This is a genomic window from Peribacillus sp. SRI_006 (genome assembly GCF_057586375.1).
The window spans coordinates 1-56,698 of sequence record NZ_JBYCZT010000018.1 but is presented as its reverse complement, the minus strand read 5'-3'; the positions used below and the strand labels follow the sequence as shown (position 1 = coordinate 56,698).

Annotated in this window: 56 protein-coding genes, 15 tRNA genes, 1 pseudogene and 1 riboswitch (1 of these 73 cut by a window edge); of the genes and pseudogenes, 16 read left to right on the top strand and 56 right to left on the bottom strand. The window is 40.5% G+C overall.

Annotated features, from left to right (window positions below; all coding sequences use genetic code 11):
- The 5 genes from iolC to AC2YHV_RS23135 all read right to left on the bottom strand — a co-directional run.
- Positions 1–524, bottom strand: partial view of a 5-dehydro-2-deoxygluconokinase gene (gene iolC, locus AC2YHV_RS23155; protein WP_063577286.1) — the 5' portion only. Its footprint begins 454 nt before the window's first position; only the first 524 of its 978 coding nucleotides appear in the window; its start codon is at positions 522–524; its stop codon lies off the left edge, out of view.
- Between the two features lie 22 nt (positions 525–546).
- Complete coding sequence (iolB, locus tag AC2YHV_RS23150; protein ID WP_063577287.1) at positions 547–1,362, bottom strand: 5-deoxy-glucuronate isomerase; 816 nt, start codon at positions 1,360–1,362, stop codon at positions 547–549.
- Positions 1,363–1,435: 73 nt separating this feature from the next.
- Positions 1,436–2,905, bottom strand: a complete 1,470-nt coding sequence (locus tag AC2YHV_RS23145; protein WP_063577288.1) for a CoA-acylating methylmalonate-semialdehyde dehydrogenase — start codon at positions 2,903–2,905, stop codon at positions 1,436–1,438.
- Positions 2,906–3,767: 862 nt separating this feature from the next.
- Positions 3,768–4,088, bottom strand: coding sequence for an antibiotic biosynthesis monooxygenase family protein (locus AC2YHV_RS23140; RefSeq protein WP_053533860.1), 321 nt, complete (start codon positions 4,086–4,088; stop codon positions 3,768–3,770).
- Positions 4,089–4,684: 596 nt separating this feature from the next.
- Complete coding sequence (locus AC2YHV_RS23135) at positions 4,685–4,864, bottom strand: IDEAL domain-containing protein (RefSeq protein WP_034315231.1); 180 nt, start codon at positions 4,862–4,864, stop codon at positions 4,685–4,687.
- Positions 4,865–5,331: 467 nt separating this feature from the next.
- Between AC2YHV_RS23135 and AC2YHV_RS23130 the strand changes: the two genes are divergently transcribed.
- Complete coding sequence (locus AC2YHV_RS23130; RefSeq protein WP_487374257.1) at positions 5,332–6,630, top strand: MFS transporter; 1,299 nt, start codon at positions 5,332–5,334, stop codon at positions 6,628–6,630.
- A 90-nt stretch (positions 6,631–6,720) separates the two neighbouring features.
- Here AC2YHV_RS23130 and AC2YHV_RS23125 read toward each other — a convergent pair whose 3' ends face one another.
- On the bottom strand, positions 6,721–7,416 hold the full coding sequence (locus tag AC2YHV_RS23125; RefSeq protein WP_098864948.1) for a YjjG family noncanonical pyrimidine nucleotidase: 696 nt from the start codon (positions 7,414–7,416) through the stop codon (positions 6,721–6,723).
- Between the two features lie 188 nt (positions 7,417–7,604).
- Between AC2YHV_RS23125 and AC2YHV_RS23120 the strand changes: the two genes are divergently transcribed.
- Positions 7,605–7,940: an AAA-type ATPase lid domain-containing protein gene (locus AC2YHV_RS23120; RefSeq protein ID WP_487374282.1), complete on the top strand. Its 336-nt coding sequence runs from the start codon at positions 7,605–7,607 to the stop codon at positions 7,938–7,940.
- Between the two features lie 234 nt (positions 7,941–8,174).
- Here AC2YHV_RS23120 and AC2YHV_RS23115 read toward each other — a convergent pair whose 3' ends face one another.
- The 9 genes from AC2YHV_RS23115 to AC2YHV_RS23075 all read right to left on the bottom strand — a co-directional run bounded on the left by AC2YHV_RS23115 (position 8,175) and on the right by AC2YHV_RS23075 (position 16,543).
- Complete coding sequence (locus AC2YHV_RS23115) at positions 8,175–8,897, bottom strand: anti-sigma factor domain-containing protein (RefSeq protein WP_487374256.1); 723 nt, start codon at positions 8,895–8,897, stop codon at positions 8,175–8,177.
- Positions 8,898–9,452 (bottom strand): RNA polymerase sigma factor, encoded by a 555-nt coding sequence (locus AC2YHV_RS23110; RefSeq protein ID WP_487374255.1) that lies wholly within the window; start codon positions 9,450–9,452, stop codon positions 8,898–8,900.
- Between the two features lie 78 nt (positions 9,453–9,530).
- Positions 9,531–10,001 (bottom strand): COG4315 family predicted lipoprotein, encoded by a 471-nt coding sequence (locus tag AC2YHV_RS23105; RefSeq protein ID WP_403187095.1) that lies wholly within the window; start codon positions 9,999–10,001, stop codon positions 9,531–9,533.
- Between the two features lie 22 nt (positions 10,002–10,023).
- Positions 10,024–10,797: an extracellular solute-binding protein gene (locus tag AC2YHV_RS23100; RefSeq protein WP_487374254.1), complete on the bottom strand. Its 774-nt coding sequence runs from the start codon at positions 10,795–10,797 to the stop codon at positions 10,024–10,026.
- Between the two features lie 390 nt (positions 10,798–11,187).
- The gene (locus AC2YHV_RS23095; protein ID WP_413010523.1) at positions 11,188–12,294 is read right to left on the bottom strand and encodes a GerAB/ArcD/ProY family transporter; all 1,107 of its coding nucleotides are present in this window, start codon (positions 12,292–12,294) and stop codon (positions 11,188–11,190) included.
- A 100-nt stretch (positions 12,295–12,394) separates the two neighbouring features.
- Positions 12,395–13,504, bottom strand: a complete 1,110-nt coding sequence (locus tag AC2YHV_RS23090) for a GerAB/ArcD/ProY family transporter (RefSeq protein ID WP_487374253.1) — start codon at positions 13,502–13,504, stop codon at positions 12,395–12,397.
- Between the two features lie 56 nt (positions 13,505–13,560).
- On the bottom strand, positions 13,561–13,782 hold the full coding sequence (locus tag AC2YHV_RS23085; RefSeq protein ID WP_057275568.1) for a hypothetical protein: 222 nt from the start codon (positions 13,780–13,782) through the stop codon (positions 13,561–13,563).
- A complete protein-coding gene (locus tag AC2YHV_RS23080; protein ID WP_487374252.1) occupies positions 13,779–15,023 on the bottom strand; it encodes a Ger(x)C family spore germination protein in 1,245 nt (414 codons plus the stop codon). Before AC2YHV_RS23080 ends, AC2YHV_RS23085 begins: the two co-directional genes overlap by 4 nt.
- On the bottom strand, positions 15,020–16,543 hold the full coding sequence (locus AC2YHV_RS23075) for a spore germination protein (protein WP_487374281.1): 1,524 nt from the start codon (positions 16,541–16,543) through the stop codon (positions 15,020–15,022). The genes AC2YHV_RS23080 and AC2YHV_RS23075 overlap by 4 nt, the downstream gene beginning before the upstream one ends.
- 423 nt (positions 16,544–16,966) lie before the next feature.
- Between AC2YHV_RS23075 and AC2YHV_RS23070 the strand changes: the two genes are divergently transcribed.
- The gene (locus tag AC2YHV_RS23070; RefSeq protein WP_487374251.1) at positions 16,967–19,033 is read left to right on the top strand and encodes a Na+/H+ antiporter; all 2,067 of its coding nucleotides are present in this window, start codon (positions 16,967–16,969) and stop codon (positions 19,031–19,033) included.
- 286 nt (positions 19,034–19,319) lie between these two features.
- Here AC2YHV_RS23070 and AC2YHV_RS23065 read toward each other — a convergent pair whose 3' ends face one another.
- The 5 genes from AC2YHV_RS23065 to AC2YHV_RS23045 all read right to left on the bottom strand — a co-directional run bounded on the left by AC2YHV_RS23065 (position 19,320) and on the right by AC2YHV_RS23045 (position 24,139).
- Positions 19,320–19,550 (bottom strand): hypothetical protein, encoded by a 231-nt coding sequence (locus AC2YHV_RS23065; protein ID WP_487374250.1) that lies wholly within the window; start codon positions 19,548–19,550, stop codon positions 19,320–19,322.
- Between the two features lie 433 nt (positions 19,551–19,983).
- The gene (locus tag AC2YHV_RS23060; RefSeq protein ID WP_377330781.1) at positions 19,984–20,469 is read right to left on the bottom strand and encodes a PaaI family thioesterase; all 486 of its coding nucleotides are present in this window, start codon (positions 20,467–20,469) and stop codon (positions 19,984–19,986) included.
- A 313-nt stretch (positions 20,470–20,782) separates the two neighbouring features.
- A complete protein-coding gene (locus tag AC2YHV_RS23055; protein WP_487374249.1) occupies positions 20,783–22,573 on the bottom strand; it encodes a glycosyltransferase family protein in 1,791 nt (596 codons plus the stop codon).
- Between the two features lie 37 nt (positions 22,574–22,610).
- Complete coding sequence (locus AC2YHV_RS23050; RefSeq protein WP_134402175.1) at positions 22,611–22,934, bottom strand: hypothetical protein; 324 nt, start codon at positions 22,932–22,934, stop codon at positions 22,611–22,613.
- 20 nt (positions 22,935–22,954) lie between these two features.
- Complete coding sequence (locus AC2YHV_RS23045; RefSeq protein WP_487374248.1) at positions 22,955–24,139, bottom strand: glycosyltransferase family 4 protein; 1,185 nt, start codon at positions 24,137–24,139, stop codon at positions 22,955–22,957.
- A gap of 660 nt (positions 24,140–24,799) precedes the next feature.
- On the opposite strand from AC2YHV_RS23045, the gene AC2YHV_RS23040 reads away from it, so the two are divergent.
- Positions 24,800–25,636, top strand: a complete 837-nt coding sequence (locus tag AC2YHV_RS23040) for an RMD1 family protein (protein ID WP_487374247.1) — start codon at positions 24,800–24,802, stop codon at positions 25,634–25,636.
- A 166-nt stretch (positions 25,637–25,802) separates the two neighbouring features.
- Here AC2YHV_RS23040 and AC2YHV_RS23035 read toward each other — a convergent pair whose 3' ends face one another.
- The 6 genes from AC2YHV_RS23035 to AC2YHV_RS23010 form a co-directional block, all read right to left on the bottom strand.
- Positions 25,803–26,285 (bottom strand): GNAT family N-acetyltransferase, encoded by a 483-nt coding sequence (locus AC2YHV_RS23035; RefSeq protein WP_487374246.1) that lies wholly within the window; start codon positions 26,283–26,285, stop codon positions 25,803–25,805.
- Between the two features lie 705 nt (positions 26,286–26,990).
- Positions 26,991–27,560 (bottom strand): YdhK family protein, encoded by a 570-nt coding sequence (locus AC2YHV_RS23030; RefSeq protein ID WP_487374245.1) that lies wholly within the window; start codon positions 27,558–27,560, stop codon positions 26,991–26,993.
- A gap of 259 nt (positions 27,561–27,819) precedes the next feature.
- Positions 27,820–28,443 carry a hypothetical protein gene (locus AC2YHV_RS23025; RefSeq protein ID WP_400450818.1) on the bottom strand — a complete coding sequence of 208 codons (624 nt, stop codon included), beginning with the start codon at positions 28,441–28,443 and terminating at the stop codon, positions 27,820–27,822.
- Between the two features lie 326 nt (positions 28,444–28,769).
- Entirely contained in the window at positions 28,770–29,537 is a 768-nt protein-coding gene (locus tag AC2YHV_RS23020; RefSeq protein WP_187050480.1) for an arylamine N-acetyltransferase family protein, read from the bottom strand.
- A gap of 199 nt (positions 29,538–29,736) precedes the next feature.
- Entirely contained in the window at positions 29,737–30,717 is a 981-nt protein-coding gene (locus AC2YHV_RS23015) for an NAD(P)H-quinone oxidoreductase (protein WP_487374244.1), read from the bottom strand.
- A gap of 181 nt (positions 30,718–30,898) precedes the next feature.
- Positions 30,899–31,744 (bottom strand): manganese catalase, encoded by an 846-nt coding sequence (locus AC2YHV_RS23010; protein WP_487374243.1) that lies wholly within the window; start codon positions 31,742–31,744, stop codon positions 30,899–30,901.
- Between the two features lie 265 nt (positions 31,745–32,009).
- Here AC2YHV_RS23010 and AC2YHV_RS23005 point away from each other — a divergent pair, with 265 nt between their 5' ends.
- From AC2YHV_RS23005 to AC2YHV_RS22995, 3 genes are all read left to right on the top strand, one after another.
- Positions 32,010–32,528, top strand: coding sequence for a DUF2243 domain-containing protein (locus AC2YHV_RS23005; RefSeq protein ID WP_057275556.1), 519 nt, complete (start codon positions 32,010–32,012; stop codon positions 32,526–32,528).
- Positions 32,518–33,300, top strand: coding sequence for a cytochrome c oxidase assembly protein (locus tag AC2YHV_RS23000; protein ID WP_487374242.1), 783 nt, complete (start codon positions 32,518–32,520; stop codon positions 33,298–33,300). Before AC2YHV_RS23005 ends, AC2YHV_RS23000 begins: the two co-directional genes overlap by 11 nt.
- 110 nt (positions 33,301–33,410) lie before the next feature.
- Positions 33,411–33,776, top strand: a complete 366-nt coding sequence (locus AC2YHV_RS22995) for a carboxymuconolactone decarboxylase family protein (protein WP_098864922.1) — start codon at positions 33,411–33,413, stop codon at positions 33,774–33,776.
- 57 nt (positions 33,777–33,833) lie between these two features.
- Here AC2YHV_RS22995 and AC2YHV_RS22990 read toward each other — a convergent pair whose 3' ends face one another.
- A complete protein-coding gene (locus AC2YHV_RS22990; RefSeq protein WP_063577311.1) occupies positions 33,834–34,466 on the bottom strand; it encodes a spore coat protein in 633 nt (210 codons plus the stop codon).
- A gap of 420 nt (positions 34,467–34,886) precedes the next feature.
- On the opposite strand from AC2YHV_RS22990, the gene AC2YHV_RS22985 reads away from it, so the two are divergent.
- Complete coding sequence (locus AC2YHV_RS22985) at positions 34,887–35,396, top strand: DUF3231 family protein (RefSeq protein ID WP_487374241.1); 510 nt, start codon at positions 34,887–34,889, stop codon at positions 35,394–35,396.
- Positions 35,397–35,483: 87 nt separating this feature from the next.
- Here the strand turns inward: AC2YHV_RS22985 and AC2YHV_RS22980 are convergent, their stop codons facing one another.
- From AC2YHV_RS22980 to AC2YHV_RS22950, 7 genes are all read right to left on the bottom strand, one after another.
- A complete protein-coding gene (locus AC2YHV_RS22980) occupies positions 35,484–35,654 on the bottom strand; it encodes a hypothetical protein (protein ID WP_153246124.1) in 171 nt (56 codons plus the stop codon).
- Between the two features lie 22 nt (positions 35,655–35,676).
- Positions 35,677–37,458 (bottom strand): phosphomethylpyrimidine synthase ThiC, encoded by a 1,782-nt coding sequence (gene thiC, locus AC2YHV_RS22975; protein WP_048684249.1) that lies wholly within the window; start codon positions 37,456–37,458, stop codon positions 35,677–35,679.
- A gap of 135 nt (positions 37,459–37,593) precedes the next feature.
- Positions 37,594–37,708, bottom strand: a riboswitch (TPP riboswitch).
- Between the two features lie 116 nt (positions 37,709–37,824).
- The gene (locus tag AC2YHV_RS22970; RefSeq protein WP_098864921.1) at positions 37,825–38,613 is read right to left on the bottom strand and encodes an HAD family hydrolase; all 789 of its coding nucleotides are present in this window, start codon (positions 38,611–38,613) and stop codon (positions 37,825–37,827) included.
- Positions 38,614–38,764: 151 nt separating this feature from the next.
- The gene (locus AC2YHV_RS22965; RefSeq protein ID WP_268564924.1) at positions 38,765–39,310 is read right to left on the bottom strand and encodes a histidine phosphatase family protein; all 546 of its coding nucleotides are present in this window, start codon (positions 39,308–39,310) and stop codon (positions 38,765–38,767) included.
- 243 nt (positions 39,311–39,553) lie between these two features.
- Complete coding sequence (locus AC2YHV_RS22960) at positions 39,554–40,006, bottom strand: hypothetical protein (protein ID WP_487374240.1); 453 nt, start codon at positions 40,004–40,006, stop codon at positions 39,554–39,556.
- 324 nt (positions 40,007–40,330) lie between these two features.
- Entirely contained in the window at positions 40,331–41,470 is a 1,140-nt protein-coding gene (locus AC2YHV_RS22955) for a zinc-dependent alcohol dehydrogenase (protein ID WP_427603517.1), read from the bottom strand.
- A gap of 160 nt (positions 41,471–41,630) precedes the next feature.
- Complete coding sequence (locus tag AC2YHV_RS22950; protein ID WP_487374239.1) at positions 41,631–42,560, bottom strand: glycerophosphodiester phosphodiesterase; 930 nt, start codon at positions 42,558–42,560, stop codon at positions 41,631–41,633.
- 615 nt (positions 42,561–43,175) lie between these two features.
- Here AC2YHV_RS22950 and AC2YHV_RS22945 point away from each other — a divergent pair.
- Positions 43,176–44,345 carry a sensor histidine kinase gene (locus AC2YHV_RS22945; RefSeq protein ID WP_176548602.1) on the top strand — a complete coding sequence of 390 codons (1,170 nt, stop codon included), beginning with the start codon at positions 43,176–43,178 and terminating at the stop codon, positions 44,343–44,345.
- 61 nt (positions 44,346–44,406) lie between these two features.
- Here the strand turns inward: AC2YHV_RS22945 and AC2YHV_RS22940 are convergent, their stop codons facing one another.
- Together AC2YHV_RS22940 and AC2YHV_RS22935 are read right to left on the bottom strand one after the other, a co-directional pair.
- Positions 44,407–45,240, bottom strand: a complete 834-nt coding sequence (locus AC2YHV_RS22940) for an ABC transporter permease (protein ID WP_487374238.1) — start codon at positions 45,238–45,240, stop codon at positions 44,407–44,409.
- A gap of 22 nt (positions 45,241–45,262) precedes the next feature.
- Entirely contained in the window at positions 45,263–46,030 is a 768-nt protein-coding gene (locus AC2YHV_RS22935) for an ABC transporter ATP-binding protein (RefSeq protein WP_063577319.1), read from the bottom strand.
- Positions 46,031–46,411: 381 nt separating this feature from the next.
- On the opposite strand from AC2YHV_RS22935, the gene AC2YHV_RS22930 reads away from it, so the two are divergent.
- Positions 46,412–47,401 (top strand): ABC transporter substrate-binding protein, encoded by a 990-nt coding sequence (locus tag AC2YHV_RS22930; protein WP_487374237.1) that lies wholly within the window; start codon positions 46,412–46,414, stop codon positions 47,399–47,401.
- A gap of 29 nt (positions 47,402–47,430) precedes the next feature.
- Positions 47,431–48,324, top strand: coding sequence for a TauD/TfdA dioxygenase family protein (locus AC2YHV_RS22925; RefSeq protein WP_098186834.1), 894 nt, complete (start codon positions 47,431–47,433; stop codon positions 48,322–48,324).
- Between the two features lie 151 nt (positions 48,325–48,475).
- Here AC2YHV_RS22925 and AC2YHV_RS22920 read toward each other — a convergent pair whose 3' ends face one another.
- The gene (locus AC2YHV_RS22920; RefSeq protein ID WP_487374236.1) at positions 48,476–49,063 is read right to left on the bottom strand and encodes a DUF6241 domain-containing protein; all 588 of its coding nucleotides are present in this window, start codon (positions 49,061–49,063) and stop codon (positions 48,476–48,478) included.
- 136 nt (positions 49,064–49,199) lie between these two features.
- On the opposite strand from AC2YHV_RS22920, the pseudogene AC2YHV_RS22915 reads away from it, so the two are divergent.
- Positions 49,200–49,319, top strand: a pseudogene (locus tag AC2YHV_RS22915) (alpha/beta hydrolase); the annotation flags it as partial.
- Between the two features lie 124 nt (positions 49,320–49,443).
- On the opposite strand, the gene clpP reads toward AC2YHV_RS22915, so the two are convergent.
- From clpP to AC2YHV_RS22900, 3 genes are all read right to left on the bottom strand, one after another.
- Positions 49,444–50,028, bottom strand: coding sequence for an ATP-dependent Clp endopeptidase proteolytic subunit ClpP (gene clpP / locus AC2YHV_RS22910; RefSeq protein ID WP_034305312.1), 585 nt, complete (start codon positions 50,026–50,028; stop codon positions 49,444–49,446).
- Positions 50,029–50,058: 30 nt separating this feature from the next.
- The gene (locus AC2YHV_RS22905) at positions 50,059–50,766 is read right to left on the bottom strand and encodes a sigma factor (protein ID WP_487374235.1); all 708 of its coding nucleotides are present in this window, start codon (positions 50,764–50,766) and stop codon (positions 50,059–50,061) included.
- A gap of 348 nt (positions 50,767–51,114) precedes the next feature.
- Positions 51,115–51,441: a hypothetical protein gene (locus AC2YHV_RS22900; protein ID WP_268564916.1), complete on the bottom strand. Its 327-nt coding sequence runs from the start codon at positions 51,439–51,441 to the stop codon at positions 51,115–51,117.
- A gap of 358 nt (positions 51,442–51,799) precedes the next feature.
- On the opposite strand from AC2YHV_RS22900, the gene AC2YHV_RS22895 reads away from it, so the two are divergent.
- Positions 51,800–52,321 (top strand): tyrosine-type recombinase/integrase, encoded by a 522-nt coding sequence (locus tag AC2YHV_RS22895; RefSeq protein WP_487374280.1) that lies wholly within the window; start codon positions 51,800–51,802, stop codon positions 52,319–52,321.
- Complete coding sequence (locus AC2YHV_RS22890; protein ID WP_098864911.1) at positions 52,308–52,502, top strand: hypothetical protein; 195 nt, start codon at positions 52,308–52,310, stop codon at positions 52,500–52,502. Before AC2YHV_RS22895 ends, AC2YHV_RS22890 begins: the two co-directional genes overlap by 14 nt.
- A gap of 126 nt (positions 52,503–52,628) precedes the next feature.
- Here AC2YHV_RS22890 and glsA read toward each other — a convergent pair whose 3' ends face one another.
- On the bottom strand, positions 52,629–53,570 hold the full coding sequence (glsA, locus tag AC2YHV_RS22885; protein WP_487374279.1) for a glutaminase A: 942 nt from the start codon (positions 53,568–53,570) through the stop codon (positions 52,629–52,631).
- Between the two features lie 476 nt (positions 53,571–54,046).
- Here glsA and AC2YHV_RS22880 point away from each other — a divergent pair, with 476 nt between their 5' ends.
- Together AC2YHV_RS22880 and AC2YHV_RS22875 are read left to right on the top strand one after the other, a co-directional pair.
- Entirely contained in the window at positions 54,047–54,253 is a 207-nt protein-coding gene (locus tag AC2YHV_RS22880; protein ID WP_098186839.1) for a hypothetical protein, read from the top strand.
- A 412-nt stretch (positions 54,254–54,665) separates the two neighbouring features.
- Positions 54,666–54,956, top strand: coding sequence for a hypothetical protein (locus tag AC2YHV_RS22875; protein ID WP_034305321.1), 291 nt, complete (start codon positions 54,666–54,668; stop codon positions 54,954–54,956).
- Between the two features lie 322 nt (positions 54,957–55,278).
- On the opposite strand, the gene AC2YHV_RS22870 is transcribed toward AC2YHV_RS22875, so the two are convergent.
- The 15 genes from AC2YHV_RS22870 to AC2YHV_RS22800 form a co-directional block, all read right to left on the bottom strand.
- Positions 55,279–55,359: transfer RNA gene (locus AC2YHV_RS22870), tRNA-Leu, on the bottom strand.
- Positions 55,360–55,367: 8 nt separating this feature from the next.
- A tRNA-Cys gene (locus tag AC2YHV_RS22865) sits at positions 55,368–55,441 on the bottom strand.
- Positions 55,442–55,450: 9 nt separating this feature from the next.
- Positions 55,451–55,525: transfer RNA gene (locus AC2YHV_RS22860), tRNA-Gly, on the bottom strand.
- Positions 55,526–55,528: 3 nt separating this feature from the next.
- Positions 55,529–55,603, bottom strand: a tRNA-Gln gene (locus AC2YHV_RS22855).
- 35 nt (positions 55,604–55,638) lie between these two features.
- Positions 55,639–55,714: transfer RNA gene (locus AC2YHV_RS22850), tRNA-His, on the bottom strand.
- 17 nt (positions 55,715–55,731) lie between these two features.
- Positions 55,732–55,805: transfer RNA gene (locus AC2YHV_RS22845), tRNA-Trp, on the bottom strand.
- A 9-nt stretch (positions 55,806–55,814) separates the two neighbouring features.
- Positions 55,815–55,898: transfer RNA gene (locus tag AC2YHV_RS22840), tRNA-Tyr, on the bottom strand.
- 16 nt (positions 55,899–55,914) lie between these two features.
- A tRNA-Thr gene (locus AC2YHV_RS22835) sits at positions 55,915–55,990 on the bottom strand.
- A gap of 7 nt (positions 55,991–55,997) precedes the next feature.
- Positions 55,998–56,073 (bottom strand) — tRNA-Phe (locus AC2YHV_RS22830).
- 12 nt (positions 56,074–56,085) lie between these two features.
- A tRNA-Asp gene (locus AC2YHV_RS22825) sits at positions 56,086–56,161 on the bottom strand.
- A gap of 5 nt (positions 56,162–56,166) precedes the next feature.
- Positions 56,167–56,240: transfer RNA gene (locus tag AC2YHV_RS22820), tRNA-Met, on the bottom strand.
- A gap of 102 nt (positions 56,241–56,342) precedes the next feature.
- Positions 56,343–56,418 (bottom strand) — tRNA-Val (locus AC2YHV_RS22815).
- Positions 56,419–56,433: 15 nt separating this feature from the next.
- Positions 56,434–56,508: transfer RNA gene (locus AC2YHV_RS22810), tRNA-Glu, on the bottom strand.
- A 9-nt stretch (positions 56,509–56,517) separates the two neighbouring features.
- Positions 56,518–56,609 (bottom strand) — tRNA-Ser (locus AC2YHV_RS22805).
- 5 nt (positions 56,610–56,614) lie between these two features.
- Positions 56,615–56,689 (bottom strand) — tRNA-Asn (locus AC2YHV_RS22800).
- Positions 56,690–56,698 lie beyond the last annotated feature (9 nt).

Genomic DNA, 56,698 nt, shown 5'->3' with positions numbered 1-56,698 from the left:
AATTCAAATATGACTTTTACATCATTTCTTTTCGCAAGGCTGACTGCTTTTAAAACCGCCTCACGTGATGGACTTTTTGCTAAAGCCGTTCCTGAAACCAATAGAATCTTTGATTTTTTGATATATTCTTCATGCACTTCCGAAGGTGCTAAATGAAGGTCGGCTACATCATCCCGATACATCAGGATACTGCATTCTTCAGGACTTTTAATTTCCGTGAAGGCCAGTCCCGTTTTATGCCCTTCTTGATCGATTACCATATTCGATGTATCAACACCTGCCCCACGCATATAACTCTCGATGAAACGGCCGTGCTGATCATCCGCAAGCTTACCGATGAATCCGACTTTCAAGCCTAATTTTGCACTTCCGATGGCAACATTGGCAGGTGAACCGCCCACGTATTTTGTGAATGTCATGGTCTCTTCCATCGGACGGTTATATTCATTGGCATTCAAGTCGATGCAGGCACGGCCAATGGCAATCAAGTCAAATTCCTTATCGATATTAAATGTATAGTTCATCCGGTTAACAGCTCCTTTTCCTTTAACGATTCAGGATCCACTCGTGATCGGGATCATTGAAAAATTTCCATGTCCTTGTCGGACCGGCCATAACATTCAAATAATAGGATTCATAACCGTCAGGTACGCCTACCGGATGATAACCGGCCGGTACAAGTACGACATCGCCGTTTTCAACCGACATGGTCTCATCAATCGAACGGTCATCTGTATATACTCGCTGAAAAACGAATCCTTGAGGCGGGTTCATTTCATGATAATAGGACTCTTCCAATAACGACTCATTTGGTAAGTTATCCTGATCATGTTTATGCGGAGGATAGCTCGACCAGTTTCCGCTTTCTGTATATACTTCAACCACCAGAAGGCTATTCGCATACGGAGCTGAATCCGGTAATATATTATGCACCATCCGCTTATTGCTCAAAATGCCCCTATGTTCCACGTCAACATCCCCCGCTTTAATCCATTTAGTCGGAAGTTGCTTATCAGAAGGCGAATAACACAGCGCCACTCTGGCCTTGGTTATCGCTTCCAATTTGAAGCCTCTATCATTTGACACGTAAATGCTATCAGTCGGCACTTTATCAAATACACTATCGCGTGTGCCTAAATCATGGTATACATTTTCGCCAACAGCCACATTGATTTTTCCCGTAAGAGCGACAATGCAGCATTCCGTTTTATTCAACAATTCCGTATACTCAGCACAAGGAGCCAACTCCACTATTTTGAATTCAACAAATTCTAAAGGAGAATTTCCTTTCGTTACTGCTTGAACGACTGTAACACCTTCAGCGACCTCTTTTTTTACCGGTTTTTGAAGCAGTTTACTCATATGTACCTCCTTAGTTTTCAAAAAATCCGGCCCGTATCCAAACGGGCCATCTTGCAAGGCTTTTTCGTTTCACTTATTTCACGTAGCGTGCAGTCACCATTTTTTTACGTGTATAGAACTCCACACCGTCGGTTCCATTTGCATGAAGATCACCATAGAATGAATCTTTATATCCAGAGAATGGGAAGAATGCCATCGGTGCAGGAACACCCACGTTAATGCCCAACATCCCGGCATGTATCGTTTCACGGAATTGGCGTACATCAGCAGCACTGTCCGTATAAAGGCAAGCCCCGTTAGCCAGTGCTGAAGCATTGGCTATCTCAACGGCTTCCGTTAAATCTTTGGCACGGACAACGGAGAGCACTGGTGCAAAAATTTCATCTTGCCAGATTTTCATTTCCTGTGTCACATGATCAAAAATCGTAGCCCCTAGGTAATATCCATTACCGCTTGCTGCCTCATCTTTACGGCCATCGCGTACTAGGGTCGCGCCCTGAGCTATACCTGATTCGATGTAATCAATAGTCTTCTTCTTAGCTCCTTCCCGGATCACAGGTCCTAGAAAAACGCCGTCATCCAGACCATTCCCGATCGTAATGGCATCAGCTGCCTGTTTCAATTTTTCAACTAACTCGTCCGCTATACTTTCTTCTACGACAACAACCGCAGCGGCCATGCAACGCTCACCGGCCGACCCAAAAGCCGCACTTGTTATTTCCTTGGCCGTCATATCAAGATTGGCATCTTTCAAGACAATCGAGTGATTCTTCGCTCCCGCAAGAGCTTGGACGCGCTTCAAGTTAGCCGTGCCTGTTTTATACACATATTCTGCCACTGGCTGTGAACCGACAAAGGAGATAGCTTTCACATCTTCATGCTCCAGAAGACCATTAACCACGTCATGTGCTCCATTAACGATGTTCAGTACTCCTTTAGGAAGACCTGCTTCCTCAAACAGTTCCACAATGCGTGCTGCAAGCAATGGTGTACGTTCAGATGGCTTTAACACAAATGTATTGCCACATGCGATTGCAAGCGGGAACATCCAGCAAGGAACCATCATTGGAAAGTTAAATGGGGTGATGCCGCCGATTACACCGATTGGGTAACGGTACATACCCGATTCAATGTTTGTCGCGATATCCGGAAGCTGCTTGCCCATCATCAGCGTAGGTGCCCCCGCCGCAAACTCGACACACTCGATGCCCCGCTGTACTTCACCCATCGATTCCGATAGGCTTTTACCATTTTCGATAGTGACCAGCTTAGCAAGTTCTTCCCAATTTTCCACAAGGAGCTGTTGATATTTGAACAATATTCGAGCCCGTTTCGGGACAGCGACCTGCGACCACTTTTTAAAAGCCTCATCCGCCACTTCAACCGCACGATTCACATCTTCCCTAGTTGAAAGTGGCACCTCGGCAATTGCCTCACCAGTTGCAGGGTTGAATACAATTTCCGTTTCCTTTGAAGTGGACTCAATCCACTTACCATTTATATAGTTTTTTAATTTTTTCACCTCATGTGTTACTGAAGACATGTTTTTTCCTCCTTAAAATAAAGTATTTTGTTAGATCATCAAGCCAGTATAACCATCGCCGTCAATGAAATCGATTTCATTTGACTATGGAAGAAATCCTTCCATGTTTTTTTAGGATTTATCAATAAATTTTCTAGCTCAATCCTAATATTCAAGAATATATTCTGCGAATGAAATCGATTTCATTTATTATTAGGGTCTACCTTAAGAAAAAGTAAGGACCAAACCACTCCCCCTTAATTTATAGCCTGTACATAACCTTGATTCGGGATGAAATCGATTTCATTTACTTTATAAGGAAATACTACAATGAAAATTTTTCCCTGTAAACACTTTTTTTGTATTTTTTGAAATATTCTCTCTTCTTCATATTTCAAAACATTTATAAATATGGAAATGTGATGAATTATTTAATAAAAAAAACATCTTCAGCGGTTTTAAAAACTGACCAATACTTTATTGATATCGTTAGTGGTATTTTGATATATTAATATTCCTAAACTCAATTGACTTTATCATAGGAATTCCAGCTAACAATAATATCCCTAGTTTTTCATATATGTAAACTTTTCAAACTACCTTCCTGCTCCCCTTTTCTTTACATTTCCATGAATGTCTCCATTTCAATGAAAATAAATGATATTGTACTATATCAACAGACTTAGAATTACATAACCTATCCCGAGATTTCATCAATAAAAAGAGGCACCCATAATGGGAGCCTGAATTTTAGTGAAGGTAAGCTATTATATGTGAACGGTAACCTTTCCGTATCCTTATGCTAACAAGATGTTTGAGAAATGGGATATTCCACCCAGTTACTTATTTGGACGGAATTTAAAACAGGCTAGTTTAAGGTCAGTTATTTCACTGCCTTTTTAATCGCCTTCACTTCATATAATGATCCTTCCGAACTGACGATATATTCAGGCTTTGGTTTCCCTAGGTTTGCTTTATGGCCTGCGATATGGGCTTCACTCTTTTCCCACTGCTTCCAATGCGCCTCGGACTCCCAATTGATCATAATGATGACCTCTTCATCCCCGCGTCGCACTTTTTTCACCATTACACTTAAATCGATGAATCCTTCCTGCTTTTCTATGATCCCTTCCCCGCTGAACCGTTTTACTACTTGTTCTGCATTACCTTCCTTTACCACCATTTTTCTCATCTGAACGAACAATATGAACAACTCCAATCGATATACTTGTATTGAATCATTTTATTCGATAACGATTCTCATTGTCAATTAATGAGACTTTTACTTAAGTGCACTACTTAAGACCCTGATTCCCAAAAACAAAATAAAAAATGGATCAGGAAGTCTTGCATATCTTCCTGATCCATTTTTTATTGTCACTCACCTTTTATCTTTAAGACTTTTGGGAACATAGTCATTCAGTTTGTTAAATAAAGAAGTAATGTAGGAGCTGAGTTCGAATCGATCCTCCTGAACAAATTCAACTAAAGACACTCCATTCTTTTTCATAACTTTTCCCCCTTTAAGTTTTTATCCCGGTGCATGAACTTTTCAGCAACTAATACCTGTGAATCCCGCCATTAGCGCACTTACACTCTTCTCTCCATCGTTTCTTTATTTGATTATACAAGAAAGCGCTTACAATGTAAAATATTATAATTCTATAGATTGCTATTTACTTAGTATGTTCCAGGTAAATGAAGTTTTTTCATCGGCATATTTATGGTTATCAGCTTTGCTGGCTATTCAGTGTACATTCCATATCCTAACTACTTGTCTTGTTCACAGAGAATAAAATTTCAGGAAATGCCCTTCAATATTTCAGTTAAACGTAGGAACTCTTCCTTATCACGATTTCTTAATGAGTCATCGATTTCTTTTTCGATTTGTGCTTTCCGGTAATCACTAAGGGCCTTTTTTAAAACCATTTCAGCCATCTCTTCAGGTTCAAGCGATGTTCCTGGCAATTGCTTCTCCATACGAAACCAACTCCTTAACCTTTTTTCTATTATACTAAATAACTTGGAGATTATTATTATTTATTAAAATCTTATCCTTTCCTCTTTTTCATTTTTCATTTCCTTATCCACATGATTTCCACTTTGCCACTCTTCTATACACAAAATTTCTAAATATTCGGTTTTCTAATCAGTAACATATTTTCTTTTTATCCACTTAGTCATTTTACCCGGGAAGATCGGATCATTTATTTCCATTACTTTAGAATTAATTATATGCCAATACAGGTGAAGGGAGCTAAGTTATTTGCTTCATTTTTTTCAGAAAAGTCAGAAATATATTGACCGGTATGAATAGGCCCTCTAAAATAATCTAAATAATCCAGTTTTTTACTTATATTCATTTACCATCATTTTTGTTCATTTCGGCTTTATTTATCGTTGAAAACAATTTTGATGAAAAACTTTGCATTAAAGGAGCATTTATCATGAAAAAAAGTCGAGTTCTTTTCGCAAGTTTAGCGGGTTCCGTTATTGAGTGGTACGATTTCTATTTATACGGAACAGCAACGGGCCTGGTTTTTACGACGCTATTCTTTCCCAATCATGATCCAGCGATTTCACTTCTTCTCGCCTTTGTCACATTCGGGGCTGGTTATGCAGCCCGTCCAATCGGCAGCATCCTGTTCGGGCATATGGGTGATCGCATCGGACGGAAGGCAGCACTCATGTTCACCCTTATTGGTATGGGAGGGAGTTCAATGCTAATCGGTGTTCTGCCCACTTATGCCCAGGTTGGGTTGGCCGCCCCCGCCATCTTGGTGGTGCTGAGGTTGATTCAAGGAATTTCCTTGGGAGGTGAATGGGGCGGAGCCATCCTATTGGCAACGGAATCTGCTCCTAAAGGTGTTCGTGGGTTATATGGATCCATTCCCCAACTAGGGGTCCCTATCGGCTTGGTTGCCGGCTCGTTCAGCCTAACCCTCATCAGCTCCTTGACAACCGATGCCCAATTTTTATCTTGGGGTTGGCGGATTCCATTCCTTTTAAGCGGTGTACTGATCGGGTTGGCAATTTGGGTAAGGAGTGGCATTGAAGAAACGCCGGAATTTAAAGCGCAGAAAGATAGCGGCGATCTTGCGAAAGTTCCCATTATTGAAACGTTGAAACACGATTGGAGAAGTGTGCTGCAAGTGATCGGACTAAAAATTGGGGACGGCTTCTTCAATGTATTCATCATGTCCTATGTTCTCGTCTTTACTACGCTGTATTTTGGTTATTCCCAAGATTCAGCTCTTACCGGTTTAACGATTGGCTGCGCTACAATGCTGATTACCATTCCTGTCATTGGTTACATTTCAGATTTCATTGATCGAAAAATCATCTATTTTGGGGGCCTGACTCTCCTTTTCGTCTTGGCCATCCCATATTTCACAATGATTGGGCGTGGGGTTGGCTGGTTCTACATGATGCAGGCAGTTGTACTCGGTATCATCTGGGGAGCCATTTTTTCCACACAAGGGACATTATTCTCGGAGCTCTTTCCAGCCAAGGTCCGTTATACTGGATTATCCGTCGGTTATCAGGTCGCGGCAGCCATTGCGGGTTTCGGTCCGCTCATCTGGACCGCCATGGCAGAATCATATGGCCCATCCCCTTTGGTATTTGGCGGATTCATGATGGCAGGTCTCGCGATTTCCCTGGCGCTTTGTATATTATCCCCGCATTTCAGCAGAAAGAAAGAAAAGGATCAAACACTCAAACCACATAAGCTGGATTTGAACTGATTCTAAAATCTCTTGCATGAGTAATAACAGAGGCTGCACGTCTATCACTCGGACAAGCGGCCTCTGTTTTTTTACAATGCAAATACCACCCTATACTTGTTTACTTCCTACAATCTCCAAAAGATCAGTGAGCGTCCTGATTTCATAGGTGGGCTTGATTCCCAGATCATTATCCTTTTGATGGGGATTGTACCAGCATGTATCCATTCCATAATTCAAGCCGCCCTGTATATCTGAAGTCAAGGAGTCACCCACTATCAACGCTTTCGATTTATCTGTGATCTTTAACTTGGAAAATGCATAATCAAAAATCCCTCTATCAGGCTTCTGAAACCCAGCCTCTTGGGAAACTATCAAGGTCTCAAAGGTGTTGCAAAGGGCTGACCCGCCGATCCTTGCTGTCTGCACTGCCGTGAAGCCATTTGTTATAATAGCAAGCCGGCATCCTCCAAGCTTCTCGCAAACCTCTATAGCCCCGGGCAGAAGATGTATTTCCTTTCCCAAATGTCCCAGGTACGCACGGCTGAACGCATCCGCATCCATATCAAGCCCATGCTTCAGGAACAACCGCTTGAACCTTTCCACTCCCAGAATGGTTAAATCTATATGCCCCTGTTCCAAATTCCTCCATAATACCTTACTGATTTCTTGGTAGCATCGCGCATAATCCTCCGCCCCTGTTGGCAAACCGAACTCTAAAAAAGCTTCATGCAGCGCATTCTTTTCCGATATTCCAAAGTCTAGCAAAGTATCATCAACATCAAATAAAATAATTTCGTATTTCATCGCTGCCCCCCATAATCATTTTAGTCCAACTTAACACATTTCCTTTAATTACGTATTAATTATGCAAATTCATGGTAAATACATACTGCAAGCTTGGAAAAATTGCGAGAGCGTAAAGAAGAAATCATTCTCCCCTTACGTACAATTTTTTAAATAAGTTCAATGAAAGGTATCATGAAAATAAAGTCATTTCGGAAGAATGCTTGAACCTATTAATTCATTATTCATGGCCTGGCAATGTACGCCAGCTCGAAAACTTGATTGAACGGTTGGTCTTAATAAGTGACTCCGTTATCCTGATGTCCGACTTGCCTGAAATGATAACCGAGAACGTTGAACAGGTCACACAGATTGATCTCCCCACTTCACTCGATAAAGCACTTGATGAAACGAAACGGATATTGATCAGGAAATCTTACCAAACATATAAATCATCAAGGAAAGTCGAGAAGGACCTCTCTATCAGCCAAACGAAAGCCTCAGCGTTGATCCGGGAGTACTGTGGGGACTTAATGAATAAATAGGTATCATGGAAATGACAATGCTTGTTTAACTTTAAACAAGTCCATTTTCCCCCACCCGACATGCTGGTTATTCGTTGCTAGTGATCATGGTGAATGGTAAACACTTATATTCCAATTCAAATGAGCTCCCATTGTTAATCGCGGCGACTTCTTCTTGTTTAAATTACTTAGCTATTAAATTCAGGTACGAACAGAAAATAAGAGACTTCCCCTTTGCGGGAAAGTCTCTTATTTTTAAGAAGATCCTACTATTTTTTCGCCTCTCGGCTTTGTACTATTTGCATCTGGTTCTTTTGTGATGCCTATTTGATTGAATTTATCATTAATGGACAGTTTGTATGTCAATGATCCTGTGCCGGCTTCATCAGGCTTGAAAGTTCCTGCATTTGTCCGTTTTCCATCTTTCAGTAACCACACCTGATACACCTCGGACTTCTGAAGGCTAGGCAAATTCTGAATCTGAACGATTAACCTTCTTTCTTCACCTTGCTGCAAAATGTATGCAGCACCGTCCGTACTCATATTTACAGCGGTCTTATCAGCAGGCTGCAAAGATAGCGACGTTTTAACCTCCATTGGCAGATTGATAGCTGCAAGTTCTTTTTTCAGTTGAATATTGGAATATAACAGCACAAACGCCAAAACCAGTGCAGCCAGCAAGAGACCTGAAGTGACTGGTGTAAACTGCTTAAAGAAAAAGCTACTCCAATTCTTTTCCCTTCTCACCGGAACTTCATCGTCAGTCTCAAAGACAAAATCCATGACCTCTGATTTCAGGGAAGATGAAGGTTCCATTTCTTCAAAATCCCATTTCAATGAATTCCAGGCTTCTGTCATTTGTTCATACTCCCTAGTGCATTCAGAGCAGTGCATTAAGTGTTCCGTGAATGCCTTTTTTTCTTTTTCTCCCAGTTCACCCGATAAAAATGAAAGCAGGTTAGCGCACTCTGTATTCATTTACAAACCACCTACTTCCAAATGCTTTTTCAACAATTTAAGCGACTGGTGAAGTCTGCTCTTGATGGTACCAACCGGTTCATTTTCAATTTTGGCAATTTCCGTTAACGAGTACCCTTTCCAATACAGTAAATCAATCAGCCTTTTTTGCGGCTTGCTTAACTTATTTTTTGCCTTGGCAATTTCACTGTGCAATAGCCCATTTTCTATATCATTATTAGGATCTTCTACTTCTATTGGATGACTCATGTCCATGTGTTTGTTATTCCGGATATGAACGCTGTCTTTACGGACATAATCCACACACACATTTCGTGTAACGGTCAAAAGCCAGCTGACAAAGTGCCCCTTTTCGGGATTGTAACTGCTTTTTGTGGTCCAGAGCTTTAAAAAGACCAACTGCACAATCTCCTTTGTTTTTTCAGCATTTCCATTTGTGAACTTAAAAATATAACCATAGATTAATTTAATATAGCGGTCATAAAGTTCTTCCAGAGCAGGACGATGCTTTTTCATGACTAATGCCATCAATTCCTTATCAAGTTTTTCTTTCAATCGCACCTGCAACTCCTCACAAGTAAATTTGAAAAAAATGTGTTAACAGGAACGACCATCACTGATCGCCCCTTTTTCTTACTTCGGAAAAATAGTCTTATTATTCACAATATACCAAACATTTTTCACACCTTCACCATTGACATCTCCCGCTGCCTTATCATTCGCAAAATAGTAGAGTGGAAATCCTTTGTACGTCACCTGCTCTTCCCCTGTATCTTCCCTTTGAATGGTTCCAAAGTCATTTTCCTCAAATCCTTTAGGGACAGCAAAATCGCTTTCCATGAACGGCGGCCATTTTTTCAGACAATCACCCATGCAATTGCTTTTTCCTGATTTATCATTCTTGAAATAGTAAAGTGCCATTCCCTTGGAATCAGCCAGGTATTCGCCTAATGGTTCACTTTCCAATAATTTTAGGGTTACCGCTTTTTCATCAGCAGTACCACTAACAGCTTGATCCTTTTCGGGTGAATCCTTCGCTTCATTTCCACATGCCGCCAATACTAAGACCATCATAAAAACTGAAAATACCATCCACTTTTTCATATACTCTCACTCCTCATAAATTTTACTTCCATCCCCATTTTTGAAACACTTGATGAGATTCTTCCGTTTTAAGATAAGCAATGAATTGTTTTGCCTTTTTCTTGTTTCCACTCTTACTTGTTATGCTTACCGGGGTCCCTCTATAGAGCTTGTCTTCCTCAGGGAGTTGAACCAGGTCCGTCACATCCGCCAGACGGTAATGCCAGGATTCATATGTAATCCAGGCGTCCAATTTTGAATTTGCCTTCCATAAATTAATAGCTTCTGCACTGGACTTCACTGAAATGTCAATATTCCTGCTAATTCCAGGAATCAATCCTTTTCTTCCAGCTAAATCTTCCCATAGCCCCAGTTGCCCGGCTCCATTAACATCCACAATCTTTATGCCCTTCTTCGTTAAATCCTCCAATGACTGGATATTCTTTGGGTTTCCTTTTCTAACCAGAATTCCAGCTGACCGTGCGTACAATTCTGTACGGTTTTTTCCAACAAGGACCTCCGGATGATCATGCATGAATTCTGTTAGCATATACTCGGACCCCCCGTAAATGATATCCGCATCCTGTTTGGCTTGATCAATCCATTTTTCTTCGGGTCCCGCTGTTACTTCAACTTTTATCCCCGTTTCTTGGGTGAATCGTTCCGCCACTTCCTTGATAGGCCCAAAAGGTCCTCCTGGTCCATATACTTTTACGACATCGTTGACAGCTTGCCCCCGATTCGAACCCATTTCCGGTGAAAATCCTAACAGTACTAGCATCAATGATATCCACCCGACAAAAATGACCTTTTTCAAGTCTTTCTTCTCTCCCTTCCAAAAAGCCTTTGTACTATAGATAACGGGACAAACTTCCAAACGGTTTGAAAAAAATATTGTTAATTTTTTTAAACTTTTTCAAAGTACATCTGATGATTTCCAGTTTTCAACCCGCAGCAAAAAAACCATTCGGAAACGGAATGGTTGCAGACTGTAGACAAACTCCATAATAATTGAGACTTTCTACATTTTATAAGTTTTTAAATTTGGCCGTTGATTGGAACGTAGGGCCCTCGGCGCCATTGCGTCTGCGGGTTCTCCCATGGAAGCGCTCTTCTAAGCAGGGGTCTCATACCTTTCAATCAACTTTGTTTTAACATTAAGATAGAGCTCCTTTTAAATTAAATATCAAAAAATCGGCAGAAAAGCTTAGCTTGATTTGCTTCCCTTTCTCTGTCTAATTCTTTTACTGATCATAGCAATCACCAACAATAACAGAGGAATAATCGTTTGCATCAAAATTCCATGAAAAGGGAAGGCGACGATATCATATCGACTGACATCCATGGAGCTGGGATACGACCAAAAGCTGAATTCTACAATCAAAATCCCTATCGGCCATACAACAGGACGATAGTCGGAGAGATTCAGCCACTGCGCTGTACCCAAAGCAGCCGCATAATAAAACACGGAAATTTTCACAAACGCTCCTACTATCCATACGGCCATGATGGCGGACTCCAGATGTTCAAAAAAGTCGGCCAAACTGATGTACCGAGATACATTCATCACGGGATAATTCTTTGTTGATGTTGTTGACCCGAGTATAAAAAGAACCATAAGATTCACCACAATTAACGTAATCATCACGGCAAAAACAGACATCATCCCGGATTTCATCCCTTTTTTCATATCGGTTAAAAAAGGGAGGAGAAAAATCATCAGAAAAAACTCGCTGAACCAGCCACCCGGTACAATCGAGCCCTTGATTGGAGGCATAATTCCATTCCCCAATATCGGGAATATATTCTTAAATTCAAGATCTGGGCCCAGGAGGACGATTAAAATTAGGATTGGAAAGATAAAAACGGGAACCAACAATTGGGCAGCTCTCCCCATCACCTCTATCCCTCCGCGTACGATAAAGGCACAAAGGAGTACCATCAACGCCATGATCACGCTAATCGGGGTTTTGACCAGAAAAGAGTCGACAATGAATTCTCCGTAACTTCTTAGGATCTGCCCTGTGATCGGGATATAAAAAAACAAGAATAAAAAACCGAGAATTTTCCCCGGAATCCGACCAATTATCTGTTCACTGAATTGGATAACCGTTTGTTTGGGATAAAGTTTGTGAAGTTTATAAGTGATATACACCGTCGCATACCCGATGAGGGACGCCAAAATGGGGGAAAGCCATAAATCAGTTTTAGCATATTTCGCTGTGATGCTTGGAACACCGAGAACAGCCGTTGCCACAATCGTTGGATACAACATGAATGCCATTTGTAAAGATGAAATTTTTCCTTTCTCCATCATCTTCCTCCCTTCCGTGATAGTATGAAAATTTGAAATCACAAAGCCCACTGATCGTTTTACTTTTTCATAAACTCTTCAATCGGCTTAAAAAAGAGTTTCAATCCATTCGGCTGGTTTCGGTTCCTTTACGATTTCTTTTCCTTACAACAGCAATCAACAACAATAACAGAGGAATAATCGTTTGCATCAACATTCCTTGTAACGGAAAGACGTTGATATCATTACGACTGACATCCACAGAGCTAGGCAGCGACCACAAACTGAATATGACAATCAAAATCCCTATCGGCCATACAACAGGTCGGTAGTCGGAGAGATTCAGCCACTGCGCTGTACCTAAAGCAGATACATAATAAAAAACGGAAATTTTCAAAAACGCCCCTACAATCCATACCGCCATGGCGACGGATTCCACATGTTCAAAAAAGTCGGCAAAACTGATGTATCGAGATGCATTCATCAAGGGGTAAAGCTTTGTGGATGTTGTTGACCCAAGTACAAAAAGAACCGTAAGATTCACCACAATTAACGTCATCATCACGGCAAACACAGTCATCATACCGGACTTCATCCCTTTTTTCATATCTACCAAAAAAGGAAGAAGAAAAATCATCAGGAAAAACTCGCTGAACCAGCCACCCGGTACAATCGAACCCTTGATAGGGGGCATTATACCATCCGCCAATACCGGGAATATATTCTTGAAGTCAAGATCAGGAATCAGTAAAATGATTAAGATAAAGATTGGAAAAATGAAAACAGGTACAAACAATTGGGCAGCCCGCCCCAACACTTCTATCCCCCCTCGTACGATGAACGCACATAGAAGCACCATCGATACCATGATCACACCAATCGGGGTACGTACCAGAAAAGAGCCCACAACAAATTCTGCGTAGCCTCTAACGATTAGCCCCGTGTTCTGGATATAAAAAAACAAGAGTAAAAAACCGAAAATTTTCCCCGGAATCCGACCAATGATCTTTTCAGTGAATTGGATCACCGTTTGTTTTGGATAAAGTTGGTGCAGTTTATAAGCGATATACACCGTCAGATATCCTATGAGCGCAGCAAAAATGGGGGACAGCCATAAATCAGTTTTGGCATATTTGGCTGTGATGCTGGGAACCCCGAGAATAGCCGTTGCCACAATCGCCGGATACAACATGAATGCCATCTGCAGAGATGAAATTTTCCCTTTCTCCATCTGCTTCCTCCTTTCTTAATAGAATGAAATTAATCCCGTAACACCCACTAATAGACTCACTTTTCCATAAACTCTCCAAATGGCCTGAAAAGAGTTTCCACCCATTGAGTTGGCCCTGACATCTGTGGGAGATTGAACATGGATAGAACCAAGCCAGTGAGGAGCAGTGTAAGAAATGCCACTTTATCTTTTTTAGGATTTTGTTTCATTTTCGGCCATTCATACAAAATGATTAAAGCTACGATCACGGTTGTACAAATAAAAGCCCCCCATCTCACTTGTCCTTCACCTCATTTTCAGACAACCCCGCCGGTTTGTTTATATAGCCCTGTCTCCGAATATGGGCCGCAACATCGACTTCCACTTCCATTTCCGCGAATATCTCATCCCAGTGGTTATCTACCTTATTAAACTGTTTAGGATATTTCCGATAGAAATCTTTACCCAATCCTAAAATGTCCGATTTCTTATGCTGAATATGCAGAAAAGCCATCCTAATGCGATTTTCTATATCTGTTTGATATGCTCGTTCTGCTGCTTTTAGAGACTTAGGATTTGAAAGGTTTAAATTCGTTCCATTTTGTATAACAGCCCCATCCGTACTTATTTTCACCAATAATTTCCATTTATCATTGATGATTTGCGGAATGATCTTGACTTTGGCTGACACTGGACTTAAAGATATCTTCCCTTTCACCCCTTTGGGTTGGAAGGTCACGGTGTATGATTCCACTTCATCCCTTAACCACAATAGCCCTCTAGTTTCCTTTTCAGTCATTGTTCCAGTCATTTTATCTTTTTTGAACACGGCTGTCCCGACAATGTAAGGAATTCCCTGTAATTTCGTTTGCCCTTTCCCCGGCGGCAATATTTTAACGATTGGAATTGCGGCCGCCTGAGGCCTACCGGTTAACATTTCATCTAAATCCTGCAGTGTGACCAGCATCCCGATATGTAAATCAGATAGTTCTCTAAGCACTTCCCCTGAATAGTTTTCCAGGGGTGGCAAAGATTCAAGGATAGGCTTTGCATCCCCTTTGCTGACATACACATTTGCTTTCTCTCTTGGCTGAGGATGGCGCAGCAAAAAATCCAGCTGCTCTTGGATTCCTTCCTTCGCTAGCTTTTCACCGAATACAAAAACTTTACAATGTCCCCAAAATACTTTTCGCGGAAGCTTGCTTTGAAGCTTAGACAATGCATCTGAAATATTGGCGCCTTTTTCATTTCTCACCATTGTCGTAACCCCACCTCCCCCTTGACTGCTCCCTCCTTGACCGCCTCCACTGCTTATTGAACTTGGAATAAAGACTTGGACGGATAGTTCGATTTGATTATTACCCTTCTTATCGATGGCGGCTGCTGTGACAATCGCCAAATCAGTGATTTCTATTCGATCCCAACAACCGCTTAGAAAAGGGGTCGTTCCACAAATAACGAGCAAAAGAAGGACGTTTTTCATGAAATGACGCGTCTTTCCTTTCTCCAATATGCTTTTTCGCCTCCAGCCATTATTCACTCCGTTTCACTCCCCCTTTTTGGATTTGGACTCTGTGCCGGGGCTTGACGGTATACATTAGAATCCCCTGTGAGACGCGGGCGTGTATCCATCCTCCACCAAGGAGCTCTCCACAGCACATCTTTCAGCTCTTTACCTTTTAACGGCGCCAGTGGCGCTAAGTATGGAACGCCAAAGGACCGTAAGCTGCATAAGTGAATGACTATGGCGATGATTCCCATCATGATGCCAAGCAGTCCTAAGGTACCGGCAAGCAGCATCATTGGGAAACGCAGCATCCGGAAAGCAATTCCGGCAATATAGCGAGGCATCATAAAAGAAGCGATTCCCGTAATTGCAACCACAATGACCATTGGGGCTGAAACCAATCCCGCTTGTACGGAAGCTTGACCAATAACTAGCGCTCCAACAATGCTGACAGCGGAACCTACCTGCTTCGGCAATCGAACCCCTGCCTCTCTTAGTGCTTCAAACGTAATTTCCATAGCCAATGCCTCTACAATTGCAGGAAAAGGGACCGATTCCCGGGATGCTGCTACGCTTAACAGGAGTGCGGTTGGGACCGCCTCATGATGGAATGTCAAAATAGCAACATAAAGTGATGGAAGCAAAAGGGATAATCCCATAAAAAAATATCGTAACCAACGGATAAAAGTGCCTGCCCAAAAACGTTGAGCATAATCCTCTTGTGATTGAATCAAAGAAAAGAAGGTTATTGGTGCAATTAATGTAAAAGGGGTTCCTTCAACAAGAATGACAGCTCGTCCCTCCAGCAAGCTGGCACAGGCTACATCCGGCCGTTCTGTCGACATGATCTGAGGGAAAGGTGAAAACGGATTGTCCTCGATCATTTCCTCGATGTACTCGCTTTCTAAAATTCCGTCTATTTTAATTCGTTCCAACCGAGTTGTAATCTCTTCAATCAGTGTTTTATCCGCAAGGCCATCAATATAAGCAATTGAAACATTCGTCCTGGTAAGAGTTCCAATCTTCATTGATTGTATTTTAAGGGCAGGACTTTTAATAATACGTCGCAATTGGGACGTATTTACTTCCAGAGATTCAATAAATCCCTCTCGTGACCCCCTAACTCCCCCCTCTGCCACAGGTTCTTCAATCGCCCGCTTTTCCCATTTGGACAATCCTAGAGAAAATCCACCGCTTCCCCCTTCATATAGAAGGATTGGGTTTCCAGAGGAAATCGATTCAATGCAATCCGCCAACATATTCACTTTTACCACTTTAGGAACGGGCATTTTATGTTCAATAAACTCATTTAATGGTTGTGGTTCTTTTGATGACTCCTGCATGAGTGGAGATAGCACATATTGCTCAATCGCCTCGATGTCTGAGAGTCCCGCAATGTAAATGAGCATCGCCCGCGTCTTTCCGAAAAGTAAGAACGAGCGGAACATGACATCCGAGCAATTATCATAAACAGAACGAAGTGTTTCTACATTTTGATTGAAATTCACATCAAGTGAATCTGAAGGCTTTGAATCCAGGTAATCATTTTGCATCAGGGATTTTTTTTCTTTCTTTTTTCTTAACAATTTGCCCACATTACGAATCAAGCTGAATCCCCCCATTTTTTTGCAGGTCGCTCTAACTCCATTTTTCTATGTTTCTTCATTAAGGGTATTTTATACAGAAAATCCTGTTTCCGACATGAACTAATTTTCATGGAAAAGCCATGTCATAAGTTGATTTTGAATAAACCGTAAACTCTTGTGATATCCTGTTTGTAATTAATAACTAAGGGGTATATCAAAAACCGAGGCTATTGTCGAAAATACTGTCTCTGGCGAAGTATTGTTTTTTGAATAAGCTACACAGGACCATAAAGTAGGGGTTACTTTTTTAAAGAAAGGATATTGTTTTAAATACCTTTTTTATATTGCATGGGCAATCAGACTAAAACATTAGAAGATAAGGGAGATTCTATGTCATTCTTAATCACATTGCTCGGATTATTGGTGTCCACAATAATCGCTACAATATTAAATGCTATATGGCCTCGTATCCCACTTCCGATATATCAAATATCCATGGGAGCAGTGTTCTCACTATTACCATTTCAATTATCATTTGATTTTCATTCAGAATTATTTATGATCTGTGTCATTGCTCCGCTGCTTTTTACAGAAGGAAAAAATACGTCTCGTAAAGAAATGCTTGAATTGCGTAAGCCTATTCTGTTATTGGCCTTTGGGTTAGTATTTGTGACGGTTTTTGCAGGAGGCTTTTTCATCCACTGGTTAATACCTGATATGCCGATGGCTGTGGCTTTTGCTTTAGCCGCAACAATTACTCCTACGGATGCGGTAGCGGTACAATCGATTACAAAAGGATTGAAATTGCCTGGAAACATGATGTCCATCCTTGAGGGTGAATCACTTTTCAATGATGCTGCCGGAATCGTCGCTTTTAAAGTTGCCCTGGCAGCTGCCTTAACTGGAGTGTTTTCTATAAAAGATGCATCGCTTAATTTTATATTTGTAGCTTTAGGCGGCATATTTATAGGGATCCTATTGGGCTATTTAATCGTTAAATTACGATTATTTTTACGGGTTCATGGACTTGAAGAAATCCCAATGTCTATTGTCATTGAACTAATTACGCCTTTTGCCATCTATATGGAAGCTGAAGAATTCCATGTTTCCGGAATCTTGGCAGTGGTTGCTGCAGGTGTCATTCATGGCATCGAGCGGGATCGCCTTCAGAGTTCCACGACTAAATTGCAAATTGTATCAACTAATACATGGTCTGTATTAGGTTATGTCTTGAATGGACTTGTATTTGCTTTGTTAGGATTTATGTTGCCGAGTGTTTATCAGGAAATTGAGTCCAACTTAAATAGGGGCATTCTTTTTGGGATAAGTGTCTTGATCGTTCTTTTATTATTGGTGATCCGTTTTATATGGGTATACATCCTGCATGATACTTTTACGAAAAACAGAGTGAATCCATTAGAGCAATTCATTATGTCCAGGGTTCATCCAGAAGATAGCAATGACACCGATGAGGAGAATGTTTCAAGATCCCGATTTGCATTTTTGACATCCGTTTGCGGCATTCATGGAACCATTACATTGGCTACAGCTTTATCCATACCATATTTCATGCGGGATGACACTTTATTCCCGATGCGTAATACAGTCTTGTTTATCGCAGCTTGCGTTATATTGTTAAGCGTCACCTTGGCTACGGTTCTCTTGCCATTACTGGTAAAGACACCGAGTGAATTCAAAGATGAGCGTCTAACCTCTGAGGAGGCTTATAAAATTGTTTTAAATAAAACGATCAATCAACTGAGCAAAGAAGCAACCATCGAGAATCAGAAAGCGGTCCATCAAGTTATGGAAGATTTAAATGAACAACTGATAGATTTGGAACGGGGAATAACGAATCGACCGGATGATCGGACAATACGCGAATTAGTGGAGCTAGGAGCCAATAAGGAATTGGAAATCGTTTCTGGATTAGTCGAAAAAGGGACTATATCTGAAACAGCCTTTGAACTATATAAAGTGTATCTTTCAAGAACCTCGAATTATATGCAAAAATCCTCCATGAAAAGGGCTTGGATCAATTTGCAGGCTATTCTTTTCAAGAAAAAGATCAATGTCAAATGGGATAAGAAATGGGAAGCGAAATTAGAGGACTCCATCGTTAAAAATGCGGACCTGATCAGGGAGTTTCGTAAAGCACAAAAAGAAGCTTCAAAGGAAGCCATTTTATTGATCAAACAACAAACTGCACCTGAAAACCGCCATGAGGTCATGCTTGTCATCCAAAGATATAATCGTTATTTGAATCCGTTCGGAACATTAAGTGAAAAAGAAGCAAAACGCTTTGAAGAGATGGTAAGTCAATTTCAATTGAATGCGATGCAAATCGAACGTGATATCATTGCGCAAATGGTTGAAGATGAGCAAATATCCATACAAACAGCAACTGAGATTAGACAAAACTTAATCTACGATGAAATGATAATGATACAAAATTGATAAAATATTAAGAGACTCCGATGCAACAGGAAGCGGTGTCTCTTTATTTACATTCCAAGGCAAGGATGAATACCTCAGGAAAAATAAAATGAAATAACTGTAGATCGAGCAGGTATAAGGGCTTTCATCGAAGTTCCAGAGGATTCATGGCATCTGTTCCCATTATTCTTTATGGCCCTCACAATGGAGTTAAATCACCGTTTTGCAGCTTTTACAATTGAACCTAAATCAGTTCATAAAAGTATCATGAAGCTGGCAGGTCAATACAACGAACTCTTCTTTGAATTCAAGATGCATCGTAATGACAATGAAAAAAAGCATGTTCGTTTCTGTGTTTCACGAGTATTCGCTCCAAATTCACGAGTAAAAGCATCAAATTCACGAGTAAAAGCATCAAACTCACGAGTATTCGCTCCAAACTCGCCTGTAAAAGCACCAAACTAACGAGTAATTGTCCCAAACTCACCAAAAAAGCACCAGGAAGTTCCCTTTCCAGTTCATATAACCTTTCTTTCATTTCGAAAATCCCTGTTTCGTCCGCACCATTATCGAATCTTGCTCAGTGAACAAACAGATGATTTCTTCTGCCCGGAAAAACATGCTGCATTTCTCCTTTTCTGCCGACAAAATACGGTCTTTTCCTCTCCTTCAAGCGTTCCATCAAGTCCTACACTTCCTCATTCCATTCACGATTGCGGATAAGCACCTCTATCGCCTTGATCTCCTCATCTATCTCTACGTTTATTTTCATCCATGCAACCTCCCTTTGCTTATAATGTAAGTATATTAATATCTTAATATTTGGCTTGTAATTTCCAGCTACATGCCCCTTTATTACGATAACATGCTTGAAATGGATACTCAGATACACTAAATAACCGTCCAAATAATTGGACGGCCCTTTGATAGTACATCTAATTCCGGATTCGATGCGTTTACATTAATAAAGATCACTCTTTGCTTTTAAAAGTACTTGGCATCACCACAGCGATTACCTCTCCACGGGCGCAAAGTTTATCGAGTGCAAATACCTCTGTTTCGATTCTCCATTTCTTAGGGTGAATTTCATGAATCGTCCCAACGGCCATTAATGGCACATCATTTGGGGTTGGCTTTACGAACTCCACATTCAGTGACGCAGTCACGAACCTGGGTGGTTCCACTCCATCTCCAACTTCATGACCGTTTTTACGGTGTAAAGCCAATGCAGCGGAACCTGTTCCGTGACAATCAATTAAAGAGGCAATCAAGCCGCCATAAACAAATCCTGGAATTGCAATATGCTCTGGACGTGGTGTATAGATAGTCCTTGTTTGCTCGTCTTGCCAACCTGTTCGAAAATGATGACCATCTTTGTTCAAGCGACCGCATCCATAACACCATGCAAATGCATCTGGATAATCATCTTGAATCGCTTTTAGCACATTCTCCTCCATCATCTCTCCCCCTTTTTCAGAATATTATAACACCATTAATGAATAAGGGGTCTATTAGGATACATGCTGAAAGGGTAGTTTTTTTAAATTCCATGATTCTTTATTGAGCTTACTACCAAGTTTTAATTTTCATAGAATAATAACCTGATGCAGCTTTAATCGAAAACACACATAAAAAGTTTGCAAGAATCCCTGCTCCTTTTACTCGATATAATTGACAAAGGCCCCTGTAGCCAGAAGCATTCAGGAGCTTTCCTTTGACTGATATAGAGTTAAGAAGTGTCTACCATTCTATTGCAGGCTTACCTTCTTATTAAAAGTTAAGCCTTTTTCTTAAATCCCAATACTTGAATGTCATTTTACCCATTTTCGACTTTGAAAGTGAATCATATTTACGTCCAAGTGCTTGATTTTGTTTTTCTAGCTTAGTAATTTGTTTAAGTTGAACTGTGTTCAGTTTTTTTAATTGCTTTACTTCTTTAGCTAATTCCTTATTTTTCCCTTTCATATCATATTTTTCTTTATCAACAACTGCCCGTTCTTTGATTGAAATCTCCACATCTTTTGGTTTTAGCTTTGGATTGCCAAAGGTTTCAAATCCTATCGTTTTTAGATAAGGGACGTTATTTTGAAAATTTCGTTCAAAGTTTCCATACCTTTTATTGATGTGGAGAAATGTATAACATCCAGCTTTTTCTGCTGAAATGATTTGACCATACCCAGACAGTTTAAACAGTTTTTCGACTCGTTTTATTTCTTCAGGTATGTTTTTGACAATATAAGTGAAAACTTCGTCAACATTAAACTCCGCAGGCAATATTTTCACTTTTTTTAATGATGTATGCCTAATCAGTTCATCAAAGTCATCTTCATCAATATAAAACTTATTCGCACTTTCATTCACATAATCGGTAATGCGCTTGCTCCATAATGGTCCTTGCAGTTTTTTTATTGCTTCCGAAAATAAAAACTGCCTGCTAACTTGATACATTCGTTGGGCCGCAAACTCATATATATCCTTATTACATAATGCTAATTTGACAGCGTCTCGGAAACCCTTCTCTGTAACAGCATATAACGGGTAATCTTCGCCAAAAAGCTTCATATGCATTTTGGTTGGATTCATTATTACAGCCTTCCTTAAAATCCCATACTCCAATAGCTTTGTAGACAGTTCCAGACTGCTGTCCATTTCCTCACTTCTCCAGGTTATCCCAATATCACTATTCACGATTAATTGTTGGGCATTCTCCCTTGTCAAAGCACCGTACCATGTAAGCCCATCCGTATTTTTAAGGAGGTATGCCGCCTCTTCCTTAAACTGAGAATCATCTTTAACCCATTTGAATTTATCCCCCGCCACATCAAGTGATAGATTCGGGATCTCACGTTTTAATTCTTTAAAAGCAGTAATAATGGGAATGGTCTTCCAATCCGGGTCGAATTTCCCTGTATATACAAGCTTGTTTTTTAACCGGGTCTGCCCTTCCGCTGATTCAACGTTTGGTATCATCGGGGTAAGCAGGGAAACTTTGTTTTTTTCTTTATTCAAATTAAGAATTTCGATGACAAATTCGCACATCTCTTCTGTTTGACATAAGAAATACGCACACTGATCATATATATTTTTGATGCTCTCGAATTTCTCTTCATTAACATCCTGACCTATGTGAGTCAATCCTGTAGCATAAACTAATGTATTCTTTATGATCTGCTTATGCTTTGCGATTTTTTCAACAGTCTCAATGCTTCTGACAAATAGCCAATCATATTCCTTTTGACTCCAATAATGAGAAATGAGCATTTCAGCTATATCGAAATCAATGACACCTTTTTTTACCCATTCATCACCGGCGGCATTAAAAAAAGGATCTACAAAAGGATTGAGAATGGTTATATTATCAAATTTCTCTAGTGGCTGAATTAAGATATCACGTTTGACCGGACTAGCTAAAAGTAAGTCAACTTCGATGTTGGAATCTAACGCAATGGTCGATGCTAAGGAAGATAAAAATACTGCAGATCCATCCATTGAATTCATGTCTATAAAGCCAAATAGAAGTACCTTCATTTTTCTGTTTTCAACTAGTTCATGTGAATTCAAAGTTTTCACTCCAATGACTGAAATCTGATATGAATTTTTATTTCTTTATTTGTTCTTTAATAGATGATTTAAGCGCAAGATATTTTAATGTGAATTTCCCTGCATACGTAACGTTGAATTTATGTTCTAACAACTTAAGTCTTCGTATTTCTTTGTTAAGCTTAATATTTTCCATTTGGGCCATCTTACTTTTTTCTAATTCTTCTCGCAGCCTATTATTTTCTTTTGTAACTTTCTCAATGGTTTTTTGTTTTTCCATGCCGTTGCTCTCTATGAGCTCCAATGTCATGGACATCATGTCTTTCATTTGTAATTCGAGTTCCTCATACATCGTTTTCCAATATTCGTTTCGCTCGTCCATATTGAAAAAACTCCCCTCCATTAACCTTTGATGATCTCCAATTCTCTTTTTATAACAACATCTACAGCGCATTTTTCCCGAATCGACTGAGAAGCTCGTTTTGACACTCTTAAAAATACGTCCGAGTTATAATATAAGCGCTCTATTGCATCGGCAATATCGGTAGGAGACTCAGGTTTTGTTAGAAGGCCAGAAACGTCATGTTTAACGAATTCCGGGATTGCCGTAATATCTGTTGAAATCGGCACTAGTCCGCTCGACATTGCCTCACACATGGAAACCCCTTGAGAATCCAAACGGGTCGGGCAAAGGAAAATTCCATACTTCTTATGTAATGCAGCGATTTTCTCCTGAGAAAGGAAACCTTTATGAATCGTTACATTCTCAAAATCCCGGATTGGCTCAACGGTTTGGTCGAACAATTTTCCATCGCCATAAAATGCAAATTCCAACTTATCGAAGTATGGTCTCTTCGATAGTTCCAGCACTGCTTTCACCGATAGGTCATTGGCGTATTTTCGTGAAGCGTATGGCCTGATTGAAAGGACTTTTGTCCGCATTTCAGCTGGCTTTTCAATAAAGGTAAACAGATTGTCATCTATGACATTAGGAATGATTATTGAATTTTTCGATTCTGCTCTTGCATCACATTCCGCTATATGCTCTTTGAACCATTTGGATATATGAACAAAGGTTGTATCCAATTCAGTCGTTTGATAAAACCAATTCATAAAAGAAAGCTGTGATACATAATAATCGTCCGACATTTCAAGTATCTTCCTCAAGCTTTCAGGGCTTTCAAGAAAATTAAACCATCTTCTATGCCATGCCTCCGTTTCAAATCCATGTATCCAGGTGATAATCGGTAAATCCGTGTTCGTTTCTTTTATCGCTTGCACCATTTTTGGATTAACAAAATGAATGAGCGCTTTTTTATGTATTTTATGATTTAAGAAAATGCGCAAATGCTGTTCAGTTCCTCGATAAACAGGCACATCTTCATACGTATACTTTTCCGCTTTTTTATAGGCAGGATGCAAAACAAAGACATCCACCTTCAAACCCTCATCCAGATAAGCCTTGACTCTTCGGTGGATAAACCCATTCCGATATAACTGATCTTCATGTGGATAAGCATTCGTAATGATCACATATCTATCTTTTTCACTAAATGTAAGCTCATATAGATTTATAGATTCCTCCATTTTTGTTCACTCCTACTGTTCAGTCATCTTCAATCAGCCTGCTACTTATCTGTAAATGAAGGATTTTTAAAAGACCCTTTTCCAACCACTTTTAAAACCGTCAATCGATTATAACAAACATGTATTACTGAATATTGACATCAATGTGAGAATTCTGTAAATAAAAGTAAAGTTTTCATGAACTTTTATATGTTTTTGTAAGGCTGTTTTCACATACTTTGTTGCTATTTACCAGGTAGTGGGTAGTGGTTGATTTCCCCTCAAGATGCTCGCTTTCCTTGGTGCGGGCGGTGAGCCTCCTCGGCGTAAACGCCTGTGGGGTCTCACCTCTCCCGCTTCTCCCGCAGGAGTCTCGCACTTCCGCTCCAATCAACCTTAAATAGTTTCGTTTAAAAACAACAATCTTTACGAAAAGAGCCTTTTGTAAAGTTTCAGTATGTATAAACAAGCAAAATAAAGAAGGACGATCCAGATACCGGAATCGCCCTCTTATATATTTCCCAAAAGCTTAGACTTGATTATTTTTATATCCATAATGGGGTTATTGGTTTAGTTACCAGTCTGTTGATTTTTCTCTACCTTCCAGAATTATTCAAGCATGTTTTTGTAAGAATAGAATAGAATCGAAAAAAGACCAATTTGCTGAAGAGAGTGATATAGATGGAAGTAATTACCTTTAAAGCATGTGCAATCACTAATGAAATCGATTTGAACAAAATCGCCATTCATTGCGGCATCCCCAAAAAATTCACCTGGGAAGAGCCTTTAATTCTTAAAGGCGATATTCTACGTTCCATCCTTTATAAAAATGTGGACGAATCGCAGCAGGTGCTGGTTTTTTCCTTTGGCAGCATCGTCTTCATCAATTACTCACATGAGGATGAGATCAAGGCATTTTCCTCCTTTATCCAATCATTCGAGCCCGACATTGATCTCGTCAATGTAGATAGATATACGGATGATTACAGCCTTCACTTCAGTGAAACTGAAAACATCAATTTGACAGACGAATATGTAGTTGTTCCTAAATATGAATTTTTCTACCCTGAATTAATTTCCACCATTCTCGCAAAATCGGTGGCACTTGAAAAGACGGAGGAGCAACTAGGAAAAATCCACGACAAGCTTGAAGCCATGATTGACCGACTGGAAAAAGGCAAGCTCAGAATCGGTAACAAGGAACTAGCGAGGACTACGGCAAAAATCGTACGTCACGAGTACAATACCCTGGCATATATCATGATTCTGGATAAACCTGATATTACATGGACAAGCAGCATTGCCGGCGAATTTTATGATAGAATGCTTGAATTTTTTGAATTGAATGATCGGTACAAAATCCTGAAAAGTAAAACCGAAATTTTATATAACATCATGGATGGATTTTCTAACATCAGCCATTCAATCAGGGGACTATTCGTTGAATGGATCATTGTAATTCTCATTGTCTTTGAGATTCTTCTGACGATTTTAGAAATTATAGGATGGATTCCATGAATTCTTAATCATATCGTTTGGAATATATTCAAAAAAAATAAGCATCGTTTTGATGCTTATTTTTGCGTTTAACCACTTCATCATATTTAAGCTGACTGTATACTGTCGTTTAATTACATGCTTTTCCTATCGGGACAAAGCATTCCAGAAGTTAGCTAAATTCCCCTTAATCCAAAGCAAAGTGGAAAATGAATTCCTCCCCTTCTTCCCCGTTAAATCTGTATCCTTTATCAATGAATCCAACTTTCTTATACAAATTTATCGCTGGGATATTCGAATGATGCACCGTTAGAATAATCTCATCTTTATCTGGATGACTTAGTTTGATCATATCAGGAAGCACTTTTAACGCCTTAAAAGCTAGGCCTTTTTTTTGATGGCGCAAATCCAAGGAGAATGATTTAAGAAGGATCGCATTCTCATTATTTGTATATTGATTTCCCGCTTTATCCGTATATAAGGCAAAACAACCAATCAAATCCTCATCTAAATAAATGACCATGGGGAGATTATATTTATCCTTCCTGAAGTCTTCGATAACTTTTAAAGGTATAGAAGTATAGATTGCTTGTTCTATAGGTAAACAATAATTGCTCAGCGCCTCAAGGTCACTTTCCATAAAAGGTCTAATAATTAATCCAGCCATCATACTTGCACCCCATTTTCATATTTCAGATAAAGCCATATTAACAGAAACTAATGTTTTACACTCCAAGTAAAGTAATTTTCAAGAAAATTCATTCACACAAAAAAGGAATGGTTTTGTTTACCATTCCTTCAGACTGTGGATAAGCTCAATGAAAATCAAGTTTACCTGCATTTTTTATTTGAATGGTTCTGTTGATTTCAGAAACCCGCTCCCTTTCCTCCGACTGTCTGCCAAGCCTCCTCGGCGCAAGCGTCTCCGGGGTCTCCGGCTAGCCAGTTATTGGGCTGGAATGTCGCAAATCTCTTTAATCCAATGAGAATTACAGGAAAAAAACACCAATGAAAATCTAATCTTGTTTTAATTTCATGGTTCGGGGTGGGACCAATTCGAACACCCTTTTGTCAATAAATTGATGGAATAGCCAAACTGTAAACGAATTGAAAAAAAGAGCCAGTTTCCCTACAATATTACTTTTATAAAATTCCAGTTGATTGGAACGGAAGGTATGAGACTCCTGTGGGAAAAGCGTGGCCAGGGAGACCCCGCAGGCGAGCGCCGAGTAGGCTCCCGGACCGCCCGCGGAAAGCGAGTGCCTAGAGTGGAAATCATTACACATACCCCTTTCCTACTTTCTGCCAAGCCTCCTAGTCAGAAGAAGGAGTTTCCAATCCTTTTTTCTTCTGTTTTTGAACTCATGATGTTAAATCATTTAGGCGCTGATAATTCGCTTTCGGTTACCCATTTATGGTTCTTCACTTTTTCTCCTCCCGTAGTCGGTGTGAAATCGACCATATAAACAGTCGTTTTTTCGGCAGATTCAACTTCAGCGACTGCCCCGTTCATCCCTTCCATATGAGAAGCATTTACTGTGACCTCCGCTCCGGGTTCATACGCCACTTCACCTGCATCTTTGATTTCTTCGTGAATGATCCATTTATGATTTTCCACTTTTTTTCCGCCAGTTGCAGGCGTATACGAAATTGCATAAGCAGTCGTATCAAAGGCACCCACTATTGTTGCTTCCGCCCCTTTCATGCTTTCCATATGACCTGATTCGATAATCGCTTGACTTCCAACTTCATAGGTTGGATTTTCTGCCGGTTTTAATCCCTCCGGAACATCATCCGAGCTAGAATGGTTCATGTCCATTTCACTATGTTCCTTTACTTCTTTCTCTTCTTTGTTTTTATCATCGCTGTTGGAACATGCTCCAAGGACTAAAAACAGGGCTGCAAATAATGATAAGATGATAGGCAATTTTGTTCTTATTTTCATATTGAATAAAACCTCCTTTATGATTACATCCATCTTACCAATTAAATATGCAGAAAATATGGAGTACACTCGTGACTGAATGTAACCTGATGGCGATCATATTAAAGGTCTGGATAAAAGTGAACAGCATGCCATCGAGCGTGGTTTAACGAGGAAAAAGAATGGTTTAGTGATAGAGAGGGTATTTGAGGTATTCATTCCTGCCGGATCGTGCTTGGAAATAAAGCAAGAAGGACTTGGTCAAAAGTCCTTCCTCTGTCTAGTCTTCCAAAGTTGATTGTTCGATTTTTTGCATGATATGTGAAAGGTTCAGGGAGGCATGTTTTTTATAATCCCTGCCTATGGATTTGAATAACCCTTTCGCTATACCTATTAACATGATTTTCGTATGTCCATCAGAAATAATGGACTTATTAGGGAAACTTGATTCAGCATGTGCACCGCCAATTTTATTAGCTGTTTCCTTAATAAAATCAATGACTTTAATTTCCTGGGTTTTTCCTTCGATGTCGATTTTATAGATAATTTGATTTCTCCAAAGCTTTAGCTCAATCCTTTGTTTAGTATAATCGAAGAGTTCTTCCGTAATATGATCATGATCATTGCTCATTTGATTGGAGTCTTTAATGGGATACAATTTCGGGTTAGGATTGATTTTCTTTATTAAGGATTGGTCAATTGTGACCTTTTCCCGCTTTATGCGCGTATTTTTCGTTTCACATAGAATCAGCCTTAACTGTCCGGCAATTATATTATTGAATTCATGTAATCCAAAGAATTCAACAAGCATTACACTATATTCCAAAATGGTGATGGCTTCATCGAATTTTCGTTTAGCAGCTGCATTCGATCTAGTAAAAACCAATCGGTTCTTCTTCTCCATATCCTTCTCACCCCACTGAATTCGAATGTATTGAATAAATAGTAAAACATCCATAATGGATGTTTCAGACTGTAGACAAATTCGTAGTAAGACAGTTTGCCTACAGTTTTCAAGTGTTCTCAGAAATTCGCTACTTTTCCGCCATAAAGCATTCAGCGGGTTCTCTACCGGCCAACTATTCAGCAGGAGTGTCGCAAATTAATATAGTAATAGTTTTCTAAGTCTGGCATATCCATGACATCCTATGGAAAGACCATTCTATAAAAAACTGACTAGAATGGACAATCTTTCGAAAAGGATGCCTTTGATATTCAGATTTTTTTATACTATCTATCGAAGTGCTGTTTCATTAACTCTTTAAATCGTGTTCCATCTATTTCTTCTTTCGTCACTTTTCCATTTTCCCACTGTGTAAAGGAAGTATCGGTTAAAGTGATGTTCCCGCTGTTTGTCAACCGGGTGATTAATGGATGTTTATTGAATGGCGATTGGGGATTTTCCCTGATGATCGTTTGGACCTCATTAAGTTCCGCTACATTTCCCACGGGTTGTGAAGAATCGAAAGCATAGCCTATTCTCCAATCGCGATCTTTATGTTTCAGTTTTAATTCAAGGATATGATCTCCGTGGTTAGTACTTTCTTTTTTTATCCTGAATTCTCCATTTCGGGAAACGACCGTTTGCCCGTTCAACGGAACTGGTTTTAATGGCAGATTCCCGCCAAAACCCGTATCGATCAAATAGGTTTGGCCCTCATGGTTCAATAGAATGGTGACATGTGTCCTTCCTATGGTCATCCACCCCTGATTATAGATGACACCACGAACCAAAGATACATCAAAGTCATTTTCCAACAGGAAAAAATAAAGGGCTGAATTCAATTCATAGCATAATCCCCCCTCATTCCTCAGGAGGACTTTGTTCATGATATTCGCTTTATTGATATCACTCAGATGGGATGCCATGATTGATAAGTTTTCAAAAGGAATGGTTTTCGCTGTCTTATCGAGAATTTCGTCTAATTTCTCAAATGTCAGTTTCACATCTTCCTGGAGCCCTATTCTTTTCCTGAATAATGCATTCAGTTCATTCATTAAGATTCCCCCCTTAGACAGATACCGGTGAAGCGTATCTTGACTTTGTATATATTCATTATACTTTGTCCATATTTCATCCTTCAATCAATCTGCCATCAGCTCCACCTTTTGCTTATCACCTGAAAAGAGGTCGCCCAATCTTGTCTTAATCCTGGGCAACCTCCCCCATTCATGCACCGAGGCAGTTTTTCTTTAATCATTCATTTACCTGTAAGATGATTTTACCTACATTCTTATTGGCTTCCATATGTTCATGCGCCCTTTGTACCTCTTCAAAAGGGAAGACATGGTCCACGATTGCCTTGATTTCATTTTTGAGGAACAACGGCATTGCCTTTTTAACGAATTCTTCCGTTAACTCTTTTTTATATTCATCACTCCGGGGAGTTAGTAGAGTGCCTTTTAATTGAACTCTTTTTAAGAGAAGTTCCATCAGGTTCACCTTCTCGACTACAGTTCCGCCTAGAATGCCTATCAGTACCCATCGTCCATCAGTTTTTATGCTTTTAAGGTTTTTCTCCCAGTAAGAAGCACCGATGAAATCCAGGATAACATCCACTCCTTGATTATTTGTAGCTTTCAGGATTTCCTCATCAAAAGCTTGTTCTTTATAGTTGATACAGATATCCGCTCCTAGTGAGTGACAGAAATCCAATTTTTCCTTTGAGCCGGCTGTAGTGATGATTTTCGCTTTTGTCAGTTTTTTTGCCAGTTGGATAGCTGCTGTGCCTACACCGCTTCCGCCAGCATGAATCAATACCGTTTCTTGATCCGTCAATTCACCTAACCAAAACAAGGTTTGGTACGCAGTCAAGAATACTTCAGGAATCGCTGCCGCTTCTTCAAATGACAGGTTATCCGGTATCTTCATTGCACGATCAGCCGGCATCAAAGCATATTGAGCATAACCGCCGCCGTTTACAAGGCCCATCACCCTCGTTCCCGATTGTATATTTGCTCCTTCCCCTGTTTCCACCACTTCCCCGGAAACTTCAATCCCCAATATTGGATTGGCCATATAACCGGATTTCCCTTCCCGGGAAACAATATCCGTTCTATTTATCGCAGACGCTTTAACCTTTATTAATATTTCCCCTTTACCGGGCACGGGCTTTGAAAAATCTTTAAATAGTAATTGTTCAGCACCACCCGGTTCTTTAAACACTACTGCTTTCATTTGCCCCACTCCTTACCATTAAATTAGTGACCATCCTTTTAAAATGGTTTGTCTTGAAGATGGAAACTATCCTACTCCAAAAAATATCCACAAGCAAATAATTAGGTTTTGGCAAACAAGGCAGAATAAAAAAAGTCGATGTCCCTTTCGGGGCCATCGAGCTTTTTTTGAAAAGTTTATATTATCTTTTATTAAGCGATTGACTTCTATCCAGGTCATGATGCAATTGTGCTGCCGGAACCTTAGGGTTAGGAATCTGTCCTTTTGCGACTGGTTCAGCTACATAAATAAAATCTCCCGTACCATCTGGGGCGCTTCCTGTTGCCCATAGGCCATCTGCCGATTCATTACCTTCCGATAAGTTCCAGAATTCGTACGCTTCCGGTTGAGATTCCATTTCCGCTTCCGGTGGGAATGATGCGGGAACAACCACGCCATTTTTTTCTTCAAGTTCTGCAATGGCCGCCATCCATTGATATTGGTGGTAACGATCACGGGCTAACATTTTACGGAAGGTAGCACGTACCCCTTCATCTTTTGTCATATGATATAAACGGGCCACTTGAAGGCGTCCTTGGCTTTCAGCATGCAGATTGGATCGCATGTCTGCTAATAAATTTCCGCTGGCTACGATATAAGATCCGTTCCAAGGCACCCCATTCGAGTTGGTTGGCAGTCCGCCAAGACCGCTTACGAGCAAATGCTGGGGATTGATACCACCCATGATCGCTGCTGTAGCAGGATCTTTTGCGGCTTCTGCTTGATCTTCCGGAGAAGCGCCATCAAGCAATTGACTAATGAGTGAACAAAGCATCTCTACATGTCCAATTTCCTCTGTACCGATATCCATCAGCATATCTTTGTATTTTTCTTCTCCACGGCAGTTAAATCCCTGAATAAGGTATTGCATCATGACAGTCATTTCCCCAAACTGTCCACCTAACACTTCCTGAATTTGACGGGCAAGCATCGGATCTGGTCGATCTACCTTAACTTCAAATTGCAATTCTTTTTGATGGCGAAACATATTAACTCCTCCTTTTTTTTATGATATACGGTTTTTTATTACCCGCCTGTACATGCTTAAAACCATAATTCAGTTATAATGAACAATAATTAGAAGAAATTTACATACCATTAACATTGATGACTGAACTAATAAGCCAAGGATTTTCTTTGTGCTATGAATCGCTCAATAAATAAGATATATAAAAGGTCCATCTACCTGTCTATAACTTTAAAATACAGGGTAAAGTAGAAAGAACCATATATAGGAAAAAGGAGGATGAAAAATGGATTTCAAGCCCCGAAATCAAAGAGATCAATCCATTTCAGAATTACGTTATACTTATTCCGCTCGTAACCTATGGTCCGGTTTTCTATTCGGGATCGGATTGGTTGCATTCATCGATGAAGCCATCTTTCATCAACTATTACATTGGCATCATTTCTATGACAAATCCACAACCAGTATCGGGCTTATCTCGGATGGTTTATTTCATGCCCTAAGCTGGTTCGCAACGGTCGGGTCGTTATTCATGTTCGCTGACCTTCGCCGTCGAAAGGGGTTATGGCTGAAAAGGTGGATAGGGGGAGTTTTGCTCGGGGCAGGTTCTTTCCAGTTATATGACGGAATCATCCAGCACAAGCTCATGCGCCTCCATCAAATCCGTTACAATGTCGATATTTTCCCATACGACTTGACTTGGAACATTGCCGCTACAATCATGATCTTGATTGGCATTACCCTCGTCATTCAAACAAGGCGCAGCTTACTTAAAATGAAAGAAGACGCCAGCAATGCACAGTAATGGACATATTCATGATAACGGAACTGGTTTTGAACCGGTTTTATTGATGCTACTCATGCCGGGTTTAGTGATTTATATCGCAGCTGTCATCATTTCGAACCGCCGCTATAAAAAATGGCCATTATACCGTACCTTCTTTTGGATTCTTGGCACTCTCTGTGCAGCCTCTGCAATCATAGGCCTAATAGCCAATCGTGCGCATATGGACTTCACGGCGCATATGGTTGGTCATTTACTGCTTGGAATGATTGCACCCATCCTGCTCGTGCTTGCTGCACCCATTACGCTTGCACTGCGAACACTTGATGTACAATCAGCAAGACGCCTTTCAAAGGTGTTGAAAAGTTGGCCGCTGCGATTTTTAAGCAATCCAATCACTGCCTCTGCGCTTAATATTGGAGGGCTTTGGATCCTTTATACGACTGGTCTGTACCGGTTGATGCATCAGAATCCCCTTCTGCATGCATTAGTGCATTTTCACGTGTTCATAGCGGGCTATCTATTCACTGCGTCTATGATTTATATGGACCCTGCACCCCACAGGTTCAGCTTCATATTTCGAGCTATCGTATTTACAATTTCACTGGCCGGCCATGATATCCTTTCTAAATATATTTTTGCCCACCCGCCAAGCGGAGTCACCAAGGTACAAGCGGAAAATGGCGGAATGTTAATGTACTATGCTGGTGATGCGATTGACGTTGCACTTATATGCATCCTTTGCTATCAATGGTTCAAAGCCACCCGCCCCAAGGGGTCACTTGCCTTGTAGGAAGGCGGTTCTATGATTACTTCGGTAAACTCCTGCGTTTCTGTTTAATCGTCCAACATTTAGCTCATACTAATTTTTGATGAAAAAATTTTGGATGGAGCTGAATGAAAATGGAATATGAAGCGAACAATTCTACTGAAAATGCTCTTCGTGATTATAAAGCTGGAATCGGTGTCTTTACGCATAAAATGCCAGATCTTGCTGAGAAATTCAATTCATTTACGGAAGAGTGCTTTAAAGAAGGTCAATTGTCCAAGAAAGAAAAACAGCTTATCGCACTAGGAATAAGCTTATATTCACAAGATGAATACTGTATTATCTATCATACAAAAGGATGTCTTGATCAAGGCTGTTCCGAACAAGAAATTCTTGAAGCCATTGGTGTGACCGCGGCATTTGGCGGAGGAGCAACCATGAGCCAGGCTGTTACCCTCATCCAGGAATGCATTCAGGAAATAAATCAGATGAAACAATGATAAAGAAGGGATAGGAGAATCAGTCCTATCCCTTCTTTATGTTATTAATAACTGCTTTTAATGACTCATGTTGTTGTTATTTCCTTGTGCGGGGGCATACGAATTCATCATTTGTTGCATATCCTGCTGTGCAAGCTGCGGAACTTGGTAATAATGATGTTTGTTTTGATATATCGAAATCTCATAGGCCATTTCAATGCAGTTCGGAACGGAATCTGCAAATACGCGGCGAACCACCGGATTCGTTATTTCAAGCGCTGCCATCGCCTTCATGGATGCCGCAGACTTAACAGCCGCAAGCATCAAGCCTGAAATGCATTCATCCGTAATTTCCGATACGGATTGCAAAGGTTTTTTTGGCTGGGTTGGTGTCAATCCATATATAAAATCGTTACCTTGATTCATTTTGTAGCTCTGAGTTGGTTTAGAAGGATCCTGGCCCGTTTGGAAGCACTCCAATGAAATATTATATTCATCTTGGATGAACTGATATTGACGATCCAGAATGTCGAGTAATTCCTGATCTTGGACATGCTGACGCAAAAGAGTATACGTGTTTAAAGTACCGATCGCTCCCGACAGCACTTCATGTACATCGAATACTTCGTGACCACCGTGATTCAATTGTGGGGGGATAGCACCCGTTTGCATGTTCTGGTGTACTTGACCTTGTTGATATTGGTTTTGCATTGTATTTCCCTCCTCATTTTATCAATCAAGCGAACACGTTTAGTATGTTAAACCCCAACCGGATTATTCAATCTAAACTCTTCCAAGAAGACCAATAAACTGCTGCATCATTTTTTCTGTATAAAAAAATCGTGGCGCTTTAAACTATAAACACTTTATATACATGGGAGGATTTCTAATGACACATCAATGCTTCTATTGTAGTGATGTCACGGAAGAAAAAAAATCCATATAGTAACATTTCAAATTACTGACACGGATAGAAACGAAATGCTGTGTGATGAATGTTATCAAGAATGGCTGCAAGGAATAAAAGGGTAAGCATTAAAAGCCCTCTAACATTTCCCAAACACCAACGATGCATGCTTGGATGAATTCAGGGTAACTTAAATTCGTTAATGAATTTCAAGGAGGATGGTTATGGGAATTTTAAGCGGAAATCCGAAAGATGAGCCTATGCATTACGGAGAGGTTTTTGGAACATGGGCATTTCTAACAACTACAAAAGGGTTGATTGCCTGTCATCAAACCATGCTTAATCATACTGGCGACAAAGACCTGCATAAATTGCTTGTTGAAGTGATCTATCAAGGGAAACAGGAACATGACCAACTTGAATCATTATTAAAAGAAAATAACGTAGGACTGCCTCCCTCACCACCTGAAAGGCCTAAAGCTAATTTGGAGGATATTCCCGTCGGGGCACGTCTTCAAGATCCTGAAATCTCCGCTTCAGTATCAATCGATATTAATGCAGGATTAGTTGCTTGCAGCCAAATGATGGGTCAATGCATCCGCGAAGATATTGCACAGATGTTTGCGCAATTCCATACCAACAAAGCTGCATTGGGTGCTGACTTCCTAAGATTGAATAAGGAAAAAGGATGGCTTGTCCCTCCTCCCCTTCATATCAATAAAACAAGTATGTAAATAGTAATGATAGATCCCCTTAATCATGTTTTGTAATCGAATCAACATGATTAAGGGATTCATTCCAAAAGGACGATTAAGGAATCATTACCATTGAAGACTTTCGATCAAGTGGCACTTTGTACATTGTTGACTATAATCATTTTTCACAAATTCATGGTTGCAATTCTCCCGAAAAATATTCAGCTCCCTTTTCAGCTGCTCCAATTGAGTTTCCAACTGTTTCATTTCAACTTTTATCTGGATTACCCGATTCATCGAATTCTCCCTCTCGTCGGAATCATTGATAGATTTCCCCATCCGTTTTCCTAAATTCATTCGCTTTTTCTTTAAGCCCTTCATCAATTACCGACTCAAAGCCCAGACCCTTTTCCTTCGCCAAATCACGGATGTCCTGAGAGATTCTCATACTGCAGAATTTCGGTCCGCACATTGAACAGAAATGGGCTGTTTTGGCACCTTCTGCCGGAAGAGTTTCATCGTGATATTCAACCGCCCTTTCAGGATCAAGGGAAAGATTGAATTGATCTCTCCAACGAAATTCGAATCTAGCCTTCGAAAGGGCATCATCCCGTTTTCTTGCCTGCGGATGGCCTTTTGCAAGATCAGCTGCGTGTGCTGCAATTTTATAAGTAATGACCCCTACCCGAACATCCTCTTTATTCGGAAGTCCCAAATGCTCTTTCGGTGTCACATAGCAAAGCATGGCCGTTCCAAACCATCCAATCATGGCAGCACCAATCGCAGAAGTGATATGGTCGTATCCAGGAGCTATGTCCGTCGTCAATGGTCCCAGGGTATAGAATGGTGCTTCTTGACAGACTTCCAGCTGTTTATCCATATTTTCTTTAATCAAATGCATCGGTACGTGACCGGGTCCCTCCACCATGACTTGAACATCGTGCTTCCAAGCAATCTTCGTCAATTCCCCAAGTGTTTCCAATTCCGCAAATTGTGCCTCATCGTTTGCATCTGCAATGGATCCCGGACGGAGACCGTCACCTAATGAGAAAGAAACATCATACGTCTTCATGATTTCACAAATCTCTTCAAAGTGTGTATAGAGAAAGCTTTCTTGGTGGTGGGCCAAGCACCATTGTGCCATGATGGAGCCTCCCCGGGAAACAATCCCCGTAACTCGCTTTGCTGTCATTGGGATGTATCGCAAAAGCACACCAGCGTGTATGGTGAAGTAATCGACACCTTGCTCAGCCTGCTCGATTAATGTATCCCGGAATACTTCCCAATTTAAATCTTCCGCGACCCCATTCACTTTTTCCAATGCTTGATATATCGGAACCGTCCCAACAGGCACAGGTGAATTCCTGATAATCCATTCCCGCGTCGTGTGAATATTCTTTCCTGTGGAAAGATCCATTATGTTGTCTGCACCCCATCGTGTAGCCCAAGTCATTTTCTCCACTTCAGCTTCGATCGATGAACTGACAGCTGAATTTCCAATATTCGCATTTATCTTCACGTGAAAATTACGTCCGATGATCATGGGCTCACTTTCAGGATGGTTAATATTTGCCGGAATGATAGCCCGCCCGCTAGCTACCTCTTCCCTTACAAACTCAGGGGCTACATTTTCCCTGATCGAAATGAACTCCATTTCTGGAGTAATGATCCCTTTGCGGGCATAATGGAGCTGGGTTACGTTTTTCCCTTTCACCGCACGCAATGGTTTTCTTTTCAATCCCGGAAAAACTTCGGCATTGGATTGTGACTCCACTTTTCTATATCCGTTATCTTCCGGCTTTATTTCACGCCCTTCATACTCTTCAACATCTTCCCGTTCCAGAACCCAGCTGCGTCTAATCGGGGCAAGGCCTTTATGAATATCAATCGGATATTCTGAATCCGTATAGAAGCCGCTTGTATCATATACACGTAAAGGCGGATTCTCCTCTTCGCCGAATGCCCCTGTCGTCGGACTTAGCTCAATTTCACGCATAGGTACTTTAATATCGGGTCTAGATCCCTCAACATACACTTTTTTACTTCCGGCAAAACTGGACATAATTGAAACGTTCATGTCATTTACTGAATTACTCTTCATGATTTCATTTCTCCTTTTTAAGTTCATTTAAAAAGGACAAAATCCAATCCATTTCGCACGAAAAAGCCAGGTCTCATATTTAAGACCCGGCTAACGTTAGTATGACTACAGAAATGACCAGTTGAAAGGTCATCGTTAAGTAGATTCTAACTTCCCCACGCTGGTATGAACCAGATCAGGTCCTGAGGGTTAAGAAGCTTAAGCGCTTCTCTCTCAGCCCAACTTTTATTGGACACCCCTAGTCTGAATAATTTAATTGATTACAGGGTAACTATATCTCACCCTTTTCATTCTGTAAATAATTTAAAAGACCTAGTATTTTCTCTGCAATCATCTAAAATTTGTTATTTGGAGGAGGACCGCCAATTAATTCCCCAGGCCCCCAAGGATAGGGAAAAGCTCCTCTAAATGCGTGATTTCGTAGGTTGGAATCACTTCATTCCGTTCCTTATCATGGCGATTTATCCAAACCGACTTTATGCCTACCCGTGATGCTCCAAGGATATCGGTCATTAAATTATCGCCGACCATCAATACTTCATCCTTATCTAGCTCCATGATTTCCAAAGCATGCTCAAAAATGGAGGCATCCGGTTTACCTCGTCCAAATGCGCCTGAAATCACGATTTGGTCGAAATAAGGAACCAGTTCAGGCGTTATTTCAAGTTTGGTATTTTGCAGCTCAGGAGATCCGTTCGTAAGCAATAGCAATTTGTACTTCCCTTTTAATTCATCCAGAACACGGAATGTTTCTTCATAGATAAATGGCTTTTTGCGTCTTTCGGCCGGGAAACGTTCTGCCAGTTCAAGCCCAAATTCCGGGTCATCGATCCCTAATGCCTTCAAGCCCCTCGTCCACGCTTCTTTCCGATAAGCCGGTACAATCCCGGCCATCTTCCGGAATTCATCATGATCATCCTGAAAATTCCCCCATAGTCCCTCAAATGGGTTGATTCCGATCATTTGAGTGAATGCATATGTATCGTAAGAAGAATAAAGATCACGCGCTTCCTTCCGCACCGCTTCTTCAAACTCGTCGACATTCAGACCATATTTCTCCTTGGCAACTTCGCATGTGGCCACAAAAGCCTCTTTTACACTTTTCTGATCCCATAGTAATGTATCATCTAAATCAAAAAAAACTGCCTTCAGCAAAATGTCCACCCCTCTTTCCCCAATATTGAATTCGTAAAAATTACACTATTACAATAATAAACCACAACCAATAAAAAAAGAATAACTATTCGGAAAATGCATGTCTCTTTCTTCGCAAAATGGCTTACCTTTTCCGGTGGGAACCATATATTCATTTCCCTTTTCCGCTTTCAAATACATACAATTTTCCATTTCTAGCAATCTTGAACTTTGGACCGGTGAACCCCCGTCGGATCAGCTCTTTCCTCATATATACCATGAGGGCGGCATGACTCACGATCAGAACATTCCTTTCCCCCTTTGCAAAGACTTCATCCAATACTTTATTGATTCTTTGCTCAGCAAACTTAATTTCCGCCCTTGTCTGCTTGTTGATCACCGAGCAGCAGCGAATCCAGATGGCCCAAAGGATGAACGGCAGCTTAATCCTTCCTCTCAGAGGGGGAGAAGGTATTTCCCGCAGCTCCTCCATCCGATGAACCGTGCCTGGAAAGATGTGTTCCGCTGTCTTGACGGCTCTCGACATATCACTGCAATAACATTCCTGCCATTCCTCCACGCCTAATAAAGTCGTTCCATAAATAATATCCGCTGCATCATAGTCCACAAACCATTGCTTCATATCATCCGCCGTCACAGATTTCCCAGTAGGAAATTCATGTGCCACCTTAAAATGCCGTACCAAACCAATTTTCATATATTCTCCTTTTTATCTTTTAAAATATTCGTTTCTATTTCTTATAAAAGCCCTTAACAATATATTAACCTATGTAAAGCAATATAATAAATGCAAGTTGAAACCATTAAAAACCTACTGAGCGCCCCTTGTGTATGGTTAAAGGTTCTCACAGATTGTGTCACTGCAAGAATTTGATTATCATAAGGAAAAATATTATGGCCATATGTAAAAAAGAGAAAGCATATCGCCTTCTCCTTTCGTTTAATCTATGAATTGGAGTTCTGTTATCGTACATCTTTTCCTGAATTTATATTTCCCGCTCAAATCACTGAATTGATAATCATTTAGGGATTTCCCCAGTTGTTCCTTTAGTCTATCCGCCGTGATGGATTCCTCAACTGTCTCTTTCCAATTTTCATTTCCCATTATCTCTTCGAACGGAATGGTAGTCAGGACTTCATCATATATCTGGATGCTTTGATCGATGCCGAAGCTGCCATAGATACTGCCATTTTCATCGGCAAAGATATGCTCCGATTCCAATTCTTCCACCAATACTTCCAGATATCCCTTTGCCTTAACAGGCTTGATGGCAATCTCCGCTTCTGCCTTTACAGGTCCCAATCTTTTATCGCTGATCTCTATCGTCAATTTAACGTGAACGGGGGGATAACCAAACCCTTCACAAAGTTCTGCTGCCGAGTTATATACCATCTGAACATCCTCCTTTTGTCACTATCATTATATAATATAAATACTCCATTTCCTTACCAAAAACCCTTATTCAAGTTCACTTGGCATATTCTCCTTCATCAATTGAAGGGTCAGTCGTCACATTTCCGGATTCCCCTGAAACGAATCCACCCATTATAGTAAAAAAATCAGTGTAAACCTGATTTCTTCGGTTCAAAGGCATAACTATCATTCATATTTCAAACCTCTTTTATACGTTTATCCATAATACACCATTAACTATTTATGAACATAACCAAAAAGTCCAATGCAACTCCATGCATTGGACTTTTTATGAGCTTCAGATTACGGCTTTAGCACCACTTTAATACATTCATCTTCATGATCGTTAAAGATTTGATAAGCCTCACTCGCTTTTTCGAGAGGGACTTTATGGGATATGATTTCCGTGGGGTCGAACTTTCCAGCCGTGATTTCATCAAAAAGCTTTGGCATGTAGTGAATGACTGGTGCTTGTCCCATTTTCAGGTTAATGTTCCGCTCAAATATATTGCCTAATGGGAACATATTATATTTCGAACCGTATACGCCAGTCAGTTGAATCGTGCCGAATTTACGTACGGCGTTAAGGGCAATCTCGATCGCACTTAACGTTCCACCCTGAAGTTTCAGCTTTTGCTCAACCGCCTCAAGCGGCGATTTCTTCCCATCCATTCCCACACAATCTATGACCACATCGGCACCGCCAGAAGTGATTTCCTTAATGTAGCTGCCCATATCGTTATATTCATCGAAGTTATACGCCTCTACCTTATTCATCCGTTTAGCCTTATTGAGTCTATAAGGTAGATTGTCGATGGCAATGACCCTTTTTGCTCCTTTCATCCAAGCGAACTTCTGAGCCATCAAGCCAATCGGCCCACAGCCCAATATCGCTACCGTATCATCTTTATTGACGCCAGCGTTCTCTACACTCCAATATGCGGTTGGCAGCACATCGGACATGAACAAAAGCGACTCATCTTCTAGTTCGCATGACTCTGGAATGACAAACGGCATGAAGTTTCCATATGGTACCCTTAAATATTCTGCCTGCCCGCCTGGATAGTTCCCATATCGTTCCGTAAAACCAAAGTACCCACCTGTATCCACCGCTTCATTAGGGTTGGAATTATCACATTGACTCTCCATATCATGTTCACAATAATAACAGTGCCCGCAAGAAATGTTGAAAGGCAGGACAACCCTATCCCCTTTTTTCACCTTTGTCACTTCCGGACCCACTTCTTCGACGATGCCCATCGGTTCATGGCCAATGACATAATCTTTATGCGTCGGCAAAGCCCCCTGATATATATGGAGGTCGGACCCGCATATAGCTGTTGAAGTCACCCGGACGATAATATCATCCTTTTCCTGAAGTTTCGGATCTTCAACCTGTTTTACCTGTATATCTTTTGCTCCTTGAAAAGTTACAGCCTTCATAATCAACCTCCTAAAATTTTCTTGATTTATTTTATATACCCGTCCGAAAGACTACTAAGCCTATGGACATCTAATTTCCCCAAGAATTAATCGCCCATTATGCTGCACCTGGATGACAAAAAAAAAAGCCCCGGAAACCGGAACTCACATTTGAAACCATTTATTTAATAACTTTATTTCCATTATCTTTGTGCTTATACTCACTTAGTACCTCGTTGAACACATCGGGATAATTCGTAAACAGCCCCGTTGCACCCCACTCAAGCGCCTTTTTCATATCGGCTCTTTCATTTACTGTATATGGATGGAATTGGAGGTCATGGTTTCGAACCATCTTCACATATTGTCCGTCAACTTTACTGAAGTTCGGGCCAACGCCAACTGCATATTCCTTTATGGATTCCAATTCTTCATCGGAAATGGTTGCTTGGGTCTTGTATGAAAAAAGTTGCACAAGAGGTAACTTTGGATTCAAATCATGAACCTTCATAAGGCTTTCTTTACTGAACGATTGTATTAATACATTGTTTGTACGGCCCTTCGAATCCACCATTTTATATTCTTCCAGAACCTGCAGAAGTTCTTCTTCCATCCCTGGATACACATCAGGGGACTTTGTTTCGATATAGTAATTGGCCTTCTTTCCAAACTTCTTAAAGACTTCTTCAAGAGTAGGGACCTTTAACCCTTCATATCCCTCTTTTGCCAATTGTGGATATTTTTCATTGAACCAAGTACCGGCGTCCAGTTTCTTGATTTCTGCCAGCGTTAAATCCTTCACAAGTCCAGTACCATTCGTTGTACGATCCACTTTTTCATCATGCATTGCTACCAATCTACCATCCTTGGTCATTTGAAGATCGATTTCTATGTAGTCGCCTTTCATTTGTTCTCCCATTTGATAAGCGGGAATGGTATGTTCAGGTGCATAACCAGAAGCTCCCCTATGTGCGACATTCACAATTTTCTTCTCATGAATAGATGAATTGGAATGACTTCCATTTGCAGCGGAGGCCCCCATTGAAGTAGCCTGCAATATAAAGGCCGCACTCATCATACAAAAACCGAATTTCTTTAGATTCGTTTTCATTTCCCTCTCTCCCTCCTATTATTACCATTATTTTAAAAGGGGAATGTGAATCTACAGCGAATATAATGTAAAGAAATAATATAGTAGTTAAAATGGTTAAAATAACCTATCAAAAGCAGGGCATTCATGCAGTTCGTTCTACCCAACCAAAAAGTTGTATGAAAACTTTATTGTTTGATTAATGATAAGAAGCCTCCTAAAAGCCTCTTTTTCTAAAAAAAATATAAAATATTTCTTGGCATGTACATATTGGAATAGTAGAAAAAAACGACCGTCCAAATGATTATAACCAAATATTTCCAAACCCTCCGCATTTCTTAACTCCTTACTCCGCTTTTATGCAAGTCATGCTTCTTATTCAAACAATTTAAATCTTCCATACCTATAATAAACCAAACTTTCAGACGATAAATCTCATATATTGGAAAGTACACACCTTTCCCTTTCCATAATATAGATACAAAGGTTATCGATGACAAAATCTATCTTTTTCTGATTTACAAAAAACTAGTATCATATTACTATTAAGCAAACAGAATATTAATACTAAGGGGAATTATGTTAAAAAATTATCAATATTATCAAAACAAACACCGATTTATACTGAAGGCTTTCATGGCAATGATATCCTTTTTACTATTAGTTGGGATTTCTGTATCACCTATAAGTTGGAAAGATAATCCCTACGAGATGACATTACAGGTCATTTTAATATCGGGGATGATAATTTCTCTGTTATTTTTCTTAAAAACAGAAGTCAATTTTTATAAAACCCTATTCATTTTCTTAATTACTGTTTATTTTTATAGCAAATTTTGGATATTCCCGGATACTGCCATCATGCTGGCCTTATTTGCTATAGCACCCTTGTTTCCCATTTTTCTCTTTGATAAGATCGGGTTTTATATTGTGGCCAGTTTAAATATCTTATTAGGTCCCGCTTCCATCTTGATCATTTCAAAAACGGATCTTCAACACACTTATGAATATGTCGCTTTGGATAGTTTCGGCAACACGCTTAATTTCATCGCTATACAAATCATATTGGTATTCGTATTCATAGGAACCAATAATAGGATGGAATCCAATAATGCATTTCATAAGGAAATACAGCAGGCCAAGCAATTGAACTCAGTCGGACAGCTAGCTGCCACCATTGCACATGAGATACGTAATCCGATTACAGTCGTTAAAGGGTTTGCCCAGCTATTAGATCAAGAGAAGGAACTGAATGAAACGGAAAAATTTTATGTACAGACCATGCTTACGGAACTTGAATATACACAAGTGATTATCAATGACTATTTGTCTTTAGCTAAACCGCAAACGGATAATGTACAGGTCATTCCTTTAAATGATGAAATCCAAAAGATTTCCGACCTATTGACCAGTTTTGCCAATAATCGCAACATCGGCTTTCTTCTCGATTTCCGTGACGACCTGCACATTAACATGAATCCCATCGAGCTTAAACAGATACTGGTCAATATCATGAAAAATGGAATTGAGTCAATGAACAAACCCGGATTCATCAAGGTGGAAACAGAGCAGGAACGCACTATGGCAAAAATACGAATAACGGATACAGGAATAGGTTTATCAAAAGAGCAGCTTGAAATACTTGGCACCCCATTTTACTCGCTTAAAGATAGGGGGACCGGTATCGGCCTGACCGTTTGTTATTCCATCGTTCAAAAATACAAAGGGAAAATCGTGGTACAGAGCGAAGTGAACAAAGGAACATCGTTCACCATTTATTTGCCCTTATATAATAAAATAGATTAAACATACATACCTAATAAGAAAAAGGATGACCACCCATCACCGGGCAGTCATCCTTTTTCAATTACGCTTTAAAGCTATCTTGCCATTTCAGAAAATGATTTTCTAAAAGGCGGACAAACGAGTCTGAGATTTTACCAGCGAGGGCAAATATGATGATGCCTACGAATACGACGTCCGTTTGCATGAATGAACGGGCATCCTGGATCATGAAGCCCACCCCTCTATCCGCACCAAGCAATTCAGCGACGACCAGGCACATCCAAGCCGCACTTAAGGCTAAACGGATACCAAGTAATATGTTAGGCAATGCTGCCGGAATCATGAGCTTCGTTATTTGTTCCCGACGGCTAAACTCCAAGATTAGGGCAACATCGTAGAGTTTTTTATCCACATTCCGAAGACCCAAAAAAGTTTGTAGATATAGAGGAAAAAAAGCACCTAAAGCAATAAGCAGCACTTTTGATAGTTCACCAAACCCGAACCACATAATGAATAAAGGCGTGATCGCGAGTAAAGGAACCGTTCGTAACATTTGAATGCTTGGGTTAAGATACTCTTCGGATTTTTTTTGCATCCCAACGATGACACCAAACAATAAGCCTAAAAACCCACCTAAGGCAAAGCCTAGAAAAGCCCGCGTTAAACTGATCTGTAAATGCATGCCCATTTCCCCCGACTGGACGAGATCAATGAACGTCATGACGATCAAGAAAGGGGATGAGAACAATTGGGCAGGCAGGATGCCAACCGAACCTAATGCTTGCCATGCAATCAACACGACAACGGGAAGGACCGAACCCCGCAATGCCGATTTGGCAAGTTTGGATTGTTTTGTCGTTTCCCTTATGACAAGGTGCTTGTTTTGTGCAACGGTCTGTGTAGACATAATTTTCATCCTTCCTTTTTCAAAAATTCAATTAAATGCTCCAATCTTCCACCTCTGCTGGATGATGTTCAAGTTGTGTTAATATGACGGACCTGAATTCCTGGAACGCTTTGCTTGTTCGGGTTCTTGGGTATGGCAAATCTATCGGAACGATAGCTTTAATCCGTCCAGGCTTTGCATCCATGACGACCACCTTCCTCGATAAAAAGATGGATTCATCAATATCATGGGTGACAAGCACCATCGTTGTCTTATTCCTCTCCCATATTTCCAGTAAAGCCTCTTGAAGATGCGTTCGCGTGAATGCATCCAATGCACCGAATGGCTCATCCAGCAATAAAACTTCAGGATTACGCAATAAGGCCCTGGCAATGGCAACACGCTGTGACATTCCTCCGGATAATTGGCGTGGATACGCCTTCTCAAAACCTTTTAGTTTAACAAGTGATATCAAATCATCCACCCTTTTTCGAATGTCCGGTTTCTTTAATGGAAGGTTACCTGCAATATTCTTCTCCACGTTTAGCCATGGAAATAATCGGTGCTCCTGAAAAATGAAACCACGGTCTTTTGATGGGGCGCTAACCTTAAGATCCCCTGCCATGATCGTGCCATCAAAGTCTGAATCAAGTCCTGCGATCAACTTTAATAATGTGCTTTTCCCGCAGCCGCTCGGACCAATGATGGTTACGAACTCACCATTGTTGACGGTCAGATTTAAATGATCCAAAACATGGACACTTTCATTCTCATTCTTAAATGTTTTGCTTACCTGATTAATTTCTAATGTCGCAACCAATCCCCTCACCCTTTCTCAAATAAAAAAAATAGAGATCCAGCAATAAGGCACAAATTGTCCCTTTGCTGAATCTCTAGTTAACTAGTCGATTCAATATTTCATTTTATATTAACTTATCGATTATTTATAATCAACACCTAATACCAATTTATTTTATCGGATTAATCGTAAAAAATAATTGACAGATAATTCTAACAGCTGTTAAGATGCATTCATACACAAATCCGCTTCACACTGGAGCCAATTAAATAAAGGTCATGTGAATCAACTGGACTACCGGAGATTCAATGAAGAGTAACCAAGCAAACTCTTCGTTGAATCTCTTTTTTGTCATTAGTCTGGCTATCCAGATGTGTATAGCTGTAAAAAAGGAGGAAATTCATGAAGGAATATCGTAAACATCTAACCGCAGTACTACTTGCCATCATTAGCATCGCTGTATTGACAGGCTGTAATTCCGATGCCGGCAAAGCTTCCGGGAAAAGTGATCCACTGAAAGTTCATATTGCCTTAAATGGCAAGATGGGACCATTGGTCATTGCAAAGGAAAAGGGATTGTTCAACGAAGAGTTTTCTAAACTGGATGCTCAAATCGAATGGAGTGAATTCCAGAGTGGTCCCCCGCTTTTGGAATCCCTCGCTTCCAATCGGGTTGACCTGTCTTTTTTAGGGGATGGTGCACTGATTGCCGGCATTGATAAGAATCTGCCATTCGAAGTGATTGCACAAACAGGACGGGGTGAGTCATCTGTCCGGATCCTGGCTCAAGCAGAAGGAAACATAAAGAAGATTGAAGACTTAAAAGGAAAAACGGTCGGCGTTGCCTCGGGGACAACGGGTCATGTGTATTTAATCAAGGCATTGAAAGCCCATGGCTTAACGACTGATGACATTAAACTCATCAATTTGCAACCAGATGATGCTCAAGCGGCTTTTGAAACCAAAAAATTGGACGCCTGGGCAATATGGAACCCTTATTACCTTAATAATATTGAAAAAGGGAATGCTGTCGCACTTAAAGTAAAAGGAAAAATATTAGCTCCTGGTGCAATCATTGCACGTAAGGGCTTTGCCGAAGAGCATCCTGAAATTGTCGAGGCCTATTTAAAGGTTTATAAAAAAGCAGCCGACTGGCAAATTGAGAATCCAGATGAAGCATCTGAAATTTATTCCAAAGAAACTAAATTGCCAGTGAGCACCGTAAAGACAATAATAACGGCCGAAAAACCAAATATCTTCTTTACCGAAGATGCCATCAAAGCACAACAAGAATCCATCGATACTTTAGCTGGTGTGGGTTATATCAAGAAATCATTTAATTTTAAAAATCAGATCAACAATGAATACATTGATGAAGCCTTTAAAAAATAAAAAACTAACCTTACAGGAGGAGATTGATTATGACGGAAACTAAAACACAACAATTGAAAGTGGTACCGGTAGCAGGAAGGATTGGAGCGGAAATTCAAGGAGTGCAATTAAGCGGAGACTTGGATTTAACTATTTTCAATGAAATCAAACAAGCGTTAAACGATCATAAAGTCATATTCTTCAAAGGTCAAAATCATTTGGACGATGCCAGCCAAGAAGCATTTGCCAAACTATTGGGTGAACCTTATGCACATCCTACAGTACCGGTCAAAGACAATACTAACTATATTTTCGAGCTTGACTCCGAACGCGGTGCTAAAGCAAACCATTGGCACACTGATGTCACTTTCGTTCCAGAGGTTCCTAAATACTCTGTTTTAAGAGGGGTGACCATCCCTGATGTTGGCGGAGATACAGTTTGGGCCAATACGAATGAAGCATATGAGGACCTGCCGGATGGATTGAAGAAATTAGCGGACGGACTATGGGCAATCCATACAAATGAATATGATTATGCTCAATTCAAACCAGCCGAAAACATTGATGATGAGGTTAAAAAGAAATATCGTGATATATTCGAATCGACCATTTATAAAACAAGGCACCCAGTCGTTCACGTACACGCCGAAACCGGAAAAAGGCATTTGTTATTAGGTGGCTTTGCTGGTAGAGTGGAAGGCTATACAACAAGTGAATCCGAAAGATTATTAAGCATCTTCGATTCATACGTCACGCGCTTAGAAAATACCGTGCGTTGGCAATGGAGTGAAGGCGACGTGGCCATTTGGGATAACCTAGCCACGCAGCATTACGCTATTGCCGATTACGGGAACCAGCACCGCGTCGTTCGCAGGGTCACAGTAGGAAAAGACGTTCCCGTAAACAAGGAGAACGAGTCCAGCAGACTAATTGTTAAGAAATAAAACTCCTGTATCGAAGGTAAGCTTCCATTACTTGACTGCCCCATAAGCGAATGAAAACATTCAAACGGCCTTATTGCAGGAAGTTTGAGTGTTTTCTTTATTGAGCAGGACTAGCCAACTCGCCCTTTGGCATTTTCAGTACTTTGTCCCCTCATTTAAAATTAACTTCAATGAATTCAACCTCTTCTGCCCGACTTAATGTTCCATGGGCTTTTCCAACGGTGCCTTCTTTATCTTCCCAAAAGAAGTTATGGTCCTGAACGATCGTGCTAAAATCAAAGTCTCGCCACCGGGCAGCGATGGACAGCAATCTATCTCTATGCTGAAAATCACTTGAATCCACTATTTTATAAACTTCTTCTATAATCTTAGGGGACATCGGTATAGCTCCCCATTTATCTTGCGAGCGAACCTTTTGATGAGTCATTTTATGCATGACGTCCATGACTTCCGTTTCGGTTGAGCCCTCATCAAGTCCCGTTTCAAATTCAATCCCATCATATATCGCCGTTTTCGCTTCAAGTTCCGCAGCTTTAGCTTTCGCTTCCCTTTTGGCTTCGATTTTTTCATCTTCTCTTTCTCTTTCAATTTGTTCTTTGGCTTCCCTGGCTTCCATTACGAGTTGAGCTTTTTCGTACTCATTGGAGTTCTCCATGATTTTAAAGGAAGCAACCCCCACCCCGAATAATGCAGCAGCAGAGATTCCACTAATAAGTAAAACCTTTTGCGGTTTCTTCATAAAAACTTCCTCCAAGATTGATAATGTCAGATACTATTTATTTTAACACATTAAATGGATGGACTATCCAGAAAAGGAAGACATCCAAACCCAGATATCGATAATTACCCAACATACCATTCCATTTTTTCCAAAAGATTCATTCGTCACTTATTGCATACTGGATGACACATATAATGCAGCAACAGTATACAAAGACAAATTGATAATACCGGGTGCCGGGCATTGTGAAGCTAAGGTAGTGGATTTGGAATAGTATTGAAACAAGGTATGGGGTTTTGTGGATAAATAGATGGAGTGATGTAAAAAGGTAAAAAAAACTGCCAATCTAATATCGGCAGTTTCTTTTCGTTTTAGTACAGCCAGCGTCTTTATCAGAATTAATTATCCTGAACGATTATTTCATCGATTATACCGTAATCCTTCGCCTCATTTGCACTTAAGAAGTAATCGCGATCTGTGTCCTTCGCCACCTTTTCGATAGGCTGACCGGTCCTTTCGGAGATGATTTGATTGATATGATCCTTTAGCTTCAAAATCCTTCGGGCAGAAATTTCGATTTCCGTTGCTTGCCCCCTCGCCCCACCAAGCGGTTGATGAAGCATGATTTCACTATTTGGCAAAGCGCACCTTTTCCCTTTCGTACCCGCCAATAAAAGCATGGCACCGAATGATGCGGCCATCCCCGTACATACAGTCCGGATATCAGGCTTAATATATTGCATCGTATCATAAATGGCGAAACCGGCACTGGTCGATCCCCCGGGACTGTTTATGAAGATGGTAATTTCTTTATCAGGTGCATCTGCTGCCAAGAATAACAATTGGGCAACCACACTATTGGCTAAATGATCGGTGATTTCTTCCCCAATCATGATGATACGGTCTTTTAGAAGTCTGGAATAAATATCGTACGAGCGCTCACCCTTGCTGGATTGCTCAATTACATATGGAATGGTGGTCATATCTCTTCTTCCTCCTAACAATAATATTGGCTATGCAGCCATTGAGAGTGTGTTTGAAGGAGTGAAGCTTGATTTGGAAAGATTCGAACAATTCATCATTTTAGGAATCATCGACTCACTGTTCAGGGATTTGAAAGATGGGATGCTTTTAATGAGGATATCAGGATTTTGGGCTTTTAAAGCCTGTGTCATCAGGGACATGAGACGCTGCTCCTCCTCATCCTGCCAAACTTCCACGCAAGCCAACCTACGATCTTCAACATCATTCTCAAAACGCTTCTTCACACGGTTCAAGATTGCCTTTACAGCCGTTTCCGTGGTGTTCAAGTAATCTGAGATTTCTTTTGACCGGTAGAGGAATCCTTCCTTTAATATGAACACTACCGCTTGTTTCGGGGTAAGGGATTTTATTATATATTCAACAGTTTCAAAGACATTTCCCCCAACTGCCCCCAGTTGTTCGGTATCCAACAGATCGTCTAAAGATTCTTTTTTCCTTTTTCGTATCGTATCAATCCAGGAATGTCGGGCTATCGTCTTCAATAAAGCTGTGGTTATCACCGTTTTTTTCCCATAGCCCTGCATTGCCTTCAATATCGTTTCCTGAGCCAAATCATCCCCATCCCAATTATTTTGGGTCAGAAATCGGCAAAACCGAATCAATTCAGGATAAACTTCACGCAAAATTGTACCGTTATCCTTTTCTTCAGAAATATCTTCCCTCAATTTATTTATCATTTTTCTCACTCCTTCAACACCCTCTATCCTCTAAACGTTTCAGAAAGAGAAAAAGATATGGGGGTGAAAAAATTTCCTTCATTCTTCATTATATTCTATTCCATTTTTTCCATTGGATTTCCTTTCATACTAAAAACCTGTTTGGTTAAGATCCAAACAGGCTAATATAGGCCTCCCCCGCTGTGTACCCGGTTCATCACCAATCATTTCAGTGTAGACCTTATTTTCCAAAGCACTTATTATTCCCCGTGCATTCCGCTCCATTCCAATAAGCCAGCCAGACGCTTGGATGTAACGTATCTGATGCCTTTGTGTGAATCCTTAATTCGATCCATAGGAACTCTGCTGCTATTCTAAGTGTTCAATACATTCGACCGTGTATTCGCTAGGTTCCATTTCGTTTACTTCCATACCAAACCAACTGGAGGAGCGACTCTCATTAGCGCTATCTTTACAATAGTTCACCATAGAACCTGCTGGCTTTTCTTCAGACTCTTGATCGCTCATCTCTTCAAAATTCACCGACCGCACGTTATGACGCTCGCTGTCTGACTTTTCATTATCCAGGTCTGCGAACATGAACATGCAGTAAAAAACCAAAACCATAATTGCCATGGTAATCAACCTTGACATTATAGGGTGTAATTTTTTCAATATAGCCAAAACTCTCTTCATGGTGGTTTCCCCAATCCTGCTAAAGCATATTACATTCAGAATGAATTAATTCATCTATTAAATATCCATCAATAACACTAGTTTAGAAAAATATTACTATTTTCATTATATCAAGTTCCAGAAGTTTTTATTGCCATTATTCAATAAACAACTAAAAATACTCCGAACCCTATAAAATGGACAGTCCAAAAAATATCAATATACCCCTCAAATTGACTTCCCTCCTTTTTCAGTGTTACTCTTAAAAGTATACATTCAAAATACTGATTCCATTGGCGTGAAATAAGGGTGATCACTTTTGCCAAAAGAACATTTAATAGACGTTCAACCAATCAGATCATCGGAAAAATTAGATGATATGAAATGGTCATTGAAAAGACATTGCAGCGAGAGAGACTACATATTGTTCTTGTTAGGCATCAATACCGGCTTACGGGTGACTGATCTATTATCGCTGAAGATAAAGGACATTGAAGGCAAGATGGAGGTCATCATCAAGGAAGGGAAAACAAAAAAGCCAAGAATGATACAGCTTAATACCATATGTAATGAATTGGCCGCCTATATAGCCACCATTGATGGTGAATGGCTATTCCCCTCACGCAAGGGCGATAAGCCAATAAGTAAGATACAAGCATACAGACAGCTTAATAAAGCAGCGGACATGGTGGACATCGAGGGCGTCGGTACACATACCATGCGGAAAACATTCGGGTACTGGCACTATAAACGAAGTAAGAACCTCGCTGAATTACAAATGATCCTTAACCATTCACACCCTGTAATTACACTTAAGTACATTGGGTTTGCTGATGAAGGAACAGAGGGCAGCTTATATGACTTTACACTATGGGAGGACGGAAGAAATGTCACTGACTGAATACAATGCAAAATATGAATCTATCATTCGCAGCAATATTTCCGACAGACAAAAGGCATTGAAGTTAGCTGATCTAATGATCGATATGGAAGGCCAGCTAAAAAATGAAATCGGGGAACATCGAAATAAAGAGGTAAATGCTTTATATAAAAAAGTATCCCTTTTCTCCAACTTGTTATGAAATAGTCCTAAGACCTTGCCCTTATGTGCAAAGGTCTTTTTTTTGCCTTGAAAGTAAAATTTGTTTCCTTAAGGCTATACACTGAACTCAATTAACATCCGACTGACTCGGTACTGGTTTCCATGTTTACAAATTAAACATACTTAAGGAATACTTTTTCGCCATCATTTCCAAGATTTTTATCCCGGCAACGCTGTTCCCCCTCTCATCCAGCGCTGCACCATAAATTCCAATCCCGCATTTTCCGGGGACGGCTCCCATGATTCCCCCTGACACACCGCTTTTAGCCGGTATGCCAACATTAATGGCAAATTCACCTGATGCGTTATACATGCCGCAGGTAACCATGAATGTCTTGCAAATACGGGCAATGTCCCCTGGGATGATTTGCTTTCCCGTCAGCAAATCTTTCCCATTCATGGCAAGCACACAGCCTATCCTCGCTAAATCCTGACTGTCCATTTCAATGGCACACTGCTTCGAATACAATTCGATTAAATCCTCCACATCCTCATTTATTACATGATGCTGCTTTAAAAAATAGCTTAACGACCTATTCAAGTCTGCTGTATTATATTCTGACCGGGCAACATCTTCATTAAAGCCGATATTCGGATTTTGCGTCAACTCCCGGATAAAATGTAAAATACGCTGAAATCGCTCGGTTACACTGGCACCCTCTATCATGTGGGTCACAGTCAATGCTCCTGCATTGATCATGGGGTTTAACGGCTTGGATGGCTTGTTTGTCTCTAGCTTGGCAATTGAATTAAAAGGATCCCCAGTGGGTTCCTTTCCTACATAGGAAAAAACATGATCCTCCCCTTTTTCCATTAATACAAGAGCAAGTGTCAAAACTTTTGATATGCTTTGAAGGGTCATTTTACCGCTTACATTCCCCGCACAATATCCTTTCCCGTCAGGATAATAAATAGCAACAGACAAATCCTCAGGATTCGCCTTTTCAAGAGCCGGTATATAGTTTGCCACTGTTCCGTTACTCGTATATTTTTTTGCCTCATCAACCAGTTGCTGTAATTCGTCATTGGACCTGCATTGACATCCCATATTGTTCACAATTTTCCGCCCCTTAGAAAATTTGTTTTGTGAAGTATTCTTTGATAGTGTTTTTTTATTTATTGCCATATTCCATCGATATTATTAAAAATACTGCTAAGCGGCTACTTTCCTGGTCTTGGATTTCTTATATAATAATTCTTTAAAGAAATTTTTATATGCTCCTCCATTTATTATTTACTGAATTTAATTCACCCTTTATAAGGTCTTCCTATACCTCCCTCCTGTTTAATGCACAGGTTCTTTTTTAAAGAATAAAGAAAAACAACAACATATATAACAAAGGTCAAGCTGTAAGATAGGTGGGCTTACGCCTTGTAAAAAAACAGGGGCAACTTCTCTGTTCTTTAAAGATTTAATTGAAAAAAGAAGGAATTAGAAGCGATCAGACGGAAATATAGAACATACGAATATTATTGCATAAGCTTTTATATGTATTTCACACTTGATGGAAAGTAGGAAAGGTCATGGGAAAATCAAAAAGTTTACAAGAAATCTATAACGCCAACCGTCCAGAAAATAATGAACTTTTCCGAGCGATACAACAGCAGCTACAACTGAAGCATCCAGACAAACGAATGACAGCTACGAGAACCATGCAAATAATTGTGGCTGATAGTGTTTCATCTGGAGAGCTGCGTAATGTGGGAGCCCGCCTTCTTTACAGTTTATAAGGATCTGTTGATTCATAAGCCCTTTAAAATTTCCGAACACAGAAACGATCTCATCATTGAAAGAATTTCTAAAAAACGGCCCATTTGTTGAATAAAGTAAATAGAAGAAGTATATAATCAAACTGGTTATGATCGAGCCTGAGACCTAACGATCGAGCTTGAATCAACATGGTAGATATAATTTGGTTCGTTTCGTAAAAAAACTTCATTCTTTCGCCTACGTCGTGCACCCGGTGCAATGATTTTTGCCTTTGGAAAAGTCTCAGATATTTTATTACTCAATTTCAATATATATCTACTTTCAACTGGTGAGTAAAAATGCTCAAAAGATAAAGATTGACAACATTTTTAGAGTGACTCATACTAGTAATGACTCGGGTGACAGAATATTATGAATAGTGGAGGGGTAATTATGAATAAGATTTTCGTTCCTAACGCAATCGCCACTTTAACAAGGCTTTTCTACAGTTCGACTACAACGAATGAGTATTTAGCTATGAGAACCGCTCAATTCTACATTGAAGACCTGAAGTTACTGCAAGACGTGGAGGCTGTTGCCTTGGCGATCGAAAATCAAAATGCTTTCGCATTAATGTCTAAATTCAAATTATTTGATTATAAGGCTGCTGAAAAAATTGAAATCGCACTCTCCGCTTCTGGCTATACCGAAGCAGACTTGAATGCTATGAATATTGAATTCTAAATCATTTATCAAAGTTAACGAAACGAATGGCAGAGTTAATACTCTTTGACCATTCGTTTTTTTTAATCGTAGTAACAAACGTGCTCCTTAATAGAGAATTCATGTATCGTTTTGTAGCTTCAATAGGCGTCTGTCACAGCGTATCACATGATATCCTAATACCCTTAATCACTCCCATGATGTTTGTTTGCTCCTTCGTTTCACTTTTCCTACATTCTTGAGTGATGGAAAATTATTTGATCTTGTAGTGTCATGAACACAAAAAAGCTTCACACAATTAAGTGTGAAGCTTTTTGTAATAGCAATCCTTCGCTATTGGTGATACCGGTGGCCGGGGTCGAACCGGCACTCCAGAGGAACACGATTTTGAGTCGTGCGCGTCTGCCAATTCCGCCACACCGGCATGTATGTTGGAGGCGGCAACCGGAATCGAACCGGTGGTAAAGGTTTTGCAGACCTCTGCCTTACCGCTTGGCTATGCCGCCAACGTTTTTTGGAGCGAAAGACGGGATTCGAACCCGCGACCCCAACCTTGGCAAGGTTGTATTCTACCACTGAACTACTTTCGCATATGGCTGGGCTAGAAGGGATCGAACCTTCGCATGACGGAATCAAAATCCGTTGCCTTACCGCTTGGCTATAGCCCATTAACGTTGTAATCATTATATCATATTTTTTAAAATGGGGCGACTGATGGGAATCGAACCCACGAATGCCTGAACCACAATCAGGTGCGTTAACCACTTCGCCACAATCGCCATTATATAATTTAAATTGGCAGGGGTAGTAGGACTCGAACCCACACTGGAGGTTTTGGAGACCTCTGTTCTACCTTTAAACTATACCCCTGTAATAAAATGGTGGAGGGGGGCAGATTCGAACTGCCGAACCCGAAGGAGCGGATTTACAGTCCGCCGCGTTTAGCCACTTCGCTACCCCTCCGCATATGGATGAAACATGGTGCCGGCAAGAGGACTTGAACCCCCAACCTACTGATTACAAGTCAGTTGCTCTACCAGTTGAGCTACACCGGCACTACTATGGTGGCTCAGGACGGAATCGAACCGCCGACACAAGGATTTTCAGTCCTTTGCTCTACCGACTGAGCTACTGAGCCAAACAATAAAAATGGCGGTCCCGACGGGAATCGAACCCGCGATCTCCTGCGTGACAGGCAGGCATGTTAACCGCTACACCACGGGACCATAGATTGCGGGGACAGGATTTGAACCTGCGACCTTCGGGTTATGAGCCCGACGAGCTACCGGACTGCTCCACCCCGCGACGGTAATAATGTTACTATTTTGCATCAAGTTTTCGTGTTAAGCGTTTCAATGGGCTGAATAATCAATCCTTTATGCAGAAACAACCTGATCTTATTAAAAATGGTGGAGGATGACGGGATCGAACCGCCGACCCTCTGCTTGTAAGGCAGATGCTCTCCCAGCTGAGCTAATCCTCCAATATGTTATCTAAATGGTGACCCGTACGGGATTCGAACCCGTGTTACCGCCGTGAAAGGGCGGTGTCTTAACCGCTTGACCAACGGGCCAGGTATAAATGGCGGAGAGCAAGGGATTTGAACCCTTGAGACAGGGTTACCCGTCTACACGATTTCCAATCGTGCTCCTTCGGCCACTCGGACAGCTCTCCAATAATGGCTCCGCAGGTAGGACTCGAACCTACGACCGTTCGGTTAACAGCCGAATGCTCTACCACTGAGCTACTGCGGAACAATATAA

What these genes read in the sequence shown, in the direction of transcription:
- AC2YHV_RS23125 (WP_098864948.1), bottom strand. Translation starts at nt 7,416, where the DNA reads ATGAAATACGAAATTATTTTATTTGATGTTGATGATACTTTGCTAGAC.
- AC2YHV_RS23145 (WP_063577288.1), bottom strand. Translation starts at nt 2,905, where the DNA reads ATGTCTTCAGTAACACATGAGGTGAAAAAATTAAAAAACTATATAAAT.
- AC2YHV_RS23025 (WP_400450818.1), bottom strand. Translation starts at nt 28,443, where the DNA reads ATGGAGAAGAAGAACCGATTGGTTTTTACTAGATCGAATGCAGCTGCT.
- AC2YHV_RS23000 (WP_487374242.1), top strand. Translation starts at nt 32,518, where the DNA reads ATGCACAGTAATGGACATATTCATGATAACGGAACTGGTTTTGAACCG.
- AC2YHV_RS22930 (WP_487374237.1), top strand. Translation starts at nt 46,412, where the DNA reads ATGAAGGAATATCGTAAACATCTAACCGCAGTACTACTTGCCATCATT.
- AC2YHV_RS23130 (WP_487374257.1), top strand. Translation starts at nt 5,332, where the DNA reads ATGAAAAAAAGTCGAGTTCTTTTCGCAAGTTTAGCGGGTTCCGTTATT.
- AC2YHV_RS22905 (WP_487374235.1), bottom strand. Translation starts at nt 50,766, where the DNA reads ATGATAAATAAATTGAGGGAAGATATTTCTGAAGAAAAGGATAACGGT.
- AC2YHV_RS22980 (WP_153246124.1), bottom strand. Translation starts at nt 35,654, where the DNA reads ATGAATCGGGTAATCCAGATAAAAGTTGAAATGAAACAGTTGGAAACT.
- AC2YHV_RS23075 (WP_487374281.1), bottom strand. Translation starts at nt 16,543, where the DNA reads ATGCAAAATGATTACCTGGATTCAAAGCCTTCAGATTCACTTGATGTG.
- AC2YHV_RS23065 (WP_487374250.1), bottom strand. Translation starts at nt 19,550, where the DNA reads ATGAAAGAAAGGTTATATGAACTGGAAAGGGAACTTCCTGGTGCTTTT.
- AC2YHV_RS23105 (WP_403187095.1), bottom strand. Translation starts at nt 10,001, where the DNA reads ATGAAAAAGTGGATGGTATTTTCAGTTTTTATGATGGTCTTAGTATTG.
- AC2YHV_RS23035 (WP_487374246.1), bottom strand. Translation starts at nt 26,285, where the DNA reads ATGATGGCTGGATTAATTATTAGACCTTTTATGGAAAGTGACCTTGAG.
- AC2YHV_RS23030 (WP_487374245.1), bottom strand. Translation starts at nt 27,560, where the DNA reads ATGAAAATAAGAACAAAATTGCCTATCATCTTATCATTATTTGCAGCC.
- AC2YHV_RS22875 (WP_034305321.1), top strand. Translation starts at nt 54,666, where the DNA reads ATGAATAAGATTTTCGTTCCTAACGCAATCGCCACTTTAACAAGGCTT.
- AC2YHV_RS22990 (WP_063577311.1), bottom strand. Translation starts at nt 34,466, where the DNA reads ATGCAAAACCAATATCAACAAGGTCAAGTACACCAGAACATGCAAACG.
- AC2YHV_RS23060 (WP_377330781.1), bottom strand. Translation starts at nt 20,469, where the DNA reads ATGGAGGAGAATGTGCTAAAAGCGATTCAAGATGATTATCCAGATGCA.
- AC2YHV_RS23005 (WP_057275556.1), top strand. Translation starts at nt 32,010, where the DNA reads ATGGATTTCAAGCCCCGAAATCAAAGAGATCAATCCATTTCAGAATTA.
- AC2YHV_RS22985 (WP_487374241.1), top strand. Translation starts at nt 34,887, where the DNA reads ATGGGAATTTTAAGCGGAAATCCGAAAGATGAGCCTATGCATTACGGA.
- AC2YHV_RS23015 (WP_487374244.1), bottom strand. Translation starts at nt 30,717, where the DNA reads ATGAAAGCAGTAGTGTTTAAAGAACCGGGTGGTGCTGAACAATTACTA.
- AC2YHV_RS22950 (WP_487374239.1), bottom strand. Translation starts at nt 42,560, where the DNA reads ATGAAAACGAATCTAAAGAAATTCGGTTTTTGTATGATGAGTGCGGCC.
- AC2YHV_RS23095 (WP_413010523.1), bottom strand. Translation starts at nt 12,294, where the DNA reads ATGGAGAAAGGAAAAATTTCATCTTTACAAATGGCATTCATGTTGTAT.
- AC2YHV_RS22900 (WP_268564916.1), bottom strand. Translation starts at nt 51,441, where the DNA reads ATGAAGAGAGTTTTGGCTATATTGAAAAAATTACACCCTATAATGTCA.
- AC2YHV_RS22880 (WP_098186839.1), top strand. Translation starts at nt 54,047, where the DNA reads ATGGGAAAATCAAAAAGTTTACAAGAAATCTATAACGCCAACCGTCCA.
- AC2YHV_RS22955 (WP_427603517.1), bottom strand. Translation starts at nt 41,470, where the DNA reads ATGAAGGCTGTAACTTTTCAAGGAGCAAAAGATATACAGGTAAAACAG.
- AC2YHV_RS22995 (WP_098864922.1), top strand. Translation starts at nt 33,411, where the DNA reads ATGGAATATGAAGCGAACAATTCTACTGAAAATGCTCTTCGTGATTAT.
- AC2YHV_RS23045 (WP_487374248.1), bottom strand. Translation starts at nt 24,139, where the DNA reads ATGGAGGAATCTATAAATCTATATGAGCTTACATTTAGTGAAAAAGAT.
- clpP (WP_034305312.1), bottom strand. Translation starts at nt 50,028, where the DNA reads ATGACCACCATTCCATATGTAATTGAGCAATCCAGCAAGGGTGAGCGC.
- AC2YHV_RS23135 (WP_034315231.1), bottom strand. Translation starts at nt 4,864, where the DNA reads ATGGAGAAGCAATTGCCAGGAACATCGCTTGAACCTGAAGAGATGGCT.
- AC2YHV_RS23040 (WP_487374247.1), top strand. Translation starts at nt 24,800, where the DNA reads ATGGAAGTAATTACCTTTAAAGCATGTGCAATCACTAATGAAATCGAT.
- AC2YHV_RS22920 (WP_487374236.1), bottom strand. Translation starts at nt 49,063, where the DNA reads ATGAAGAAACCGCAAAAGGTTTTACTTATTAGTGGAATCTCTGCTGCT.
- glsA (WP_487374279.1), bottom strand. Translation starts at nt 53,570, where the DNA reads ATGGGATGTCAATGCAGGTCCAATGACGAATTACAGCAACTGGTTGAT.
- AC2YHV_RS23050 (WP_134402175.1), bottom strand. Translation starts at nt 22,934, where the DNA reads ATGGACGAGCGAAACGAATATTGGAAAACGATGTATGAGGAACTCGAA.
- AC2YHV_RS23070 (WP_487374251.1), top strand. Translation starts at nt 16,967, where the DNA reads ATGTCATTCTTAATCACATTGCTCGGATTATTGGTGTCCACAATAATC.
- AC2YHV_RS23010 (WP_487374243.1), bottom strand. Translation starts at nt 31,744, where the DNA reads ATGTTTCGCCATCAAAAAGAATTGCAATTTGAAGTTAAGGTAGATCGA.
- AC2YHV_RS22925 (WP_098186834.1), top strand. Translation starts at nt 47,431, where the DNA reads ATGACGGAAACTAAAACACAACAATTGAAAGTGGTACCGGTAGCAGGA.
- AC2YHV_RS23090 (WP_487374253.1), bottom strand. Translation starts at nt 13,504, where the DNA reads ATGGAGAAAGGGAAAATTTCATCTCTGCAGATGGCATTCATGTTGTAT.
- AC2YHV_RS23020 (WP_187050480.1), bottom strand. Translation starts at nt 29,537, where the DNA reads ATGAATGAACTGAATGCATTATTCAGGAAAAGAATAGGGCTCCAGGAA.
- AC2YHV_RS22895 (WP_487374280.1), top strand. Translation starts at nt 51,800, where the DNA reads ATGAAATGGTCATTGAAAAGACATTGCAGCGAGAGAGACTACATATTG.
- AC2YHV_RS22965 (WP_268564924.1), bottom strand. Translation starts at nt 39,310, where the DNA reads ATGAAAATTGGTTTGGTACGGCATTTTAAGGTGGCACATGAATTTCCT.
- AC2YHV_RS23115 (WP_487374256.1), bottom strand. Translation starts at nt 8,897, where the DNA reads ATGAATACAGAGTGCGCTAACCTGCTTTCATTTTTATCGGGTGAACTG.
- thiC (WP_048684249.1), bottom strand. Translation starts at nt 37,458, where the DNA reads ATGAAGAGTAATTCAGTAAATGACATGAACGTTTCAATTATGTCCAGT.
- AC2YHV_RS22940 (WP_487374238.1), bottom strand. Translation starts at nt 45,240, where the DNA reads ATGAAAATTATGTCTACACAGACCGTTGCACAAAACAAGCACCTTGTC.
- iolB (WP_063577287.1), bottom strand. Translation starts at nt 1,362, where the DNA reads ATGAGTAAACTGCTTCAAAAACCGGTAAAAAAAGAGGTCGCTGAAGGT.
- AC2YHV_RS22960 (WP_487374240.1), bottom strand. Translation starts at nt 40,006, where the DNA reads ATGGTATATAACTCGGCAGCAGAACTTTGTGAAGGGTTTGGTTATCCC.
- AC2YHV_RS22890 (WP_098864911.1), top strand. Translation starts at nt 52,308, where the DNA reads ATGTCACTGACTGAATACAATGCAAAATATGAATCTATCATTCGCAGC.
- AC2YHV_RS22945 (WP_176548602.1), top strand. Translation starts at nt 43,176, where the DNA reads ATGGCAATGATATCCTTTTTACTATTAGTTGGGATTTCTGTATCACCT.